The organism is Chryseobacterium sp. HNCC26DJ240 (assembly GCF_057180485.1).
Window position 1 is genome coordinate 287,130 of sequence record NZ_JBXUGK010000005.1, and the last position, 57,671, is coordinate 344,800.

The 57,671-nt window shown below is 36.3% G+C and carries 52 protein-coding genes and 1 tRNA gene (2 of these 53 cut by a window edge); 25 read left to right on the forward strand and 28 right to left on the reverse strand.

Annotated features, from left to right (window positions below):
• The 4 genes from AC2A1G_RS11920 to AC2A1G_RS11935 all read left to right on the forward strand — a co-directional run.
• Positions 1 to 331 carry the end of a prephenate dehydrogenase gene (locus AC2A1G_RS11920; protein WP_484047136.1) on the forward strand. The gene continues 512 nt to the left of window position 1, outside the view, so only the last 331 of its 843 coding nucleotides appear in the window; its start codon lies off the left edge, out of view; the stop codon is at positions 329 to 331.
• A gap of 136 nt (positions 332 to 467) precedes the next feature.
• Positions 468 to 734 (forward strand): DUF2089 family protein, encoded by a 267-nt coding sequence (locus AC2A1G_RS11925; RefSeq protein WP_484047137.1) that lies wholly within the window; start codon positions 468 to 470, stop codon positions 732 to 734.
• Between the two features lie 13 nt (positions 735 to 747).
• Positions 748 to 1,311, forward strand: coding sequence for a YIP1 family protein (locus AC2A1G_RS11930; protein WP_484047138.1), 564 nt, complete (start codon positions 748 to 750; stop codon positions 1,309 to 1,311).
• Between the two features lie 7 nt (positions 1,312 to 1,318).
• Positions 1,319 to 2,713: a serine hydrolase domain-containing protein gene (locus AC2A1G_RS11935; RefSeq protein ID WP_484047139.1), complete on the forward strand. Its 1,395-nt coding sequence runs from the start codon at positions 1,319 to 1,321 to the stop codon at positions 2,711 to 2,713.
• Between the two features lie 126 nt (positions 2,714 to 2,839).
• On the opposite strand, the gene AC2A1G_RS11940 is transcribed toward AC2A1G_RS11935, so the two are convergent.
• The 7 genes from AC2A1G_RS11940 to AC2A1G_RS11970 all read right to left on the reverse strand — a co-directional run bounded on the left by AC2A1G_RS11940 (position 2,840) and on the right by AC2A1G_RS11970 (position 9,752).
• The gene (locus AC2A1G_RS11940; RefSeq protein WP_484047140.1) at positions 2,840 to 4,258 is read right to left on the reverse strand and encodes an L-serine ammonia-lyase; all 1,419 of its coding nucleotides are present in this window, start codon (positions 4,256 to 4,258) and stop codon (positions 2,840 to 2,842) included.
• A gap of 200 nt (positions 4,259 to 4,458) precedes the next feature.
• On the reverse strand, positions 4,459 to 5,805 hold the full coding sequence (locus AC2A1G_RS11945) for an ammonium transporter (protein ID WP_484047141.1): 1,347 nt from the start codon (positions 5,803 to 5,805) through the stop codon (positions 4,459 to 4,461).
• 91 nt (positions 5,806 to 5,896) lie between these two features.
• Entirely contained in the window at positions 5,897 to 6,538 is a 642-nt protein-coding gene (locus tag AC2A1G_RS11950; protein ID WP_484047142.1) for an alpha/beta hydrolase family protein, read from the reverse strand.
• Between the two features lie 87 nt (positions 6,539 to 6,625).
• A complete protein-coding gene (locus AC2A1G_RS11955; protein WP_484047143.1) occupies positions 6,626 to 7,237 on the reverse strand; it encodes a YceI family protein in 612 nt (203 codons plus the stop codon).
• Between the two features lie 79 nt (positions 7,238 to 7,316).
• Positions 7,317 to 7,883 carry a YceI family protein gene (locus AC2A1G_RS11960; RefSeq protein ID WP_484047144.1) on the reverse strand — a complete coding sequence of 189 codons (567 nt, stop codon included), beginning with the start codon at positions 7,881 to 7,883 and terminating at the stop codon, positions 7,317 to 7,319.
• Positions 7,884 to 8,025: 142 nt separating this feature from the next.
• Positions 8,026 to 9,075 (reverse strand): glucokinase, encoded by a 1,050-nt coding sequence (locus tag AC2A1G_RS11965; protein WP_484047145.1) that lies wholly within the window; start codon positions 9,073 to 9,075, stop codon positions 8,026 to 8,028.
• 113 nt (positions 9,076 to 9,188) lie between these two features.
• Entirely contained in the window at positions 9,189 to 9,752 is a 564-nt protein-coding gene (locus AC2A1G_RS11970; RefSeq protein ID WP_484047146.1) for a hypothetical protein, read from the reverse strand.
• 243 nt (positions 9,753 to 9,995) lie between these two features.
• Between AC2A1G_RS11970 and AC2A1G_RS11975 the strand changes: the two genes are divergently transcribed.
• Both AC2A1G_RS11975 and AC2A1G_RS11980 read left to right on the forward strand, forming a co-directional pair.
• Complete coding sequence (locus AC2A1G_RS11975; protein ID WP_484047147.1) at positions 9,996 to 11,372, forward strand: DUF1800 domain-containing protein; 1,377 nt, start codon at positions 9,996 to 9,998, stop codon at positions 11,370 to 11,372.
• Between the two features lie 78 nt (positions 11,373 to 11,450).
• Positions 11,451 to 12,641, forward strand: a complete 1,191-nt coding sequence (locus AC2A1G_RS11980) for a DUF1501 domain-containing protein (protein WP_484047148.1) — start codon at positions 11,451 to 11,453, stop codon at positions 12,639 to 12,641.
• A 36-nt stretch (positions 12,642 to 12,677) separates the two neighbouring features.
• On the opposite strand, the gene AC2A1G_RS11985 is transcribed toward AC2A1G_RS11980, so the two are convergent.
• The gene (locus tag AC2A1G_RS11985) at positions 12,678 to 12,824 is read right to left on the reverse strand and encodes a hypothetical protein (protein WP_484047149.1); all 147 of its coding nucleotides are present in this window, start codon (positions 12,822 to 12,824) and stop codon (positions 12,678 to 12,680) included.
• Positions 12,825 to 12,943: 119 nt separating this feature from the next.
• On the opposite strand from AC2A1G_RS11985, the gene AC2A1G_RS11990 reads away from it, so the two are divergent.
• Entirely contained in the window at positions 12,944 to 14,086 is a 1,143-nt protein-coding gene (locus AC2A1G_RS11990; RefSeq protein WP_484047150.1) for a DEAD/DEAH box helicase, read from the forward strand.
• 3 nt (positions 14,087 to 14,089) lie between these two features.
• Here AC2A1G_RS11990 and AC2A1G_RS11995 read toward each other — a convergent pair whose 3' ends face one another.
• From AC2A1G_RS11995 to AC2A1G_RS12005, 3 genes are all read right to left on the reverse strand, one after another.
• The gene (locus AC2A1G_RS11995) at positions 14,090 to 15,109 is read right to left on the reverse strand and encodes a helix-turn-helix transcriptional regulator (protein ID WP_484047151.1); all 1,020 of its coding nucleotides are present in this window, start codon (positions 15,107 to 15,109) and stop codon (positions 14,090 to 14,092) included.
• A 226-nt stretch (positions 15,110 to 15,335) separates the two neighbouring features.
• Entirely contained in the window at positions 15,336 to 15,668 is a 333-nt protein-coding gene (locus AC2A1G_RS12000) for a hypothetical protein (RefSeq protein WP_484047152.1), read from the reverse strand.
• 42 nt (positions 15,669 to 15,710) lie between these two features.
• Entirely contained in the window at positions 15,711 to 16,043 is a 333-nt protein-coding gene (locus tag AC2A1G_RS12005; protein ID WP_484047153.1) for a HopJ type III effector protein, read from the reverse strand.
• A 210-nt stretch (positions 16,044 to 16,253) separates the two neighbouring features.
• On the opposite strand from AC2A1G_RS12005, the gene AC2A1G_RS12010 reads away from it, so the two are divergent.
• From AC2A1G_RS12010 to AC2A1G_RS12030, 5 genes are all read left to right on the forward strand, one after another.
• A complete protein-coding gene (locus AC2A1G_RS12010; RefSeq protein ID WP_484047154.1) occupies positions 16,254 to 17,630 on the forward strand; it encodes an RtcB family protein in 1,377 nt (458 codons plus the stop codon).
• Complete coding sequence (locus AC2A1G_RS12015) at positions 17,603 to 18,376, forward strand: DUF434 domain-containing protein (protein WP_484047155.1); 774 nt, start codon at positions 17,603 to 17,605, stop codon at positions 18,374 to 18,376. Before AC2A1G_RS12010 ends, AC2A1G_RS12015 begins: the two co-directional genes overlap by 28 nt.
• The gene (locus AC2A1G_RS12020) at positions 18,369 to 19,016 is read left to right on the forward strand and encodes a hypothetical protein (RefSeq protein ID WP_484047156.1); all 648 of its coding nucleotides are present in this window, start codon (positions 18,369 to 18,371) and stop codon (positions 19,014 to 19,016) included. Before AC2A1G_RS12015 ends, AC2A1G_RS12020 begins: the two co-directional genes overlap by 8 nt.
• A 201-nt stretch (positions 19,017 to 19,217) precedes the next feature.
• A complete protein-coding gene (locus AC2A1G_RS12025; protein WP_484047157.1) occupies positions 19,218 to 19,940 on the forward strand; it encodes a hypothetical protein in 723 nt (240 codons plus the stop codon).
• Between the two features lie 166 nt (positions 19,941 to 20,106).
• Positions 20,107 to 20,433 carry a hypothetical protein gene (locus tag AC2A1G_RS12030; RefSeq protein ID WP_484047158.1) on the forward strand — a complete coding sequence of 109 codons (327 nt, stop codon included), beginning with the start codon at positions 20,107 to 20,109 and terminating at the stop codon, positions 20,431 to 20,433.
• Positions 20,434 to 20,499: 66 nt separating this feature from the next.
• On the opposite strand, the gene AC2A1G_RS12035 is transcribed toward AC2A1G_RS12030, so the two are convergent.
• The gene (locus tag AC2A1G_RS12035; RefSeq protein WP_484047159.1) at positions 20,500 to 20,934 is read right to left on the reverse strand and encodes a cold-shock protein; all 435 of its coding nucleotides are present in this window, start codon (positions 20,932 to 20,934) and stop codon (positions 20,500 to 20,502) included.
• 443 nt (positions 20,935 to 21,377) lie between these two features.
• Here AC2A1G_RS12035 and AC2A1G_RS12040 point away from each other — a divergent pair, with 443 nt between their 5' ends.
• From AC2A1G_RS12040 to AC2A1G_RS12050, 3 genes are all read left to right on the forward strand, one after another.
• Positions 21,378 to 21,818: a MarR family winged helix-turn-helix transcriptional regulator gene (locus AC2A1G_RS12040; protein WP_484047160.1), complete on the forward strand. Its 441-nt coding sequence runs from the start codon at positions 21,378 to 21,380 to the stop codon at positions 21,816 to 21,818.
• Positions 21,819 to 21,824: 6 nt separating this feature from the next.
• Positions 21,825 to 24,254: a TonB-dependent receptor domain-containing protein gene (locus AC2A1G_RS12045; protein WP_484047161.1), complete on the forward strand. Its 2,430-nt coding sequence runs from the start codon at positions 21,825 to 21,827 to the stop codon at positions 24,252 to 24,254.
• Between the two features lie 148 nt (positions 24,255 to 24,402).
• Entirely contained in the window at positions 24,403 to 24,813 is a 411-nt protein-coding gene (locus AC2A1G_RS12050) for a 5-fold beta-flower protein (RefSeq protein ID WP_484047162.1), read from the forward strand.
• A gap of 28 nt (positions 24,814 to 24,841) precedes the next feature.
• Here the strand turns inward: AC2A1G_RS12050 and AC2A1G_RS12055 are convergent, their stop codons facing one another.
• The 5 genes from AC2A1G_RS12055 to rpsO form a co-directional block, all read right to left on the reverse strand.
• Positions 24,842 to 25,576 (reverse strand): hypothetical protein, encoded by a 735-nt coding sequence (locus AC2A1G_RS12055; RefSeq protein ID WP_484047163.1) that lies wholly within the window; start codon positions 25,574 to 25,576, stop codon positions 24,842 to 24,844.
• A gap of 131 nt (positions 25,577 to 25,707) precedes the next feature.
• Complete coding sequence (locus tag AC2A1G_RS12060; protein WP_484047164.1) at positions 25,708 to 27,831, reverse strand: WG repeat-containing protein; 2,124 nt, start codon at positions 27,829 to 27,831, stop codon at positions 25,708 to 25,710.
• A 244-nt stretch (positions 27,832 to 28,075) separates the two neighbouring features.
• Positions 28,076 to 30,334, reverse strand: a complete 2,259-nt coding sequence (locus AC2A1G_RS12065) for a polyribonucleotide nucleotidyltransferase (protein ID WP_484047165.1) — start codon at positions 30,332 to 30,334, stop codon at positions 28,076 to 28,078.
• A gap of 157 nt (positions 30,335 to 30,491) precedes the next feature.
• Positions 30,492 to 31,670: an acyloxyacyl hydrolase gene (locus AC2A1G_RS12070; RefSeq protein ID WP_484047166.1), complete on the reverse strand. Its 1,179-nt coding sequence runs from the start codon at positions 31,668 to 31,670 to the stop codon at positions 30,492 to 30,494.
• 133 nt (positions 31,671 to 31,803) lie between these two features.
• The gene (rpsO, locus tag AC2A1G_RS12075) at positions 31,804 to 32,073 is read right to left on the reverse strand and encodes a 30S ribosomal protein S15 (RefSeq protein WP_056036093.1); all 270 of its coding nucleotides are present in this window, start codon (positions 32,071 to 32,073) and stop codon (positions 31,804 to 31,806) included.
• 166 nt (positions 32,074 to 32,239) lie between these two features.
• Here rpsO and AC2A1G_RS12080 point away from each other — a divergent pair, with 166 nt between their 5' ends.
• The 4 genes from AC2A1G_RS12080 (at position 32,240) to AC2A1G_RS12095 (ending at position 39,140) form a co-directional block, all read left to right on the forward strand.
• The gene (locus tag AC2A1G_RS12080) at positions 32,240 to 32,785 is read left to right on the forward strand and encodes a pyruvate decarboxylase (RefSeq protein ID WP_484047167.1); all 546 of its coding nucleotides are present in this window, start codon (positions 32,240 to 32,242) and stop codon (positions 32,783 to 32,785) included.
• Between the two features lie 82 nt (positions 32,786 to 32,867).
• Complete coding sequence (mgtE, locus tag AC2A1G_RS12085; protein WP_484047168.1) at positions 32,868 to 34,190, forward strand: magnesium transporter; 1,323 nt, start codon at positions 32,868 to 32,870, stop codon at positions 34,188 to 34,190.
• Between the two features lie 26 nt (positions 34,191 to 34,216).
• Complete coding sequence (locus AC2A1G_RS12090) at positions 34,217 to 34,945, forward strand: ABC transporter substrate-binding protein (RefSeq protein ID WP_484047169.1); 729 nt, start codon at positions 34,217 to 34,219, stop codon at positions 34,943 to 34,945.
• A 343-nt stretch (positions 34,946 to 35,288) separates the two neighbouring features.
• Positions 35,289 to 39,140: an RCC1 domain-containing protein gene (locus tag AC2A1G_RS12095; RefSeq protein WP_484047170.1), complete on the forward strand. Its 3,852-nt coding sequence runs from the start codon at positions 35,289 to 35,291 to the stop codon at positions 39,138 to 39,140.
• A gap of 239 nt (positions 39,141 to 39,379) precedes the next feature.
• Here the strand turns inward: AC2A1G_RS12095 and AC2A1G_RS12100 are convergent, their stop codons facing one another.
• Both AC2A1G_RS12100 and AC2A1G_RS12105 read right to left on the reverse strand, forming a co-directional pair.
• Entirely contained in the window at positions 39,380 to 39,829 is a 450-nt protein-coding gene (locus AC2A1G_RS12100) for a GAF domain-containing protein (RefSeq protein ID WP_484047171.1), read from the reverse strand.
• 13 nt (positions 39,830 to 39,842) lie between these two features.
• Complete coding sequence (locus AC2A1G_RS12105; RefSeq protein WP_484047172.1) at positions 39,843 to 41,270, reverse strand: TonB-dependent receptor; 1,428 nt, start codon at positions 41,268 to 41,270, stop codon at positions 39,843 to 39,845.
• A gap of 55 nt (positions 41,271 to 41,325) precedes the next feature.
• Here AC2A1G_RS12105 and AC2A1G_RS12110 point away from each other — a divergent pair, with 55 nt between their 5' ends.
• Together AC2A1G_RS12110 and AC2A1G_RS12115 are read left to right on the forward strand one after the other, a co-directional pair.
• Positions 41,326 to 42,087, forward strand: coding sequence for an MBL fold metallo-hydrolase (locus AC2A1G_RS12110; protein WP_484047173.1), 762 nt, complete (start codon positions 41,326 to 41,328; stop codon positions 42,085 to 42,087).
• A gap of 79 nt (positions 42,088 to 42,166) precedes the next feature.
• Positions 42,167 to 42,246 (forward strand) — tRNA-Leu (locus AC2A1G_RS12115).
• Between the two features lie 59 nt (positions 42,247 to 42,305).
• Here the strand turns inward: AC2A1G_RS12115 and AC2A1G_RS12120 are convergent.
• Positions 42,306 to 43,052, reverse strand: coding sequence for a metallophosphoesterase (locus AC2A1G_RS12120; RefSeq protein ID WP_484047174.1), 747 nt, complete (start codon positions 43,050 to 43,052; stop codon positions 42,306 to 42,308).
• A 394-nt stretch (positions 43,053 to 43,446) separates the two neighbouring features.
• Here AC2A1G_RS12120 and AC2A1G_RS12125 point away from each other — a divergent pair, with 394 nt between their 5' ends.
• The 4 genes from AC2A1G_RS12125 to metQ all read left to right on the forward strand — a co-directional run bounded on the left by AC2A1G_RS12125 (position 43,447) and on the right by metQ (position 47,178).
• Positions 43,447 to 44,445: an EamA family transporter gene (locus AC2A1G_RS12125; protein WP_484047175.1), complete on the forward strand. Its 999-nt coding sequence runs from the start codon at positions 43,447 to 43,449 to the stop codon at positions 44,443 to 44,445.
• A 9-nt stretch (positions 44,446 to 44,454) separates the two neighbouring features.
• Positions 44,455 to 45,483: a methionine ABC transporter ATP-binding protein gene (locus AC2A1G_RS12130; protein ID WP_484047176.1), complete on the forward strand. Its 1,029-nt coding sequence runs from the start codon at positions 44,455 to 44,457 to the stop codon at positions 45,481 to 45,483.
• The gene (gene metI, locus AC2A1G_RS12135; protein WP_484047177.1) at positions 45,476 to 46,132 is read left to right on the forward strand and encodes a methionine ABC transporter permease MetI; all 657 of its coding nucleotides are present in this window, start codon (positions 45,476 to 45,478) and stop codon (positions 46,130 to 46,132) included. The genes AC2A1G_RS12130 and metI overlap by 8 nt, the downstream gene beginning before the upstream one ends.
• Positions 46,133 to 46,368: 236 nt before the next feature.
• Positions 46,369 to 47,178, forward strand: a complete 810-nt coding sequence (metQ, locus tag AC2A1G_RS12140; RefSeq protein ID WP_484047178.1) for a methionine ABC transporter substrate-binding lipoprotein MetQ — start codon at positions 46,369 to 46,371, stop codon at positions 47,176 to 47,178.
• Positions 47,179 to 47,437: 259 nt separating this feature from the next.
• Here the strand turns inward: metQ and AC2A1G_RS12145 are convergent, their stop codons facing one another.
• The 8 genes from AC2A1G_RS12145 to AC2A1G_RS12180 form a co-directional block, all read right to left on the reverse strand.
• The gene (locus AC2A1G_RS12145; protein WP_484047179.1) at positions 47,438 to 49,162 is read right to left on the reverse strand and encodes a HAMP domain-containing sensor histidine kinase; all 1,725 of its coding nucleotides are present in this window, start codon (positions 49,160 to 49,162) and stop codon (positions 47,438 to 47,440) included.
• On the reverse strand, positions 49,162 to 50,283 hold the full coding sequence (locus AC2A1G_RS12150; protein ID WP_484047180.1) for a sensor protein KdpD: 1,122 nt from the start codon (positions 50,281 to 50,283) through the stop codon (positions 49,162 to 49,164). Before AC2A1G_RS12150 ends, AC2A1G_RS12145 begins: the two co-directional genes overlap by 1 nt.
• Positions 50,284 to 50,360: 77 nt before the next feature.
• On the reverse strand, positions 50,361 to 51,449 hold the full coding sequence (locus tag AC2A1G_RS12155; protein WP_484047181.1) for a porin: 1,089 nt from the start codon (positions 51,447 to 51,449) through the stop codon (positions 50,361 to 50,363).
• A 207-nt stretch (positions 51,450 to 51,656) separates the two neighbouring features.
• Complete coding sequence (locus tag AC2A1G_RS12160; RefSeq protein ID WP_484047182.1) at positions 51,657 to 52,217, reverse strand: K(+)-transporting ATPase subunit C; 561 nt, start codon at positions 52,215 to 52,217, stop codon at positions 51,657 to 51,659.
• A gap of 132 nt (positions 52,218 to 52,349) precedes the next feature.
• On the reverse strand, positions 52,350 to 54,371 hold the full coding sequence (gene kdpB, locus AC2A1G_RS12165) for a potassium-transporting ATPase subunit KdpB (protein WP_484047183.1): 2,022 nt from the start codon (positions 54,369 to 54,371) through the stop codon (positions 52,350 to 52,352).
• A gap of 17 nt (positions 54,372 to 54,388) precedes the next feature.
• Complete coding sequence (gene kdpA / locus AC2A1G_RS12170) at positions 54,389 to 56,086, reverse strand: potassium-transporting ATPase subunit KdpA (protein WP_484047184.1); 1,698 nt, start codon at positions 56,084 to 56,086, stop codon at positions 54,389 to 54,391.
• A 177-nt stretch (positions 56,087 to 56,263) separates the two neighbouring features.
• Complete coding sequence (locus AC2A1G_RS12175; protein ID WP_484047249.1) at positions 56,264 to 56,341, reverse strand: potassium-transporting ATPase subunit F; 78 nt, start codon at positions 56,339 to 56,341, stop codon at positions 56,264 to 56,266.
• A gap of 320 nt (positions 56,342 to 56,661) precedes the next feature.
• A protein-coding gene (locus AC2A1G_RS12180; protein WP_484047185.1) for a sigma-54-dependent transcriptional regulator crosses the window boundary here: on the reverse strand, positions 56,662 to 57,671 show its 3' portion. The gene runs 337 nt beyond the window's last position; only the last 1,010 of its 1,347 coding nucleotides appear in the window; its start codon lies off the right edge, out of view; the stop codon is at positions 56,662 to 56,664.

Here is a 57,671-nt window from a genome sequence, read left to right on the forward strand (position 1 = left end):
AGAAGATCACGACATTCACACGGCTTACATTTCACACATGTCTCACATCACTTCCTACGCGCTGGCTAATACGGTTTTAGAAAAGGAAAAAGAAGAAGAAACGATTTTTCAACTGGCGAGTTCGGGGTTTTCGAGCACGGTTCGTCTGGCAAAATCCCATCCAGAAATGTGGGTTCCTATTTTTAAACAAAACAAAGAAAACGTTTTGGATGCTTTGAATGAGCACATAACTCAGCTCAGAAAATTCAAATCTGCTTTGGAGAAAGACAATTTTGAATACCTGGAAGAATTGATTACAAATGCCAATAAAATCCGTGGAATTTTAAAATAAACAATATATCACATACGCCTAAGCTTCCATTACTTGGAAGTTTTTTTTTATTCCTAAATGCAAACCATTTTTTAACTTTATTAAATAATATTTTAATTTTATTAAAATTAATATTACATTTGTAAAAACAAAACTAATGAAACTACCAATAATTTGTCCAAGTTGCGATCATACTCTGAATGTAAGCCAAATGAAATGTCCTCATTGCGAAACCAATGTAAACGGGGATTATGAGCTTCCGGTCTTCCTGAAACTCAACAGAGAAGAACAGGATTTTATAATGAATTTTTTTCTTTCCAGTGGAAGCATTAAAGAAATGGCAAAACAGGCGGAACTCTCCTATCCTACCATGAGAAACAAAGTAGATGATCTGATTACCAAAATCAACGAATTAAAAAAATAAATGCACCATGAACATGAAAACTATTTTTAATCCTTTCTTGAAGTTTGATGATAAAAAACTTTTTATTGCAGGAATCGTTTCCTCCGTAATTATTTTCAGTATTTTATTTTTACTGAGATTCAGAGCAGACAGTGTATTTCATTATACCTACATTCAATCTGAAGAGACGTTAACAAAGGTAATTTTTTCTACCTTTTCAGTTTTTGCCATTTCCATCATTGTATTTTTTATTTTCGGAAAAATAATAAACAGAAAAACGAGACTCATTGACATTACAAATGCAGTTCTCATATCACAGATTCCCGGATTTTTTACAGCAGTTCCAAGTCAACTGGATATTATTCAGAATAGTAAAGATTATTTTCTAACCTCTATGGAGCTGGGTGCTGAAATACCTCCTGCTGCAATTTTGATTGTGATCAGCTTCTCTCTGTATTCTCTTGCAATGTCTGCGTATGGCATTACCCTTCTTTACAATGGTTTCAAAACTGCCACCAATCTGAAAGGCTGGGTTTATATCGTAATTTTTGCCATTATTCTTATTATCCTTATCGTACTGATGCAATTTTTAAATTAAAACAACCATGAAAACAAGATTATTTATATTTCTCATTATTCATTTCACCGGTATATTCATTTTCGCGCAGGAAATAACGGGTTCTTGGAAAGGCGAGCTCGAAATTCAAGGCAATAAACTCCCTTTAATTCTAAATATTCAAAAGGATAAAAACGAATACAAATCTACGTTGGACAGCCCATTGCAAGGCGCAGAAGGAATCCCGCTAGAGAAGACAAGCTTTACCAACAATATTCTAAGTTTTGAAAACTCAGCGATGGGTGCAAAATACAGCGGAACTTTTAAAAATAATGAAATCAACGGAACTTTTACCCAAAAAGGATTGGTTTTACCGCTCAATTTAAAACCTTTTGACAAGAGCAAAAACAAAGACAAAAGCCTTGAGTTTTTAAAACTTTCAGACACCAAAGAAAGCCTGAAAAAGATTGATGATTTTCTGGTTTATTTAGAGAAAAACAATGCTTTAGCGGGAGAAATTTCAATTTTTAAAGGAGGAAAAGAGATATACACCAATAATTTTGGCGAGAAAAACCTTCCGGATTTCAAAAATACAAATCAGACTTTCCAGATTGGTTCTATTACTAAAACCATGACGGCTATGATGATTTATAAAATGATTGAACAGAAAAAACTGAATCTTAACACCAAATTATCTCAGTTTTACCCTCAAATCCCGGATGCTGAAAAAATAGATATTTCTCAGCTTCTGCATCACAGCTCAGGTCTTGGAGACTACGTTACCGGAAAGGAAAGCAACCCGAAATGGTTAACAAACAAGGTATCTGAGCAAGATATCGTTAATAGAATTAATGAGCAAGGCACTTTGTTTGAGCCAGATTCAGACCAAAAATATTCAAACTCGGGATATTTTCTTCTGACTAAAATCTTAGAAAAAGTTTCGAAAAATACATACGCTGATAATTTAAATGAGTTCATCATTAAGCCTTTACAATTAAAAAACTTCTACACTGCATCGCAGAAACCAAACCATGTTTATCCATCTTTTTCTTTTACCACAAAATGGGAACATGTGAAAGATTTCGACTTCAACAATGTTGTTGGCGTAGGAGATATCGCAACAACACCTTATAATCTCAACCTCATTATCAATGCCTATTTTGACAAAAAGATGGTTTCCGAAAATTCGATGGTTTCAATGATTCCTACTGATGCAAGATTTGGAAGAGGATTATCAGTTGTTCCTTTTCATTCTAAAATTTTTGTAGGTCACAGTGGCGGAACTTATGGCACCAATTCGCTGATGGTTTATAATGGGGAGGACGACATTTCAATATCTTATTCCCTCAATGCAGATCGTATTGGCATTGCAGGGAATGAATTTGCTGTCGCTGTTTTCAGCATGCTTTACGGAGTAGATTACGAGCTACCGAAAATAAACTAGTAAGGTATTTTACGACAACTGAAAAAAGATGCTCCACTTAAAACATCGGCATCTTTTCACTAAAACGTCGGTATGTTTTAGGCAAAACAAACCGACGTTTTCTATAGAACTTTAGCTGTCTTTATTTTAACATTCCGGAACATTCACCGCAATTGCCAAACCACCTTCGGAAGTTTCTTTAAAACGGTCATTCATCGATAACGCAGTTTCCCACATCGTCTGTATCACCTGATCTAAACTTACTTTTGCTTTTGATGGATCGCTTTCAAGAGCAATATTGGCGGCTGTAATCGCTTTTATTGCTCCCATTGTATTTCTTTCGATACACGGAATCTGCACCAAACCTTTGATTGGATCACAGGTTAAACCTAAGTGATGTTCCATAGCAATCTCTGCCGCCATCAAAACCTGACCTACAGTTCCGCCTAAAATTTCCGTCAAACCAGCTGCTGCCATTGCTGAGGAAACCCCAACTTCTGCCTGACAACCGCCCATTGCTGCAGAAATAGTTGCGTTTTTCTTAAACAAAGTTCCGATTTCACCGGCCACTAAAATAAATCTGACAATATCGTCTTCGCTATTTGCATCGGTAAAAGCTTGAGAATACATTAAAACTGCAGGGATTACACCACTTGCTCCATTGGTAGGTGCAGTGATAATTCTTCCGAAACTTGCATTTTCTTCGTTCACCGCGAGTGCAAAACAGGAAATCCATTTATTGATATTGGTGAAATTTTCTTCTGCGTCAACGACTTGCTGAAACCATTCGTCGATGTTTTTGTAGACTTTATCTCCGAGAAGCTTACGGTTGATTCCTGCGGCACGGCGGGTTACATTGAGACCTCCTGGAAGAACTCCTTCCTTGTTGACACCTTTGTAAACACATTCTTTGATATTTTTCCAGATATTTAAAGCTTCAGAACGGGTTTCTTCCTGCGTACGCCAGCTTTCTTCGTTCATCAAAATTAAATCTGAAATTTTATTCAAACCTAAATGTTCGCAGTACTTCACAATATCCGAAGACTTGTGACACGGATATAAAGTTCTTACACACTGTTTCTCAATAGAATTTTTCTCCTGACTCATGATAAAACCTCCGCCTACAGAATAAAAATCCTGCATCAGCTCGGTTCCGTCTTCAAAAACCGCACTGAAGATCATTCCATTCGGATGATAATCAAGTGATTTGGACATATTTAAAATCAAATGATGACCGTAAATGAAGGGGATTTCTTTTTCACCACCCAGGTTTATGATCTGAGATTCTTTAATATGATTGACGATATCATCAATCTTCGTTGTATCGATGGTTTTAAAATCTTCGCCGTTTAATCCCAACATTCCGGCAATGTCGGTTCCGTGACCGATGCCTGTTTTTGCTAAAGATCCGAAAAATTCAAGAAAAACCTCTTTTACTTCGGCAACCGATCTTTCACGGTTGAGAATTCTGATAAATGCCGAAGCAGCATTCCACGGCCCCATTGTGTGGGAGCTGGAAGGCCCGATCCCGACTTTAATTATTTCAAATACAGATATTGACTCCATATAAATTTTTCAGTTTCATGAAAAGCAAATATACATTGAAAATATTATAGATGCGCAGGAATTTGAGGGTAAGGTTGAGGCTAAGGTTAAGGTTAAGGTTAAGGTTAAGGTTGAGGTTGAGGTTGAGGTTGAGGAGAGAATTAAATATAAAAAAAACAGCGGTCAAAAAAAACCACTGTTTAAGTTAAATACCAAAAAAATTACCATTTTAAACTTTCTCCGTGCTGGGAAATATCAAGACCCATTTCTTCCGAAACTTGTTTTACCCGAAGTGAAATTATTTTGTCTGTAAGTTTATAGAGCAACAACGAGCCGAAAAATGTAAAAACCGATACCAAAAGCAAAGCAATCATGTGATGGGCAAAAACCCCGATTCCTCCGTGCAGAAGACTTGCGTTTTCGCCATGAGCAAAAATAGCAGTGAGAATCATTCCCATAATTCCGCCGACACCGTGGCAGGCAAAAACATCCAGTGTATCATCTATTTTCTTTAAAGCTTTCCAATTAACCATCAAATTTGAAACAATAGCAGAAATAAAACCTATAAAAATACTTTCCTGAATAGAGACAAACCCACAGCCAGGTGTTATAGCCACCAAGCCAACAACTGCACCAATGCAAGCCCCCAGAGCAGAAACCGGACGGCAATTTAACCTGTCAAAAAAGATATAAGTCATCATTGCGGAAGCCGAAGCAATTGTTGTAGTCCCAAATGCGACCGCTGCTGTTGCATTGGCCGATAAAGCTGAACCTGCATTGAAGCCAAACCAGCCAAACCAAAGCATTCCCGTTCCTAAAATCACATAGGGAATATTTGAAGGTTCATGATGAGGATTTTTACGGTTTCCTAAAACCAAAGCTCCTGCTAAAGCGGCAAAACCGGCGCTCATGTGAACAACTGTTCCGCCTGCAAAATCTTTAATTCCGAAAAATTTATTTAAAAGTCCGTCCGGATGCCAAACCATGTGGCACAAAGGGGTGTAGATTAAAAGACTAAACAAAATCATAAAAAGCAGATAGGAAATAAAACGAACCCTTTCTGCAAAAGATCCTGTAATTAAAGCCGGAGTAATCACAGCAAATTTCATCTGAAACAAAGCAAAAAGAACAAACGGAATTGTAGAAGCCATGTCTTTGTGCGGATAGAGACTTACATTGTTGAAAAACATATAGGTGAAAGGATTTCCTATAATTCCATAATGCTCACCGTTTATTTCAAAACCGATGGATTCGCCGAACGAAAGTGAAAACCCAACGACAATCCACAGAATTGAAATCACTCCCAGAGAAATAAAACTCTGCAGCATTGTGGAGATCACATTTTTTTTACCCACCATACCGCCGTAGAAAAATGAGAGACCTGGAGTCATTAAGAGAACCAAACCAGCCGCAGCAAGAATCCAAGCAACATCAGAACCAACTATAGCAGATTCACTTAAAAAATCTCCTGTATTGGGAGCTGTAAAATCGGGACGCCAAAAAAGTCCGCCAATGGCAACGATTGAGATAATGACAAAGGAAACAATCCACTTTAAACCAACTTTCATATTTATTTTAATTTAACCCCTACAAAAATATAGATAATTTAATTAAAATAATATTAATTTTTAAAACAACCCCTTTTAATTTAATATAAAATCAAATAAAAATATTTTTTAAGAGTTCAGAAACCTCTTTATACTTAGTTGCAGGAAAAAGATGAGTCCCTCCTTTGATAATGTAATCGGGTTTTGAGTTTTTGATGGGAAAAACAATGTCACGGTCGCCCATAATCTGAATTATATTGTCTTTCTGCTCAAATTTCCATTCTGAAATCTGTTGCACAGACCATTTCAAATAATAAGGATCGGTAAATCTGAAATATTGGTTGACTTTAGGATTTTTAGGATCGAAAAACTTTCTGAAAACAGCATAGGTTTCCAAGGTTTTAATATTAAACAAACCAACGGGAAGGTATTGTGGAATTTTGGTGTACTGACCCAGTTTTATAAGTCTGGATTTTTCTTTATCTGATTTTATACTTCCCAAGATAACGGTTTTTACCGCAGGTTTAAGCCTGTTGATTTCCTGCACCATCAATCCTCCAAAGGAATAACCGAGAAGATAAAACGGTTCAGAATCATCAATATTTTCAGCCATTCTTACAACGTAATCAGCAAATTTTTCATCACGTTCAGGAATAAGCCAGTCAATTGAAATAATTTCATGCTCTTCCGGAAAAACCAGTCTTTCCAACACTTTATAATCTGCCCCTAGACCGCTGATAACGTAGATTTTCATACGAAGTTTGTATTTATAACAGCTAAAATAGAAAAAGGACTGCTCATTTAAAAGCAGTCCTTTTTAATTTATAAAAATTTTAACCTTTTATCTTGGTCTTTCGTTATCCACTTTAACAGTAGAAAGTTTAAACTGAATTTCCATTTCGTCTTTGATAAAGTGATCCTTCAAAGAAGTTTGGTAGAAAATTCTGAAATCTTTTCTGTTTAATGCAAATTTTGAAGATTCAATCTCAACTGTAAACTGAGTAACGTGCGCATTTGCAGGGAAAGAGATGGTCTTTCTGATTCCTTTGATGGTAATGTCACCTACGATTGTAGAATTGAACTCTGCATTCGCAAGAGGGATAATTTTCTTTAAATGAAATTTCGCTGTCGGGAATTTTTTTACTTCGAAAAAGTTGGTTCCTTTAAGCTCATTGGTCAGTTTCACCTGATCCGGTCCCGAAAGATCTGCCACTACAAGGCTTCTCATGTCGATAATAAACTCACCGTCGACCAAAACTGTTTTATCGAAATTAAATTTTCCGCTTTTCAGCTTTAAGCTTCCGAAATGAGTTGTAGGTGCAGTTTTCACTACTTTGCTTCCCCACCATAAGATCTCAGAAGTGACAACTTTAGAAATTTTATCTCCTTTTTTCTGAGCAAAAACAAACGACATGCTCGCACACATCATAGCAAACAATAATAATCTTTTCATTCTTTTTTATTTACAATTCAACAAAAATAAAAAAAAGCGCAGAACTTCTGCACTTTTCTCAATATTTTTTTAGATTAAATTACTTCGCACTAACTTTTACTGTCATATCAATTTCGTCATTGATCACAGAGTCTTTCATTCCTGACTGATATGCGATATCAAATTTCTGTCTGTCGAAAGAGAATTTATTTGATTCAATAGTCACTACACCATTAGTATTGGTGATTTTCGCAGGGAAAGAAATTGCATTGGTTTTACCTTTTACAGTAAGATTTCCGCCAACCACAGAGTTGTACGTTGCATCGTTATTTTTCTTTACAGAAGTGATTTTGAAAGAAGCCGTAGGGAATTTTTCAACTTCGAAGAAATCTCCGTTTTTAAGGTGACCGTTCAGTTTAGCCTGTCCTTCGCCAGAAAGATCTGTAGCATTGATAGAAGTCATATCTAAAACGAAATTTCCACCCACTACCTGATTTCCTTTCATCACGATATCTCCTGATTTTACTTTAACAGTTCCATCGTGCGAACTTGATTTAGATTTTACAACTTTATAACCCCACCAGTGAACGTCTGAAGAAACTACTTTTTTCGACTGTCCGAATGCAAGACCACTGGCCAAAACCGCAAGTAAGAATATTTTTTTCATGTTTAAATTTTAATAATTATTTTAATGCTGCAAATGTAAACAAGTGGATTTAATTTTAATCTTATCATACGGTAAGATATTGAAATTTTCTGGTATGAATATTATCATAAAAAAACTCCGGCGGAAGCCGGAGTCTGTATTTTTAATCCTGATGATAAGCGGTGTAAAGCGCGACACCATTGATGCTGGTACTGTTTGATTTCACGAGATAAATCGGGATGTTACGAAGCATGGCTTCCATTTTATCACTGATTTTAAATTTCTCATAAAACTTATCTTTATCAATATAATTGCTCACCACCTGCGGAATATCTCCTGCAAGAATTAAACCTCCGGTAGCTTTAAGTTTCAATGTTAAACTGTTGGCTTCTCTTGCCAAAAATTCAAGGAAAGTATCCAGTGCGATTTTGCAGATCATTACATCTTCTTCTGTTGCGGCTTTGTAAAGCACTTCCACGAAATCGCCTTCGTTTAATCTTTCAGAAAGTCCGTCCGGCTCAGGATGTCTTTTCACGTCTCTTAAAAATCTGTAGATATTGAATAAACCTGCTTTAGACAGGACATTTTCCCAGCTTACGATTCCGTAAAGATTATTTAAAAACTGGTAAAACTCGACTTCAATAGTTGTACGTGGAGAAAATTCTGAATGACCTCCTTCTGTGGCAAAAGGTCTAAGATATTTTCCGTCGAAGAAGTAACCTGCTTCACCCAATCCGTTTCCTGGAGCGATGATGGCAACGTTTCCGCTTTCAAGATGACCTCCCGATCTGATATCTTCAAGTTCTGAATCTTCCAGAAGACCGATACCGTAAGCTGCTGCTTCCTGGTCATTCAGCATCTTTACTTCTTTAAATCCGAATTCGTTTTTAAAGTCTTCCACATCAAGATTCCACCCTAGTCTTTCTGGGTTACTTTTACCGTTTAAAACAGGTCCTGGTACAGAAATTCCGAATCTGTCTATTTGAGTTAAAGAATTTTCTGTAATAAAATCCGTTACAATCGCGTTAAGAGTAGGATAATCTTTAGTAATATATTTTTTCTGAATTTTAATATCTAAGCCTTCACGTCCCGAAACATAGTAAGCAAGTACCGTTTCATCCTCACGAAGATTGGCTCCCAATATAGTCAAATTCTCATTTCTGGTATTTTTTACTCCCGGCAAATAGAGCGGAAATTTCGGATTTAAGTTCATAATCGCAAATTTTAGTAAATATAATAATTGTTTTGGTATTTCTGAAAAGATAAAAGAAAACCTTTTCAAAAATAAGAAAAGGCTTGTTTTTTAAACAGTTAATTATTTGTAAATTAATTTCCGAGAGGAATGTTGTAAGAAAATCCCGCTCCGATACTTCCTACATTATAATCCTGCCCGGCAAGATCACCATTGTTTCCTGCAAAAACTTTCTGATATTGAAGGAAGAAATTCCAGTCTCTGTTATGGTAACCCAACTCTGGTTTTAGGTAAAAACCTCCGTCTGGTCTTTCTGTAGCAAAACCTGCAGCTACATTTTTGTCACCTACAAGGAAACCGTAACCTAAATCAGCTCCAAAATAAAATCCGGTTTGCTTAGGATAAATTCTGAAAAGTGCCGCTACCGGAACAACACCTACATCATTATTATTGTAACCGTTATTTTCTTTTCCGAAATAGTGAGTATATCCTGTTGCGATACCCAAACCAAAACCTGGTGTAATCAAATTCTGATAAGCTACATCTACCCCAACAGCCATAGAAGCATTGTCCTGAGGAACAGCAACACCTACAGTCGCTCCCACTTTAATCATGTTATTCATTGCCTTGTCCTGTGCACTTACTAAACCGGCAGTTAAAAATGCTGCCGCAGCGATAGTTTGTTTCAACGTTTTCATAATAATGAATTTTAAATTTTACTGATGGGAAACTGTAAAAATTATGCCAAATAGATTTTTCGAATGTAAAATTGATTCAAAATGGAAGAATATCGATGGTTTACAACGGTTTAAAATTTAACTCAAATAAAAAATTATGATCAAACAAATTGTAAAATTTAACCTTTGCTAACGGTTATTTGGTACAAAAATTACTGCTTACAATCAGTTCTATTGTTTCTCTTCTCTAAATATTTATAAATCATGAGTGAGCTAAATTTCATCAATAATAAACATCTTCTTTGGCGTGCGGGTTTTGGAATTGGGCTTTCTCAGGTTTCAAATCTCAGAAAGGCGAATCGAAAAGACATTTTAAAATCACTTTTTACGGAAGTTGATTCTCAAAACATTGAATACACGACAGCAGATATCGAACCACCCGATTACATTGCATCCAAAGCTACAGCAGAAATGCGAAAAGAAATTCAAAAAACCAATAATCAGCAGAATCAGGAGCTTAACCTTAATTTTTTAGATAAAATGGTCAACTCAAAATCTCAGCTTCAGGAAAAGATGGCTTTCTTTTGGCATGGGCATTTCGCAACGAGAATTAACAATCCGAAATTCAATAAACATCAGCTGAATATTATCAGAAAAAATGCTTTAGGCAATTTCAAAAATCTGCTTTTTGAAGTGAGTAAATCACCAGCGATGCTAAACTTTCTGAACAATCAACAAAACAAAAAGGATCATCCCAATGAAAATTTTGCGCGTGAAGTTTTGGAACTTTTCACAATGGGAATTGGAAATTATACCGAAACCGACATCCGTGAAGCCGCAAGAGCTTTTACCGGATTGGGTTATGACAAAGAGGGAAATTTTATTGAAAGACCTAAACAACATGATGAAGGTTCTAAAACTTTTCTAGGGAAAACAGGAAATTTCTCCGGTGATGATGTTTTAAATATCATTTTAGAACAGAAAGCAACGGCGAAATTTATCACCACAAAAATCTATAAGTTTTTTGTGAATGAAAAAGCTGATGAAGATATAATTTTTGATTTGAGTGAGATCTTTTATAAGTCGGGATACAACATCAAAATACTGATGTATGAAATTTTCAATAGCTACTGGTTTTATGATCCCAAAAATATTGGCAACAGAATAAAATCGCCCACAGAATTGATGGTTGGAATGATGAGAATTCTTCCGATGAACATTCAAAACCCTGAAAATCTTGTGGTTTATCAGAAACTTTTAGGACAAACCCTTCTTGCTCCTCCCAACGTTGCTGGTTGGCCCAACGGAAAATCATGGATTGACAGTTCGACTTTAATGTTGAGGCTTCAGATTCCACAGATTTGGTCAGGATTAAGACCTTTAGATGTATCGCCACGGGAAGATGACGATGTTGATATGGGTATGAAATCACGGGAAGCTTTGAAAAAATCATTTAAAAACCCTAACATTACCATCGACTGGCAGAAAGTAGAAAAAGCGTTTAACAAAAAAGATTGTGAAGATTTTTTAATCATCAATTCTGAAAAACTCAATATGAATTCTGTGCAGAATTTTTCAGACAAAAGCATTAAAATGAATATCATCAACCTTATGTCAACTCCGGAATATCAGTTGATGTAGGATGATAGAAGTTAGAAGATGGAAGATGGAAGTAAAAAAAACAACCTTAACCTCAACCTCAACCTAAATAAAAAAGTCATGATTATAAAAAGAAGAGAATTCCTCAAGATAAGTTCGCTTGCTACCGCTTCCTTTCTGATGCCGAATTTCCTTAAGGCGATGACGCTTGACGAAGCACTGAATCCGAGCCAAAAAATATTGATTGTTTTACAGTTTGACGGAGGAAATGATGGTTTAAATACGATTATTCCGACCAGAAATGACATTTATTTTAAAGAAAGAGATACCATTGCCATTAAAGATTCTTTAGTTTTAAATGACGAAACAGGAATCAATCCTGCCCTATCCTATTTTAAAGAACTTCATGATAACGGCGAATTATCGGTTTTAAATAACGTCGGCTATCCCGATCCTAACAAATCGCATTTCCGAAGCATGGACATCTGGCATTCTGCAAGTAAAAGTGATGAATATCTGGAAACAGGCTGGCTTGGAAGATTTCTGGATGAAGAATGCTACAAATGCGAGCATCCCACACAAGCTTTGGAGGTTGACGACATGCTAAGTTTGGCTCTAAAAGGCGATAACAATAAGGCTTTTGCCTTTAAAGATCCCAAAAAATTATACCAGACGAGTCAGGAAAAATATTTTAAATCTTTATACGAACAAGACCATCACCACGACGATGAAACCGTTTCTTATTTATACCAGACTTTAGGTTCCACCATCAACAACGCCGATTATATTTTTGAAAAAAGCAAAGCTAAAAAATCAACTCAGGAATATCCGAATTCCAAACTTGGGAAAGATTTCAAAACTGTTGCTTCCTTAATAAAATCTGACATTAATACTCAGGTGTATTACCTGTCCATCGGAAGTTTTGACACCCATGTGAATCAAAATGAAAGACAGCAGAAACTTTTTGGAGAAATTAATGATGCAGTAAAATCCTTCGTCGCAGACATGAAAAACAACGGACTTTTTCAGGATATTTTACTGATGACTTTCTCAGAATTCGGACGGAGAGTTTCCCAAAATGCTAGCAAAGGCACCGATCACGGAACGGCAAACCAGATGTTTTTTATCAGCGGAGGTTTAAAAAAGAAAGGAATTTTAAATCCGCTTCCCGATTTGGAGAATTTGAATGAAGGAGATTTAATTTACACCGAAGATTTCAGAAAAGTGTACGCGACCGTTCTCAAAAACTGGCTGCAGGCTGACTCCTCGAAAGTTTTGGGCTGGAAAAATGGGGTTTATGATTTTATTTAAAAGTAAAAGAGACCGCAAAATGCAGTCTCTTGATTTTTAGCTATGCCCGATTGGTTCAGGTGTTTGTGGCTTTGGTTGCGGAGAACTTCTCTGATCGATTTTTTCGGATACTTTCTTGATAATAAATTCGATCACAATCGGTACCACTATCGCCAATGCAGCTTTTAATATTCTGGATTTCATAATACTTTATTTTCAAAATTGAATTACAAGTTTTAAGCCATAATTCTTTTAATTACGACAAATCTTTCCATTCCATTTTACAAATTACAATAGCTTATCTTTGCAGTAAATATCTATTTATGTCATTTGAATCTCTGGGATTATCACACAACATCATTAAATCTGTCAACAAACTGGGTTACCTCAAGCCGTTTCCAATTCAGGAGCAGGCTGTACCAGTCATTTTACAGGGTAAAGATTTGATGGGGATCGCCCAGACAGGTTCAGGAAAAACCGCTTCGTTTGTGATGCCAATTCTGGAAAAATTACAGAATGAAGAAGTGAAAAAAGACCGTAATATTCAGGTTTTGATCTTGGTTCCAACACGTGAACTTGCGATTCAGATTGATGAAGTTTTCAGGGCTTTTACAGAAAATTTAAAGCGTGAAATCAGAACAATGGCAGTCTACGGAGGAGTTTCCATCAACCCACAAATGAAAGGAATGTTTGGCGTGGAAGTTTTGATTGCTACTCCAGGTCGTTTGCTGGATTTAATTGACCATAAAGCTTTAAGTATTTCAACCATAAAACATTTGGTTATTGATGAAGCCGATAAAATGTTTCAGCTTGGTTTTGGGGAGGAAATGAATAAACTTTTTGCGATGATGCCTGTCGCCAAACAAACCACTCTGTTTTCAGCGACTTTAAATGACAAAGTTTCTGAAATGAAGGAACGACTTTCAATCAATCCGACAATTATTGAAATTAAAAAAGAGGAAGTTGAAATTGAAAACATCGAGCAGCTTGCCTATCACGTTTCTCCTGAAAACAAAGGTCCTTTCCTGCGTTATTTAATTAAAGAAAAAAAGGTTGAGAAAGCTCTGATATTTGTTTCATCGACAAGATCTGCCGATAATCTGGTTGAAAAACTGAAGAAAAATAAAATAAAAGCCGTTGCCATCCACAGTCAGAAATCTCAGGGGGCAAGACGAAATAATCTGGAAGAATTCAAAGTTAACGGAGCTCAGATTTTGGTTGCTACAGACTTAATCGGTCGTGGAATTCACATTGATGATTTGCCGTGCGTTATCAATTACGAATTACCAAGATCGCCTTTAGATTACATCCACCGAATCGGTAGAACCGGACGTGCCGGCGAAAAAGGAACCGCCATCAGTATTTTGACAGATGATGAACTGCAACATTTCAGGGTAATTCAGAAAAAGATGGGTAAAAAAGTAACTTTACAAAGAACAGAAGGCACCGATCTTCACGGATACTAAAAGCTATTCTGCGTTTTCATCCGGATTAGAATGGTAGTTTCTAAAAGCTTTACTGATGCTTTTGGAAATTCTCTGCTTTAATTTTCGGGGTGCCAAAACCGTAAGAAACTCTCCCATTCCCAAAATCATTCTTTCCAGCTCAAAATTGAGCTGCACACAGATTTTAAAAGTAGTTCCGTTTTCGTCTTCACTCACAATCTCCTGAGAATGGTGAAACGGTTTGGTTTTCACGTAAGGCGCGTGCTCCGAAGTCACTACAAAAATAACATTCTGACCCCGCTGATTGGGTGAAACCGTTGCTCCGATAATTTCAGAAAAGTAAAGGTCTGCATCAAGATCAATGTCGTGGTACTGAATTTTGTCTTCAACTACAATCTCTTCCATCCTGTCGAGCGCGAGATTCATCAGTTTCTGCTTGTGCCAGCACACCAAAAACCAACGGTTATTATATTCTTTTAGCAACTGCGGGTGAACCAGGTAGTAATTAGATTCTCTGGCTTTAAAACTTTTATAACATATTTTTAAAACCTTTTTATTCAGAATACTTTCGTACAAAATATCTATATGTTCCAGACCTTTCAGATTTTCATTTTTATCTAAATGAATAATCGATTTCTGTTTTGTCGAATGAATAGAATCTTCCAGTTTCTGAATCACTCCATTCATCTCCTTAAACATCGAAAAATCTTTAAACTGCTTGAGAATCTGTATCGCATTATTCATTGTTTTCAAATCATTTTCATTCACTGAAATCTGATGAATGCTGTAATCAGGATCGCTGTAACGATAGTATCTCCTTTCATAAACCTCAATCGGTGCTTCATAACCGAATTTTTCACTCCGCATATTCTGCAAATCAAGCTGAACCGTCCGCTTACTCACAAAAGATTCTTTCCCTTCAAACTCAAACAAAGCTTCAGAACATTCATCCATCAAATCTTCCAGAGTATATTTTTTATACTTATTCTTCAGACATTTATCTAAAGTTTTGTAGCGGATGAGGGCGTTTTTGTTGGATGACATAAATTGAGGTTAAGGTTAAGGTTAAGGTTAAGGTTGAAAATAGATTTGAATTAAGATTAAAATGGAAAAAGTGTAACAATTCCCCTCCTCTGGAAATCGAGGAACGAGATTCGCCGAATCATTTTAAAAATAAAAAACATTGAGGCACTGGTGGCGAAAAATCTTAGATTTTTTGACGGGGTGGTTACACGAATCATTCCACAAAGCTGAGGCAGTACATCGTCCATCATTCCCACTCTTCTCCCGTAATTGTTTTAAAAAAAACATCTGTAGAATACGTCTCACTTTCAAACACAAAGCTTTTTAAAAATGGATTTACTTCAACTTCATAATATTTTGAACCATCCGGATAAATTCTGAACTTAATTTTCAAAACTTCTCCGTCAACCTCTTCCATATGATCAAGATTAAAAATCGTAATCACGGGAATAATCTCTTCTCCAGTCAATGCATTTTCAATTCCGAAACCATTAATCCATAGTGACATTCTGAATTCATTTAAATCTGTAATAAGTTTAAAATTCCCATTACAAACCAATTTTTCTTTTCTGTATTGCATGATTAGTGTTTTAGTTTGTTTGAAAAGCTGATAAAACTTTGTTTATTTTCTCACCAAAGCCCTCCCTTCAAAAGAAATCCCATCCCAACCGAACTCCATAAAGTTTCTGATATTCTGATGATCAGTTCCTTCAGTATTTTTCAGCACATCTTCTCTGTAAAATTCTCCGAAAAGGTTTAATGTTTCCTGCTTTGACAAATCATTCAACTGCGCAAAACTAAAAACTTTACAAGAACCATTATTTTGGTCGGCTTCATTTATTGTATTTCCGTTTTTAAATTTTGTCGGAGTAAAATCATAATGCGCATCAATAAATGCAATCACATCATTAAACTGAATTTCCTCAGCTGATTTTTCTAATTGTTCGAATAACATATTTTTTATTTTTTTGTCATTGCGAGGAGGAACGACGAAGCAATCTGTTGAACTTACTTTGCTATCCTGAACAGATTGCTTCGTCTTTCGTGCCTCACTTCTCGCAATGACGCTTGTTAATTTAATTTCAAAAATAATCAAAAATAATTTTACTACGCAAAAAGATTGCATACTTATGTAATTACTTTGCATCAACAAAATAACAAAACAATGAAAATCACAGGAAACGAATTAATCGCTTTAGGATTCACACCAAAAAAATGGTTTGCCGAAGCTTTAGAATACATCAATGAAAATAATCTTGATGAAACTCAAATCAAAGAATACCTTGAACAGTTCAGATCTCCGGATCCGATTCCGTTGCATGAGACGGCAAAAGATTTCGTCATCAACATCAGAGCAGAGCACGAAAATGAAACCGATAATGTGGAAAAAGTAATCAATACTATGAAAGTTTTGATGAAAACGCCGACTTTAATCAACGGAGCCATTATGCCCGATGCGTGCCCCACAGGTCCTGAAGGTCAGATTCCCGTTGGCGGAGTGGTCGTAGCGAAAAACGCCATTCATCCCGGATTTCACTCTGCAGATATCTGCTGTTCTGTGATGCTGACCGACTTTGGTAAAACAGATCCTAAAGAAGTTTTGGACGCTGCCCATTCTATCACGCATTTTGGATATGGAGGAAGACCGAGAGGCGAACAAATGCCAATGTCTCAGGATTTAATGGATGCTTTCAGAGAAAATTTATTTTTAAATGATGAAAAACTCATCAGCATTGCCCGTTCTCACATGGGAACGCAGGGGGATGGAAACCATTTCCTATTTGTAGGAACGTCAAAAAACACCGGAAATACCATGATGGTCACTCATCACGGTTCGAGAGCTCCTGGTGCTGCGTTGTACGATAAAGGAATGAAAGTAGCCAACCGTTTCAGAATGGAATTTTCACCCGAAACATTAAAAGAAAATGCATGGATTCCCTTTGAAACCGAAGAAGGAAAAGAATATTGGGAAGCCTTACAGTTAATAAGAAAGTGGACGAAAGAAAACCACGAATCTATCCATAACGCAACGTTGGAAAAGCTTAACATCGAAAGACAAAACAGATTTTGGAACGAACATAATTTCGTTTTCAAAGACGGAGATTTATTTTACCACGCAAAAGGAGCCACGCCTTTGGATGATAAATTTATGCCCGACATCACAGGTCCAAGATTGATCCCTCTGAATATGGCAGAACCTGTATTGATTGTTCAGGGAAAAACCGATGAGAGAAACTTAGGTTTTGCTCCTCACGGTGCCGGAAGAAATTTCAGCAGAACATTTCATAAAAAATCTCTTGCTCATAAAACCACAGAAGAAATTTTCGCTGAAGAGACTCAAGGAATTGACGTTCGTTTCTTCACCAACGACATCGACATCTCCGAGTTGCCAAGTGCCTACAAATCTGCCAAAAACGTAAGAGCACAGATTGAAGAATATGGTCTTTGCGAAGTATTGGATGAAGTAATGCCTTACGGTTGTATTATGGCAGGTGATGTGCAGAAAAATGCACCTTGGAAGAGGAAGAAGAAAAAATCGTAATTTTCAAATACAAAAAAGACGAAATGACCACCAGAAACAGAGGAAAAGATACAGAAGATGACCCATTATTTGGTTCCGAGAAAATGGTTTTGAAGCTGAGAAATGCGGCAAAAGATATGAACTATCTTCTGTCCCGGGGTTTCGCAGAAAAAGCTTCAGCAGAATTGGTCGGAAACAGATATAAATTGAGAAGCAGACAAATCCAAATGCTAAAAGGTGCGTCTGCTTCCGATTTTCAGATGGATAACCGAAAAAACAAACTGATTTCCGCTGAAAATTTAGAAAACAAAACCGTTTATATTGATGGATTTAATGTATTGATTCTGTTGGAAAGTTTGCTTTCTAACGCTTACATTTTTAAAGGTTGGGATGGCTGTTATCGTGATTTGTCCAGCGTTCATGGTTCCTATAAACGCGTGTTACAAACACAGGAATCTATAGAATTAGTTGCTAAGTTTTTCAAAAATTTGAAATTAGAAAAATTGATTTGGGTATTTGATAAACCTGTTTCTAATAGTGGTAGAATCAAGCAAATGATTTTGGATTTAGCACAAGAAAACAAATGGAATTGGGAGGTAATTTTAGAATTCAATCCAGACCGTTATATTGTAGAACATTCGGAGATTGCGGTAAGTTCTGATGGTTGGATCTTGGATGAATGCAAACTTTGGTTCAACATTTTGGAAAATTTAATAACCCAGGAAAATTTGACCGTCAATCTCATTGAAATGAAAAAGAATGATTAATTTAAAGCTTTACAGAAAACTCTTTTCAGCCGAATGGAAATCCCAATACGGAGCAATTTTGGAGGATGAACATCTGGAAAAAATAGAAAATCACCTCAAACAGTTTCAATGTGGAGAAACAATGTTTGCTCTTCCCTATTTCAAAGATGAAATTAAGGAAGATTTATCTCAAAGTTTTCGACCATTTTTCGATGCTCTTTCCTTGAAAGATGAAATAGAAATCGTCAAAAATTTGGAGTTAATTCCTTTTCAAAATTGGTTAATGATTTTAGGACAACGTTTAACATCGGCAAGTATAAGAGATGAAAGAGCAATTCCGCCAACGAAAAATACTTTACTTGAAAGTTGTAAAGAATTATACAATTCTGAAATCACGATGGCACAAAGAGCTTGGGAAAAACATATTGGAAGATCTGAAGATTCGTTTTGGGGAGAAATTAAAGGCAATAATTTTCAGAAACAAGAGAATGTGATGCTGAAAATTTCAGAAATTTTGAATCAAACCACATGGTGGAATATCTTCTTCCATTACAAACATGGTCTTGTGTACGAAGTAAGAGAAAAAGAAGGTCACGGAATCCGTTGGAGCTTGGAAAATCTGCAACTGATAGGGTTTTTGGAGGATTTTATAAACAAATAAATCTTTTTATTAATTTAGAAATAAACAATGGAAAATCATTATAATTTTTCCCCCGCTGCCGCACGAATCCTTTCGTGTGGCATTTTTTATAACCCTTTCCAATTTAACACAATCACCTCAAACAAAAAATATTTTACACCACTATCCTCAAAATTCAAAATAATTTTTATATTTGAATTACAAATTTAAAACACAAATATTATGTCAAGCACTTCTGAAGTAGGGCACGCTAAAAATGTGGCGAACCTGCAAAAAGTTACGCAACAAGTTTCTACCTACAGCCTTTACAATCCACCCGTTGACAACATTTCATTAGCCAGCCTTCAGGCTCTTTATACCGTTGCCAATGCAAAATTAACAGAGGTCGGAGACAAAAAAAGCGCATACAAAAACGCTACGGTTGCACGACAGTCGGCTTTTGAAAACTTAAAACCAATCTGCACAAGAATCATGAATCTCATTGAGATTTTAGGCTTACCACAAGGCACAATCGATCAGGCAAGATCTTTAAACCGTACCATTCAGGGCGGTGCAAAGAAAAGCAGTGCACCCACTGAAGACGGCAAAGAAGCTCCAAAATCTTCATCTACTTCACGCCAGTCTTTTACCCAGCAGGAAGACAACTTCAGGCTGCTTGTACAGCTACTGGGAACCATCCCAAACTACACACCCAACGAGGAAGATTTAAAACTAAACAACCTCACTACCTACCACGCATCACTGGAGAGCAACACAGCAACCGTCGACCAGACAGAAGCTGAGCTCAATACCAAAATGATCGAAAGAGACAGAATTCTATATGCAGAAGAAACCGGCTTATTTACCATCGCCATGAATGTAAAAAAATATGTAAAAAGCCTCTACGGCGCCACATCTTCCGAGTACACTACCGTATCTGCAATAGAATTTAAAGATAGAAAATAAAAGTGTTGTTTTTGCTTGAATATTGAGTTCTCCGAGTTAATATTCAAGCCATGTGAAGTTACATTCCTACAATGTAACTTCACTCTTTTTTAATGTACGCAGGTACTAAATTAATATCCTTTCGCAGTAAAAATATATTCTTGCATAGTCGAAGTATATTCTCACGATGGCGAATCATATTCTTGCTTTGGCAAACAATATTCTTACTTTGGCGAACTATGTTTTTGCTTTGGTAAATTATATTCTTGCTTTGGCAAACACTATTTTTGCATTGGCAAATCATATTCCTGCATTGGCGAATCATATTCTTGCTTTGGCAAATCATATTCCTAGATTGGCGAATCATATTCCTGCATTGTCAAAATATAATATTGCCATGTCAAACTACATTTTTACATCCCACAAGAATAATATTGCATCTCAAAAGAATATTCTCACTTCCTCTAAAACTAAAGAAGAATCATGCATTCCCCTCCTCTGGAGGGGTGTCTGAAGGACGGGGTGGTCACAAAAAAAGAGCTTCAAAACTGAAGCTCTTTCTGTATCATAAATCCAAAGATTATTTCACGATTTTAATATCGATGGCTGAAAAACCTTTTGGTGACCTTTCTTTTTCGTAAGAAACTTTATTTCCTTTTTTAAGGATTTCAGTTGCGTTGTTAGAGTGGAAGAAAACATTTTCCTTAGTACGGTCTTCCGTAATAAAACCGTAACCTTTTTCACTGAAAAACGTTACAATTCCTGTTTTTCTCAGTTCCTCCTCCTCTATCGGAGCCGCTCCCAACTGAATGTCATCAAGACTGATTTCAATTTTTTCTCTGTCTTCAGGTGGTACAGAAGTAAGCTGACCGTTTTCGTCAACATACATGATCATATCGTCAAGGCTTTTTCCCTTGTCATTATTCTCCTTACGCTCTTCACGACGAAGCGCTTTCTCTTTTAGTTTTGCCTGTTTTTTCTTAAAGTTTTCTTTTTTTGAAAAAGAATCTGCCATATATATATCTAAATTTATTTGTTACGAATGAGGTTAAAGATAGAATTTTTTTCTGAATTCTACCACGTTTCCGGCTAAATACTTTTTAGGTTTAGATCAAAAAAGTATTTTATTGTTTTCAGTAATGATAAAAGATTGCCCGCATTGATATTTTTTGAAGAATAAACCGGCATCTGAAATGTGAAACTGAGAGAAAAAATAAATGCCACACTTTATTTAGCAAAAGCTGAAAACATTCTATTAATTACTCTGCAAATATACAACAAATATTATTGGAAATAATACCTGCAATAACTTTTTAATTTACAATTACTTATAATTCAGATTTTAAATCTGAAAATTAATCTTAATTATTTTTAAAACGTTTGTAACAAAAATAAAAACATTTCAACTTATTAATTGACATATCAATAATTGATAAGTCAATTTTAAAATTTTAAATCATGGAAAAGTTAGATTCAATCATATTTTACAATATAGATAAAGCCATCAGAGCCTATAGAAATTATGCTCAGAGACAGCTGAAACTTCACGGTTTTACCATCACCGTCGATCAGTGGCTCATCATAAAAGCCATCCTCGAAAACCCGGAGATCACCCAAAATGAAATCGGAAACTTAGTTTTTAAAGACAATGCATCCGTAACGAGAATCATCGATTTGCTGGTGAAATCTGAATATGTAAACCGTACTGTTCACGCCAACGACCGAAGGAAAACCAATTTACAGGTAACTGAATCTGGTTTAAAAATCATTAAAGACGTTCAAAAAATAATTGAAACCAACAGAAAAACTGCATTGGAAGGCATCTCAAATGAAGATCTTCAGATCATGAACAATGCGCTATTAAAAATTTCAGAGAATACAGTTAAAACCAAAAACTAAAGCACGATGACACGATTAGTCCTATTCCTTTTTATTTTGCTGGTATCCTTTTTCAGCAAAACAGTATTTGCACAAAACACTTCTCAAAACTATTCACTTTCGGGAAGTATTGATTCTGACAAAGCCCATCTGGTAGAAATTAATCTATTCAATGAAGAAAATAAATTAATTAAAACCGAGGTTGCCGACTCAAGCGGTAAGTTTACTTTTACTGATCTTGCTAACGGCAATTATTATGTTCAGATTAATAAAAATGGAGCTGAAACCTATAAATCAAACCCCATTTTACTTAATGAAAATACCAGTCTTCCGACAATTCATTTGAATGAAAAAGCAATTGAAAGCGTGACGATTACCAAAGCAAAACCTTACATCGAAAGGCAGGACGGAAAAATGATTCTGAATGTTGAAAACAGCATTGCCGCCACCGGAAATTCAGCATTTGAAGTGCTTGAAAAGGCGCCTGGCATCAATATCGACAGCAACGACAATATCAAACTTCGAGGCAAAGGAAATTTGCTCGTACAAATTGATGGCAAAAACACTCCTATGTCTGGAACCGATTTCGCCAATTATCTCCGTGGAATTCCTGCTTCTACAGTGGAAAAGATTGAGTTCATTACCAATCCATCCTCAAAATACGATGCTGCAGGAACTTCAATTATTAATGTTAAACTGAAAAAAGACCAGCGAAAAGGTACTAACGGAAGTCTTGCGACGTCTTTGGGAACAGGAAAGTTTATTAAAAATAACAACAGTTTCAGCATCAACCACAGAAGTAAAAAAGTAAACCTTTTTGCCAATTACAGCTTTGCTTACAGAGAATTTTACAATCAGCTAACGCTAGACAGAAACTTTTATGAGAATGGAAATTTCACCAACGCGTATGTGCAGGAAAATTTCCTGAAGATGAATTTCCGCAACCACATCGGAAAAATTGGGATGGATTATTATGCCAATGACAAAAATATTTTAGGCTTTTCTGTGGGTTTAATCAGTAATAAATTTAATCCAACAAGCACCAACCAGACACAGGTTTTAAATCAAAATTACCAGCCTGACGGAAGTTTCATCACAAAAAGCAACAACCGTGATCACTGGAAAAATGCGTCTCTCAACTTCAATCACAAATATAAAATCGATTCGCTGGGTTCGGAATTAACGACTGATTTGGATTATATCAATTATTCAAATGCATCACTTCAGAATTTCAACACACAAAATTTTGATGTGAATGGAAACTTCTCTCCCACTCAACCCAATCCTTATATTTTGAAAGGAGATTTGGGTGGAAATCTCAATATTTATTCTGCAAAATCTGATCTTGTAAAAGCCTTCAGCAAAAACTGGAAACTGGAAACCGGACTGAAAACCAGTTTTGTAAAAGCCGATAATGACCTTCAGTTTTTTGATGCAAGTACTGGAAATTCAGTTTTAGATCCTACTAAAACTAACCATTTTATTTATGAAGAAAACATCAATGCCGCCTATGGAAATTTAATTAAAAACTGGGAAAAGTTTAAAGTTAATTTTGGTTTAAGACTTGAAAACACCAATGTTACCGGAAATCAGCTGACAACCAATCAAATCAATAAAAAGAATTACACACAGTTGTTTCCGAGCGCTGTTTTTTCTTATGATCTGAATGACAAAAACACCGTTGAACTGAATTTCAGCCGAAGAATTACGAGACCAACCTACAAACAGCTGAATCCTTTTAAATTCTATCTTGATCCTACAACCTATCAGGCAGGAAACCCAGATCTGAATCCGCAAACAACGATGAATTATGAGTTTACCTACAGTTTGAGCAATAAATATTTTGCCACCTTAAGCTACAGCAAAACGCAAAACAATATCACGGATGTTTTGAAACCCACCAATGAAAATGGAAACATTGTAGTCGTTCAGGCGGTAGAAAACCTCAGCTCAGCTTCTTATTACTGGTTAAATCTTATCATTCCGGTAAAAGTGACGAAATGGTGGGACATGAACAACAGTGCCAATTTCTATTACGGAAGTTATACGGGAAATATTTCGGAGACTTCTATTAAAAATCAGGGGAATTTTACTTATAACCTCAACAGCATTAATTCATTTAAAATCGGGAACGGGTTTTCTGCGGAATTATCGGGGAATTATCAGGCAAAAGAGGTTTATGCCTACATGCATCTGAAACCGATATGGTCTCTGAATATCGGAGCTCAGAAGAAATTTAAAAACAGTACTTTAAAATTCTCTTTCAACGATATTTTCTTCAAAAGCAATCCCGAAGCCATCAACATCTACTCCAATTACATCGAAAACTTCATCGTAAGAAGAGACACAAGAGTTGCCACACTTTCTTATACCTATAATTTCGGCTCGTCTAAAAACGGACAGCCAAGAAAGACTGGTGGTGCGGATGACCTGAAGCAGAGAGCAGGGAATGGATGATAATGATGAGTAAAGGGCAATAAGTAATGGGTAATGTTTATAAGATTTTGACGGACTCAGGAAATAAAGATTGCGGAATATCGTAATCTTTATTTTTGTCTAAAAATTATATATTTGGAAGAAATCTCTCATCTAAAGACATTGAAACATGAAAAAAGCCATATTTACTACAATTCTCCTTTTCAACCTCTCCCTCCTCACCGCCCAAACCATCGAATCAAGCAACCGAAGCACTACCGGCTACATCAAAAGTGACGGAACCATAGAAAGCAGTAGCCGTTCTACCTTAGGTTATATAAAAAATGACGGCACCATTGAAAACAGCAGCCGAAGCACAATTGGTTACATTAAAAATGATGGGACAATAGAAAATAAAAACCGTTCGACTGTTGGCTACGTTAAAAAAGACGGAACAGTAGAAAACAGCAGTCGCTCAACTATAGGTTACATCAAAGATGATGGAACTGTAGAAAGCAGCAACCGAAGCACAATAGGCTATGCAAAAGGAATAAAAAAAGAATGGGCAGCGGTGGCATTTTTCTTTTTTAATTTTGATTAGCCGTAACTATTTCATTTTTAACACTGTATTAATAATAAAAATACTTTCTTGTACAAAGTAAAATGAAATTTTTCTCTGTCGGTTTTTGTTGTGTAAAAATGGTAGGGTTGTCATAATGATCCACATCCAAATAGCTGAACAAAGTCTCTGATTCTTCAGAAACATCTTCCTGCATTAATTTTTCCACTGATTTAAGCAGTCTTCCTTTTTCATCAATCGTATTAAAATATTGGCTTTTACTTAATAATTTTTGATTGCCATTATCTTGTTCGAAAACTGAAAATATGCTGCTAATATCTCTATAGTTTGCATTTAAAATTTGCTCATTGGTAAACAATAATGTTTTGGTTTTTGCATCATAAGTTTTTACAATATACGTTTTGTCGGAAGTCGGAAATACGTAAGATTCCTGCAATAAATCATTATGTTCATTAAAAGTTTCATAAATTATTTGATTGTTCTTTTTCTTTCGTACTATTTTCAATGTAATCATATCACAATTTTCCGGATGCGAACATTTTATATAAACTTCTTTCAAATCTAAATTGCCAACCGGATCATAGTGGTAAACTATTTTTCGATACCATTTTGTACTGTCTTTTACTTTTCCATTTACTATAACAGAATTTTCTTTGTTGTAGTCAAAATGTTGTATTATTTTAATTTTTCCATTTAAGGCACGTTCTTGAAGGTCGGTATTTTTTTGAGCCAAAATAATATTAGCGCCACAAAAAATCAGAAGTAATACTATTATTTTTTTCATCATTTTTTATTTTTAGTTTTTAATTGATCAAAATTCAAATCAGAAAATTCAAATTCACGTTGTTTATGACCGTCGCAGCGGTTTACAATAAAAGGTAATGCTTCTATTTTTTTAGTTACATCCATATTATTTTACCAATAGTCGTTAGAATTATACTCAAGCTCTTCACCATACTCATTGAATGATTTGCGGTCACTCATCAGGATACGGGATTCCCGGTCGCCATCACGTCTTTTGGCTTGATTGTATGTTCCGGGCAGTTTTTTCACCACCTTGCCTTGCTTGTTGATGAGTGCACATGTATTGTCCTGCAGTTTCACCAATGCCAATTCTGAAGTTGTATAAAAATCCCAAGCGTACTCAAATGTATAGGGAATAGCTAAATCACCTTTGGTATTGATATAGCCATAGTCTCCGTCTTCATTTTTTACTATGGCTAAGCCCGCACTAAAACCTCTGCAATCTCGATAGCCTTTTGCTGTTGCATCAATTTTAACATTGTTGTTGATGTCGATATAATAGTAATGACTGTTGACATATCCGGGACGTGGGTCGTTGTCTTTTACTACCAACAGCAATCCATCGCCAAAACTATCTACTATCTGATCGTATTTTCCGTTGGTAATATTTTTACCTTTGGCATCATAAGCTTCGATACGGTCGCTGTAACCTTGTTTTTTCTTAAAAATATAACCATTATCTATCACTACACCGTAATTGCCTAAAGGCAGAATAGCATTTAAATTTTCGTCCAGTGCACCTTCTTGATCTCCTTTTCTAATATGCCAAAACTTTTTGCTTTGACTGCGTATATTATCATAAGCCATCGGTAGAACAACTTCTCCGGTAAGTGCATTGGCTAAGCCATTGGGACCATTGGTATGGGGTTCAATTTTTACATATTTTCCGTTATAGATTTCAGAATCATCAATATTATAATTTACTTTTTGAATTTTTTGCGTAGTTGGATTAAAATGATAAGTGTTTTCGTGGTCGTCGATTTGATCAGTATAGAAATATTGATTCACGGGACGAAAATATTGGTTAAACTGGGGCTCAACTAACCATTTTCCGTCTTTGTTGAGCAATCCAATATTTCCTGATTCTATATCCATACCAATGAATGCAGTGGCATTCTCTTTATAATTAAGTTGGTAATCAACATCAAACATTTCTTTTGTATAAACACTGTCTGTTACAACAAAAGCGAGCTTGCTAACGGGTCCTGCAAAAGTGTAAACGGTAGATTTATAAGATTGTTTAGTTTGCCCGTCGGTTCTCAAAGCGTGTTGTTTGAAATAGTTTTCTAAAGCTTCATTTGTAACAATTTTTCCTTGTTTTACCTGCTCTTTAGCGGTATTCAGGCTGCTGATCCAACTTGTATACATTTTACGTGTAGAATCGGTAATGACGGTGTTGCTGCTGCTGCCTTTTTTATCCAGTACTTTTCCATTTTTATAGTAGGCTTCTATTTGCAGTACATCTTGCACATCTACATCGGGAATAGTGCAGTATACTTTGTTGCCCACGATGGTGTCGAGCGTAATAGTGCCATAAATGGTCTGTACAGTTTTTTGTTTCGCATTGAGTTCAAATATTTTTTTGGAGGGGATAGGTACTTCAATGCGAAAATTTACCGATTTTATGGGCTTGGCATTGGTGATGGCAATGGTTTCATCGAAGCTGCTGCTCTTCCAAATCTTTTCTTCAATGGTTGTCATTTTTTCCTCACTCACATACTCATAGATTTTACCATCATCGTCTTTCTCTTTGATGCGGTGTTTATTGGCAATGCTTTCATTTGTAATGATTGGCAGGTTGGTATTGATTTTTGTACCATCTAAAAACTGCAATTTAGTAGGTGTGTACACAACCTTTTGATCTTTATTTTCAGAAAATGAAAGATGATCGTAACCTAATAATTTTTCTAAATCATTTTCTCTTTTGCTGATGGATACTAAGTTGTAGGGGTAATACAAACTGCTTTTGATATTCTGTTTTTTAAAAAACTCCAACAAGGCTTCTCTACTTTGTGGCGCTTTGGCAATAGAATATTTTTGAAAATTAAAACCATCATTGGGATCAAAATCTTTGGTGCTGCCGGATGTTATTTCGATACGCGTATCAGCCATCTTTATGATGGTTTGCAGGCCTTTGATGTCTTTATCAATTTTTTCCAGCATTTCTTTCTGAGTTTGTGCCTGAACAGCAAAGCCAAAGAAAAAAAGAGAGAAGATAATTTTTATTGTATTCATATTTGGTTTTTAATTCTCTAATATAAGAAATTAAGGCTTCCCTAAATTAAATTTCATTGTAAAAGTCTGACTGTTTATGTGTTCGAAAGATAATTCATCTAAGAATATCTCTGATTTAGATTGAAATCTTGAGTAATTTTAATACAATTATTAGGATTGGTTCCTGAGTTTTGAATATTTGAATTGCACGCACAAAAAAATCCCCCGAATAAATCGGGGGATTAACTATATATAAGAATTTATCTTAAGCTTCGTTCAAAGGCTTGTGCTCGCCCGGTTGATCTCTTCCCTCAGGATTTAATTTCCCTTCAGGTCTAGCAGGTCGGTCCTGTCTGTTTCCTTCTGGTCTTCCCTGTCCTTCTTCTCTCGGTTTTTGAGCCGGTCTTTCCGGTCTTGGCAACAAAACTTTTCTTGAAAGTTTCATTTTTTTACGGTCGTCATAACCCATAAATTTCACCTCAACCTGATCGCCCTCGTTGTAAGGAACTTTATCAAGTCTTGCCCACTCGATTTCAGAGATGTGAAGTAATCCTTCAGTACCTTTAGCAATCGCTACAAAAGCTCCGAAATCCATCACTTTCACTACTCTTCCCTGATACACTTCACCTACAACTGGTACGAAAGTAATCTCATTGATTTTTGCAATCGCCTCGTTGATTTTCTCTCTGCTTACACCTGAAATTTCGATTCTACCGATTTCGCCAACTTCTTCAATTGCAATAACAGTATCAGTGTCTTTCTGCATTTGCTGAATGATTTTTCCACCAGGCCCGATTACAGCACCGATGAAATCTTTGGAGATTTCCATCATTACCATTTTCGGAGCGTGAGGTTTCACGTCTTCATTTGGTACAGCAATCGTTTCAGTGATTTTATCTAAAATATGAAGCCTACCTTCTCTTGCCTGTAGAAGAGCTTTCTCCATAATATCCATAGACAATCCCTGGATTTTGATATCCATCTGACAAGCGGTGATACCGTCTGCAGTTCCTGTTACTTTAAAGTCCATATCACCTAAGTGATCTTCGTCTCCCAAGATGTCAGAAAGTACAGTGAATTTTCCTGTTTTCACATCAGTTACCAATCCCATTGCAATACCTGAAACCGGCTTCTTAATTTGAACACCAGCATCCATCAAAGCTAAAGTTCCTGCACAAACAGTCGCCATAGAAGATGAACCGTTAGATTCCAAAATATCAGAAACGATACGGATTGTGTAAGGATTTTCTTCTGGGATCATGTTTGCCAAAGCTCTCTGAGCTAAGTTTCCGTGACCCACTTCTCTTCTTGAAGTTCCTCTTAAAGGTCTTGCTTCACCAGTTGAGAACGGAGGGAAGTTATAATGAAGGAAGAATCTTTCGTCATAATTTACCATTACGCTGTCTACCATGTTTGCATCTTTCACAGAACCTAAAGTTACAGCCGTTAAAGACTGAGTTTCACCTCTTGTAAAGATTGCAGAACCGTGAGCTCCAGGTAAATAATCAACTTCAGACCAAATTGGACGAATTGTTTCAGGATTACGACCATCAAGACGGATTTTATCATTGATAATCATCTGACGCATCGCTTCTTTTTCCACATCGTGGTAATATACTTTTGCAAAAGGAGTTACTCTCTCCAATTCTTCAGGATGCTCTACATACTGAGCTAAAAATTCAGCCAAAACAGCTTTGAATTTCTCGCCTCTTTCTTCTTTTCCTGAAGGAGTTTTTGCTACTTCATATACTTTATCGTAAGTTTCTTTCCACACTTTTTCACGAATTGCTTCGTCGTGATTTTCGTGGCTGTATTCTCTTTTTGGGAATGATTTGCCAACTTTTTCAGCTAATCTTTCCTGAGCTTCTACTTGCTTTTTAATTTCAACGTGAGCGAAGTTAATAGCTTCAAGCATTTCTGCTTCAGAAATTTCCTTCATTTCGCCTTCTACCATTACGATAGAATCTTTCGTTGCACCAACCATGATGTCTAGGTCAGCCAATTTAAGATCAGCATAATTAGGATTAATAGACAATTTTCCGTCAATTCTTACTACTCTTACTTCAGACATCGGTCCGTTGAAAGGAATATCTGTGATTGCAATCGCTGCCGAAGCTGCAAGACCTGCCAAATCATCAGGAATTGACTGTCCGTCATAAGAAATTAATGAAATCATCACCTGTACTTCCGCATGGAAATCTTCAGGGAATAATGGTCTTAGAACTCTGTCTACCAAACGCATTGTCAGGATTTCCTGATCTGAAGGTCTGGCCTCTCTTCTGAAAAAGTTTCCGGGGATTTTTCCACCTGCGTAGAATTTTTCTCTGTAATCTACTGTTAATGGTAAGAAATCTACACCATCTTTTGCTTCTTTGCTGGCTACCACAGTTGCTAAAAGCATTGTGCCACCAATTTTTACTACAACAGAACCGTCAGCCTGTTTTGCCAGTTTTCCTGTTTCTAAAGTGATCTCTCTGCCATCTGCAAGAATGATCGTTTCTGTAATTGCTTGAGGTATACTCATAAATTGTTTTGTGTTGCACTCCGTATTGAGTGCTTTAATTATTATATTTCGTCTAAAATGTGGTGCAAATTTAAGGTATTATTTGTTATAATATCCTATTTTGTAGATTTAAGAATAGATTTATACTTTTTAAACTTTTAGATCTCAAATAATTGCCTCACTTTCTGTTTTTCTTTTTTGAAATAGTGTAACCCAGCTTCCATTCAAGAAAATCTGCTACGTGAAAATTATAGGCTCTGATCCCGAAAGAGGCAAAAAGTCGGTCTGTAATCTGATACTGAAGTGCAATTTTCTGGAAGATGATGTTGTTGTCATATCTTCGGGTTATTTTAAAAGGATAAACTCCTGCACCTACAGTTACATACAGTTTCCCAATCATCAGACGGTAAGACGGAACGATGCTCACAAGCAGTCTGTCATGCGAAAATCTCTTCTTTCTGTACAATGTACTGTCTACCACATAGCCCTGGTAATTGTATTCTCCGTCATAATTCACGCCTACGCCCAATCCGTAAGCAGACTTGTCTGAGTACTGATGCATGTACAAAAGGTCGGCACCATAAACATTGTATTCATAACCATCATACAGCTTAATATCATCACGGTTGTCACCCTGATAAAAAGTATCTTTTCTTCCACCAAAAACCGAAAGTTCAAGGGTGTTATGTTTTTCGGAGGGCTGATAAATGGTATCAGACTTTATCGGTTTTATTCTTTCAGGATAATAAATCAGGCTCACTTGTCCGGATGCCATATTCAGACCTTTGTTCGGGACCTTAGTAGAACCGTTGGATAAGTGATTATATTTTACATTTAAACCCAGGTCAAAATGCTTACCAAGTTCATAATAAAGCCCTGTACTTGCACTGATGTACATATTAGTCTCAGCACCTATCGAGATATTATAAAACTGTTTATCGTAATCATGCACATTAGAATTAAATGAGATTCCAAAGTTGATTCCATACATCCATTTCAATCTGTTCCACTGGTTTATTTTGGCGTTGTAAATTCCGTAAAAACCATACGGACTTCCCATGTCTTTTCCCTTCAAAAAATCAAGAGCAAAAACACCGAAACCGATTTGCGGATAATTGTAAAGTTTCTCCCATTCACGGCTGCCGTCGGTCTGCTTTAAAAACTGAAAATTATATCCGCTGTATGCCTTGTGTCTGTAAAAATTCAGAGATTCGTTGGTGGGGATAATTCCGCCGTATTCTCCTGCAGCTGCGAATGCCCATTTGTGATGCTTCAGACTGTCAGTTTCCTGTGAGAAAAGTAAGGCATTTGAAAATAACAGTATTAGTAAAATATAAAATCTCTGAACCACGGGCATTTCATTTTGGAAAGTGGCAAATTTAATGATTAGGATTTAAATAAATTCTAAATTTTTCTTTGTTTTAAAATTAAATCCACAAAAAAAAGCAACCTCTTTCGAAGTTGCTTATGTTTTTAGACTATCGCTAAGATTATTTTCTTAATCCTAATTCAGCGATGATCGCTCTGTATCTGTTGATATCTTTTTTCTTAAGATAATCAAGTAAGCTTTTTCTTTTACCTACCAATTTTACCAAAGATCTCTCAGTGTTGAAATCGTGACGATTTGCCTTCAAGTGCTGAGATAAGTGGTTGATTCTGAAAGTAAATAAAGCTACCTGTCCTTCAGCGCTTCCTGTGTCTGTTGCAGATTTTCCGTGCTTTGCGAAAATTTCTGACTTTTTTTCTGTTGTTAAGTACATTCCAATATTGTTTAATGATTATTATGTAACGGGTGCAAAAGTACAATATTTTTTTGAATCAGAAAAGCTGATTACAACTTTTAGCTTTCTGATAATAAAAAGACTATTAAAATTATCAAAAAAACATCTCTTATCTCACTAAAAGACAGTATTTTTGCAACTGTAAATGAGAAAAGAATTATTATTTAGTCTGATTATTATTTTTGCACTGAAAACCAACACAATTTCAGCGCAAAAACATCATGATATTCAGAACATTCTCTACTTTAATCCCGAAGTAGAACCCGATATCGAGGAAATAAAAGAACCTACAAATCTTGCCTTTTTCAGTGCCATTTCAGATAATATCAGCCTGCACAAAAAAAGTAAAATGATGAAAACGGAAACACAGATGCCGTTTGACACTGCAGATCAGCAAACCATTTCAGATTACGCATCCAATAACGATGCTGATTTTGTGACTGTTTCTAAGGTTAAATATTTCAAAGTAGGTTTGGGAAAATATGTCTTTTCAAATCAAGTCATTGTAAGCATGAAACTCTTTGACAAAAGCGGAAATCTGATCACAGAATCATCTTATGATACTTACAGAAAAAACATGCGAATGCTTGGTTCAGCAGAAAATTCCATTAAAATTGGAACTGCCGGAGCATTAAAAACCATCCTTAAGAACCTCAGAAAGCTAAAGCAGACTGCTGAAACCGATATTTAAAGTTTAAGAAATCCTTAAATTTAGGCAGTTCTGTACATAGTTTTAAAATTTGATTTATTTTTGCATAGCAAAAATTTCTATTTTGAATCAATCTGACGAACTTATCTTCAACCCCGCCGACATTGCCGAAACCCTCAGCGAATTACCAGCTGACGAGAGACTGTTGGCATTTTTGAAAGTTCCGAAAGAGTATAAAGCAGATGTTTTTTCGCATCTTGATCCTGATTTTCAGGAAGAAACCATCCGAAGCATCACAAGTGCTGAGGTTTCTGAAATCCTGAATGCAATGACTCCCGATGACAGAACTTCACTTTTTGAAGACTTTCCGGATGAGCTCATCAAATATTCCATCAACCATCTTAATCCGCAGGAAAGAAGAATTGCCCTAAAACTTTTGGGCTACGATTCTGATTCCATTGCTCGTCTGATGACGCCTTACTATATCCAGATCCGAAAAGAATGGACGATAAAAAGATGTCTTCAGCAGATTAAAAAAGTAGGAAGCAAGGTAGAAACCATGAATTATCTTTACGTGGTTGACGAAAGAAACCGCTTAATTGATGATATTGCTTTGGGAAGTTTACTTTTGGAAGAAGAAGAAACTTTAATCTCAGAAATAACTGACAATCACTTTGTTGCAATTACTACAACTACTTCCAAAGAAGATGCAGTACAATATTTTGAAAAATACGACCGTGCAGCTCTACCAATTGTTACTGAAGCCGGAGTTTTGGTAGGAATTGTGACTATTGATGATATTTTAGATCAGATTGAATCTCAGAATACCGAAGACATTCAGAAATTCGGGGGTGTAGATGCGTTGGATGACCCCTATATCCAGACGCATTGGTGGGAAATGATCAAAAAACGTGGACTTTGGCTGATTGTACTTTTCTTTTTACAGCTGATTACCGCATCGGTAATGGGTTTCTATGAAAATGAAATTGAAAAAGCAGTCGTTTTAGCTCTATTTATTCCATTGATTATTTCGAGTGGGGGAAATTCCGGGTCGCAGGCTGCAACTTTGATTATCCGTGCAATGGCATTACAGGAAATCACGATAAAAGACTGGTGGATTGTGATGAAAAAAGAACTTCTAACCGGAATTATTTTAGGAACATTTCTCGGTGTTATCGGTTTTTTAAGAATTATGATCTGGCACAAACTCGGCTGGTTCGATTATGGCGATTATTGGTTTTTCATAGGTATCAGCGCAGGAATTTCTTTATCAATGATTGTGCTTTGGGGAACAATTTCGGGTTCTATGGTTCCTTTTATTCTGAAAAAATTTAATCTTGACCCTGCAACCTCTTCGGCACCTTTCGTGGCTACTTTGGTAGACGTCACCGGATTAATTATCTACTTTACCATTGCAGCGATGTTTTTAACCGGAAAACTTTTGTAATTTTAGGCATCATCTAAAATTATTCAATGAAAGTAGTTTCTCTTGTTCCCTCGATTACTGAGGCTTTATTTGATTTGGGTTTAACGGAAAATGAAATTGTTGGAAGAACAAAATTCTGCATTCATCCCGAACAAAAAGTGAAAAATGTCGAAATCATCGGCGGTACGAAGAATCTTAATCTGGAGAAGATAAAAAATTTAAAACCAGACATCATCCTTGCCAACAAAGAAGAAAATGTGAAAGAACAGGTGGAAGAATTGATGAAAGATTTTAAAGTAGTTGTTACCAATATTGAAAATATTGAAGACAATTATTACCTTTTAAAAACTCTCGGAAACCTTTTTAATAAAGAAGAAAGAGCACAACAATACAATCTGAAAATTTACGATGTGCTTCAAAATTCAAAAATAAATTCGCCGGTTAAAGCAGCTTATCTGATCTGGAAAAATCCATACATGACGGTTGGTTCGGATACTTTTATAGATAAAATTTTAAAAGAAATCGGTTTTGAAAATTTATTTGAAGATCAAAAACGTTATCCTGAAATTAAAACCGAAGATTTAGCAGATGCGGATGTCATTATGCTTTCATCAGAGCCTTTTCCGTTTAAAGAAAAACATATTTTGGAGTTGAAAGAAACTTATCCCGACAAAAAAATCATGATTGTGGATGGTGAGGCATTTTCCTGGTACGGAACACATATTGCGAAGTGTGAGGATTATTTTAAAGAATTGACCGCTGACTTCAACCAATAGTTTTTGCTAAATCACATTTTTTTCATCTCAAATTACAAAACTCTATTCTCATCTTTAACAATTCATGTTTTTGAACATGTTTCCTTTTGTTATATTTTAATCAATACACTTACTGACTGATTTCACAGTGCTTAGATAAATTTTTATTAATTTTTATCAACTAATTCATTTTGAATAGTAAAAAATTATATTTTTGCAATCTGCCGAATAATTCACACTTAATGAGAATATTCTAATCAAAATTAATGATCTGAGAAATAATGTAAAAAAAAGAACATTAAGAGGAACAGGCATTTACCAACGGTAAAAGAAACAATTAAATAAACTTATTTTTAGAAATACAATGAAAAAACTTTACTTATTATTTTTAAGTATCATTACAATTTCTGTGTTTGCACAAACGTACAGTTACACAACTTACAATACGTCAAATTCAGGAATTGGCAGCAACTATATCGCCGATATTAAAACGGACGCCAACGGTTTGCTGTGGATTGCTACTTATAACGGCGTTTCAACTTTTAACGGAACAACTTTTACCAATTACAATACCACTAATTCAGGTATTGTTTCTAATTCAATATCAAAAATTGAAATTGATGGTTTGGGAAGAAAATGGATTGCTTCTCAACTCAACGGTATCATTCTTTATAATGGAAGTACATGGACCAATTACACCACCTCCAATTCAGGATTGCCAAGTAATGAGATCATTGACATAGCAGTCGATGGGCAAAATAACCTTTGGGTGGTAACCAGTGCAGGACTTACAAAATTCAATGGGACTACGTGGACTACCTATAATTCAATCTCAAATTTGAACTCTGTAGCAACGGATAGCAGTAATGGGGTTTGGGTTACAAATAATGGAGTATTGTATAAATTGAATGGCAGTACTTTCAATTTCGTAGCGCAAGGCACTCAAAAAATATTGAGAATTGCCAACGATACAGTATATGTGAAAGGTTTTGACAGTTTAATAACTTTAACGATAAGTGGAACAAATATCACATTTACCTATGCAAACAGTTCTTGTCTGGCAGGACCTCAGCTTAATGCTTTGGATGTAGACAATAACAGCAAAGTATGGATTGGCTTCAGCGGAGCCGGCGTACAAAATTTCACAAACTGTACAACTTATAATACGACAAATACCAATTCAGGTTTACCTGACAATTATTTTAGCACAGTTAGAACACAAAGCTCAGGAACTATTTGGTTAGGTACATTACAGCTTGGTTTGGTAAAAATGGCACCAAGTTCCAGTCTTTGTGCCTCTCCTACTCAAATGCACACTTCGAATGTGGCTTCTACAACGGCTACTCTGAACTGGTCACCAATAGCCACAGCACCTTCTGGAGGATATGTGTACGCTTATGGTACATCGCAGACAATGGGAAATCCAAATGGTAATACTGTAGCTACTTCTGCTGATTTAATCAACTTATCTCCAAACACTACTTATTATTGGTGGGTTAAGTCTAACTGCGGATCAAATCAAAGCAGTTGGGTATCGGGAGGATCTTTTACAACACTTTCTCCAGCAGGATGTTGGCAAAGTGTAAGCGCTGGTGTAACGCATTCATTGGGAATAAAACTAGATGGAACACTTTGGGCTTGGGGGAAAAATGATTATGGACAATTAGGAGACGGAACAACTACTGATAAGAATGTTCCAATTAAGATAGGAAGTGCAAATAACTGGAAAAAAGTTAGTGCAGGTGACCTGTATTCAGTTGGTCTAAAGACAGATGGAACATTGTGGTCATGGGGCAACAACACATCAGGTCAATTGGGTGACGGAACAACGATTAATAAAAATACTCCCGTACAGGTAGGAACAGCTAATGATTGGCTGGATATTACAACTGGAAATGAACACACATTAGCCATAAAAACAAATGGAACACTTTGGAGCTGGGGTAACAATAATACAGGCCAGCTGGGTGACGGAACAACTACAAGCCGAAACGTACCAACTCAAGTAGGAACCATCAATACGTGGAAAAGTATTGCAGCAGGAAATGGTTTCTCGCTGGCATTGCGAACAAATGGTACCCTCTGGACTTGGGGAAGTAACCAAAATGGTCAATTGGGTGATGGTACCACTACAAATAAAAATATTCCAACACAGATTGGTACAGACACAAATTGGGCAGATGTTGCAGCAGGATATTTTCATTCTGTAGCCAGAAAATCAAATGGATTACTTTATACATGGGGAAGAAATAATGAAGGACAGCTGGGTAATAATAACAATACAAATAGTTTAACTCCTACTGCTGTATTTGACCAAGTTAAAAATATTGATGCTGGAGGATATCATACTGTAGGAACAACCACATTTGGAAACATATTTACTACTGGGCACAATAATTATGGTCAACTCGGAAATGGTACAGTTTCTAATAATTCAAACTCAATTTCTGTAGGAAATGCCACTGATTTCAGTATCGTCTCTGCAGGAGCTTACCATACATTAGCAATAAACAATGATGCGTTTTTGAAAGCTACTGGAAATAACGAAGGAGGACGATTAGGTGACGGTACTACAGCGAATAAAATTTCATTCATTTCTATTTCGTGCCCGATAAATTGCACTCCTCCAAACCAGTTATATACCTCTAACATTACTTCAACCACTGCTGTTTTGAACTGGCTGGAACCTACACCAGGATATACCGGCGGTTATCTTTATATCTATTCTACCAACCCAACCATGACCGGAACGGGTACAGCGACTGTTTCAACAACAGCAACTCTTGCAAACCTTACCCCTGGAACTACATACTACTGGTGGGTTGCATCTAATTGCTTTTCCAACCAAGGTACAACCACGAGTGCATGGGTACCGGGCGGTTCATTTACCACCCCGGCTGCACCTGCTACGGGATGTTGGCAAAGCGTAAGTGGCGGGTATAGCCATACTTTGGGGTTAAAAACCGATGGAACACTTTGGGCTTGGGGCGTTGGGGGACCTCACATAGGTGATGGGACAAATACTACGAGACAAACTCCTGTGCAGATAGGTACAGCAAATAACTGGAAAAAAATTGTTGCGGGAGGTTATTATTCTATGGGAATAAAAACAGACGGAACACTCTGGGCTTGGGGATATAACGGTGATGGTAGATTAGGCGACGGAACAACTGTCAGCCGAAGTACACCTGTACAAATTGGAACAGCTAATAACTGGAATGACGTTTCTCTAGGGAACAACCATGCCTTGGCCATAAAAACCAATGGAACACTGTGGGTCTGGGGATCCAATATATATGGAGGCTTAGGAGATGGAACAACAATAGACAAAATGGTTCCTACCCAAATAGGTACAGCAACCAATTGGGCAAGCGTCTCAGCAGGGGCTTATTTTTCTTTGGCCTTAAAAACGAACGGAACAATTTGGGCCTGGGGATATAACAATAGCGGTCAATTGGGTGACGGAACAGGATTTAACTCGCTTCAGCCTAAACAAATCGGAACAGGTACAGGCTGGACAGATATTGCTGCCGGATACAATCATTCAATGGCAAGAAATTCTAATGCAATACTTTATACATGGGGAAATAATGAAAAAGGACAACTGGGTACTGGTACAACTACCACTAAATACACACCTACGGCTGTATATGATCAAGTGAAAACTATTTCTGGAGGATTCCTAAATACAATGGGAACCACAATGTACGGAAATATGTTTGCTTGCGGACTCAATAGTTTTGGCCAATTAGGGAACGGTAATACCAACGATTCAAGTTCTATATTTTTAGGAAATACGACCAATCATCAATGGGTTATTGCCGGATATGATCATACGCTATCAATCGATAATAATGGATTTTTGAAAGCATGTGGAAACAATAGCGGCGGAAAACTGGGCGATGGTACATTAACCAACAGAAATGTACTTACTGCAATTGATTGCACGTCGGTTAATTTAGCCGTTAATGAAACTGTAACAAATGTAGATCATCTGAAAGTCTTCCCAAATCCTGTAAAGGATCTGTTGTATATTTCATTTGATCAAATAATTCGCTCTGCTGCGGTTTACAGTGCTAGCGGACAGCAGGTTCTAACAAAAACCATCAATGCTCAGCAAGGAACGTTAGATTTTTCTGCTTTAGCATCAGGAGTTTATCTGATCAAATTAGTAACAGCAGATAACGTCAAGACAGTAAAAGTGATTAAACAGTAGTTTTCAACTTTTATAACTTCTGAAATGCAAATTGCATCAGAATGACAAATCATTAACGTGTACAGATTCTGTGCACGTTAATTTTTTTATAATACAGATAGCCGGAACGAAAAAAACATATTCTGTTGACGAAACTAATTTATTATACCTCGAAAAAATCTTTATATTGATGAGGTTTAATTTCATTCATAAAAAAACTCCAATTTTCATTGGAGTTTATATTTTAAATTCAAAGAAGATTACAAAATCTTAGAAACTTCATTACAAAGCCATTCCAAAAGCTCTTTATCATCTTCTGTAAAAGGATCTACCGTATGAGAATCGATATCGATTTGTCCGACGTTTTGTCCGTCTTTGAAGATTGGAACTACGATTTCTGCTTTAGTATCGATCGAGCAGCTTAGATAATTGCTTTCTTCATTCACATCCGGAACTACAAAAGTTTCATTTGAAACCGCTACCTGACCGCAAATACCTTTACCATAAGGAATAATAGTGTGATCAGTTGGAGCACCCACGTAAGGTCCTAATTTCAACTCATCCTTATCACCGTTTTTGAAGTAAAAACCCGTCCAGTTGAAATAGGAAATTTCCTGATCTAAAAGATGACAAACCTTTTCAAGTTTCTCTTCTACGTTATGTTTTGGACTTTCAAGAATAGACGAAAGTCTTTTTTTTAATTCTGACATTTTCTTAAAATATTTATGAGAATTGTTTTAACGAAAGTTCTTTTTTGTAGCCAAACATACTTCTTTCCTTAATCATTTCAGCTACGCCATCCGGAACCTGATTTTCCCAGCCTTCGATGTTGCAGGTAATTTTTCTTAAAATTTCTCTTGAGTAAATTTCCAGAAATTCAGGATTGAAGTTTTCGATATCTACAATTCTGTTGTTGGTTTTAAAATATTTGTATAATTCTTTCAGATTATCGCCCACTTTCAGGGTTGTAGAATTGAGAAGTTCCTGTGTTTCAGGATCTTTGTAAGGATAAAGATAAACACGCATTCCGTTTCTGAAGAATTTACCGAAAGCTTCCAAAATTCCACCTGAAAGATTTTTGTAATATTTCTCATCAAATACCATCAGCATGTTGTTTACTCCCATCGCTACGCCGATATCGCCACTTGTGTAGGTTGAGAAATAATCGATAAGTCTGTAATATTCTGAGAAATTTGAAATGATAACCGTGTAACCTAATTTACCTAAAACATCTACTCTATCCAGAAAATCTCTTTCATCAATATCTCCGTCTGCACGAAGGTTTGAGATGGTAATTTCAATAAAAATCTCTGTTTGTTCTTCTGTACACTGAGAATCTTTCATAAACATTTCGATACCGCTTTTCAGCATATCAATATTTACTTTAGTTACGGGTCTGAAACTTCCTCTTACCGCAAAAATATTTTTCTTGTACAAAAGATCCGCAGGAAGCATATTATTTCCTTCAGAATTGAAAACAACGGCATCAGTCATCCCATTTTTTACAAGCTGGAGCGACATCAGACGGTTGTCTACATAATCAAAAACAGGTCCGCTGAAATCAATCATATCAATTTCAAGATTGTCTTTTGCAATATCATCGTAGAGAGATTCTATTAAATTTCTTGGGTTATCTGAATATTTATAAGCTCCGTAGATTAAGTTAACACCAAGATTACCTAGTGTTTCCTGCTGAAGAGTAGCATCGTTTTCTTTAAATTTAACATGGATAACAATCTCGTTGTACTGAGCATCCACCTCACTCTGAAAACGAATTCCTACCCAGCCGTGTCCTTTTAAAGTTTTATCAAAATTAATCGTAGTAACGGTGTTGGCGTAAGAAAAATACTTTCTGTTGGGATGGTTTTCCCTTGAAATACGCTCCTCAATCAATGCTACCTCATAACGGAGCATTTTCCTGAGACGGTTTTGGGTAACATATCTGTTTTTAACCTCTTTTCCATAAATGGCATCACTGAAGTCCTTATCATAAGCCGACATGGCCTTTGCGATGGTAGACGACGCTCCTCCTGCTCTGAAAAAATGCCGAACGGTCTCCTGCCCTGCTCCAATTTCTGCGAAAGTACCATAAATAGTAGGATCTAGATTAATTGTCAATGCTTTTTGCTTGGGCGTAAGTTTCTGATACATTAGGACGTGTAATTTTTTCGTAAATTTACCAAAATTAAACCAACCTCGAAAGAAAATGAAGTTGAAATTTTTAGGTACAGGAACCTCGCAGGGTGTTCCCGTTATAGGATGTACCTGCGAGGTATGCAAGTCTACAGATCCGAAAGATACCAGATTCAGATCTTCTGTGATGATTACTTCTGATGAGGAAAAAAAAATTCTGATTGACTGTGGGCCCGATTTCCGACAGCAAATGCTTTTAAACAAAGAAGAGCATATAGATATTACCCTCATTACACATGAGCACAACGACCATGTGATTGGGCTGGACGATATGCGGCCTTTGATTTTCAAATCCGGAAAAAACATGCCCATTTATTGCCTCGAGCGTGTGGGTGGCGAAGTAAAAAACAGATTTCCGTATGCTTTTTCTGATGAAAGATATCCCGGTGCTCCAGCTTTTGATTTAAATGCCATTACCAATCAAAAATTTGAATATGGAGATGCCGTAATTGACCCAATTGCCGTAAATCATGGGAATCTGCCAATTTTAGGTTATAAATTTAAAAAAGTAGCATATATAACCGACGCAAGTTCTGTGGAAGATCCTGAAAAACTGAAAGACTTAGATGTTTTAATCGTAAACTGCATCCGCAAGTTTGATCCACATCCTGCCCATTTTATCTTACCTGATGTGATTAAACTGTATGAAGAGTTTAAACCAAAAAAAATGTTTCTCACCCACATCAGCCATCATTTCGGGCTCTATTCTGTTGAGGAAGAATTACTTCCCGACGGAATACACCTCGCCTACGACGGATTGGAAATAATTTTTTAAAAAATTCTTCAAAATAATTTTTGAGTTTACATAAAACTTTCTATATTTGCACACCGATTTACAGCACGCTGTAACACCAGCCCAGGTGGCGGAATTGGTAGACGCGCTGGTCTCAAACACCAGTTCTTAGGAGTACCGGTTCGATCCCGGTCCTGGGTACAAAACCTCTGATTTTTCAGAGGTTTTTTTTGCTTAAAATTTAAATTTTCTTGAAAGTTTCAAACTTCAATAATCAGCTCTTTTTCGTAGCCATTGTATTTTTCGCTGATATAACCATGCGGATTGCAGATAATTTCTGTCTCTCCTATTTTATATCTCGAGGGCGTGTGAATATGACCGTGAATCCAAAAAAGAGGCTTATGTTCCAAAATAAAACCCTCAAGATTGGAAGCGTAAGCAGAAGTGACAGGGTCAGTTTTAAAATGTTCAGGAACAGATTGCAGGCTTGGTCCGTGATGCGTTACGACAACATTTTTCATTCCCTTCGAATTTTCCAGACTTTCCTTCAGCCAATGCCTGGAGATTTGGTGGATCTTAAAAGTATCTATACTTCTCATCTTTGAATAAGAGGGATCACGTCTGATTAATTTATAATCATTCATCACCGACTGACTCACCATCCCGTAATATCTCGGATCACCGAAAATTGAAAAATCAGTCCATAAAGTTGCACCGTGAAATCTTACATTTTCAATGTCCACAAAAGAGTTTTCCAAAACATGTACATTAGAATTTTCAGTAGCTTCTTTTATTTTGTTTAAAGTTTTCGGGTAAGAACCTTTGTAATACTCGTGATTTCCTAAAACGTAAATCACAGGTTTATCCGGAATTTTAGTTTTAATCCAACTAATTCCTTTCGTTCCTAAATCAACATCTCCTGCTAATATGACCACATCAGCATTTTCAAAAGACAGATCAGTGGAACCAAATTCGCGATGCAGATCACTGATAATTTGAATTTTCATAGACCTAAAATAATATTTTTCGTCAGAAAAACAACTTTAATAATAAACATGATTAAAATCAGCACAATAAAATAAAAATATAATAATTTGATTTAAAGCATTTTAAATTAATTAATTAGATTCAAATTAAACAAAGTCTACTTTTTTAGTAGACTAATAAAAATATATGTTCTATATTTGCAACCGTAATCAGGTTTAATAATGAAAATGAAGACAAAATTCAGATACAATTCTATGAGGATGATGTGCATCAACGGTATGATGATGCAGTGCTGTATGCCTTTGTATGGGAATTTTAGTGGATGAGCTTAAACTTTTATTATGACATTTTTATAAAGGCTTTACCACGTTGTAGAGCCTTTTTTATTTGCAAAAACCAATAAACAAAAACAATATGAAAACAACTGATTTTAAAAACAAATGGCTTGTCCCCATAGCATTTGCCAACATTTACATCATCTGGGGAATCACATTTCTCGCCATCTCATTCGGACTAACCGGATTTTCACCCTTTGTTCTTTCAGGACTGAGATTTTTCGCTGCAGGAATTCTATTAATTGGATATTTATTGGCGAAAGGTGAAAAAGCAAATTCATTAAAAAACTGGTGGAAAAATGCCGTAACCGGAATTCTGATTCTCACAGGAGGAACAGGCCTTGTCGCATGGGGCGAACAATACGTTACGGCTTCCGAAGCTGCGATTACCATTGCAACCGGACCTTTCTGGTTTATTGCCATCGATAAGAAAAACTGGAGCTATTATTTCTCAGATAAATTTATACCTATCGGACTGATACTGGGATTTGTCGGACTTATTCTATTCTTAAACGGAAGCGTTAATTCACACACTGAAAATATAAGTTCATCATTGCGAATTACGGCTTTTATTGTTTTGGCTTTAAGTTCAGTTGCATGGGTTTTGGGATCTTTATATTCCAAGAAAAATCCGGCAGACCACTCTACTTTTATGAATATTTCTCAACAGTTGATTGTGGCTGGATTAGCATCATTTGTTGTTGCGTTTTTCAGAAGTGAATGGACTGGATTTTCTTTAGCAGCAGTTCCTGTATCGGCTTGGCTGGGTTTATTCTTTCTGATTTTCTTCGGATCCATTATCGCCTACATTTCTTACATCTGGCTTTTATCGGTAAAACCTGCAGCCATCGTCAGTACACATACTTATATTAATCCAATCGTCACTGTTATTGCAGGATTTATCATTGCCAATCAAACCATCAACGGAAATCAATTGTACGGATTGGTAATCATATTAACAGGAGTTTTGTTAACCAATGTCACCAAATATTTTAAACTTTCAAAACGGTCAAAAGCCAAAATCAGAAGAATTGCCAGACATTTCGGAAGAATCAGCAGACCTTATCAACCCATGTAAAATTTAAAAATGATAGAAATTAAAAATATATCAAAAACCTTTCATCAGAAAAAACAGTCTTTCAAAGCTTTGGATGATGTAAATCTCAACATTGAAAAAGGCGATATTGTCGGAATCATAGGATTTTCTGGAGCCGGAAAAAGTACTTTGATAAGAACGTTAAATCTTTTGGAAAGGCCTGATAACGGACAAATTATCATCAACGGTACAGATTTCACCAAATTAAAACCAAAACAACTCGCCAAAGAGCGTAAAAAGATCGGAATGATTTTCCAGCATTTCAATCTGCTTTCTTCGAGGACTGTTTTTGAAAATATAGCGCTTCCATTGGAACTGGATAACTTAAGCAAAGAAAAAATCCGTGATAAAGTAAATGAACTTCTAAAAATTGTCGGGCTTGAAGATAAAGCCAACGATTATCCGAAAAGCTTATCAGGAGGGCAAAAACAAAGGGTTGCCATTGCAAGAGCTTTAGCCAACGACCCGTACCTCCTGCTCTGTGATGAAGCCACAAGCGCACTCGATCCGGCAACCACGCAATCTATTTTGCAGCTTTTGAGAGATATCAATCACAGGCTCGGAATCACAATTTTGCTGATTACCCACGAGATGGAAGTCATCAAAGCGATCTGCAACCACGTCGCCGTTATCGACAAAGGACAATTAGTAACAAAAGGAACTTTGAGCGAAATTATTTCCAACAAAGAAAATCCCATCATCAAACAATTTTTAAACTCTGGTGTTATGACTATACCGCAAGAACTCAACAAAAAACTACAGAAAGAGCCGCAGACCGGACTTTTTCCGCTGGTCGAAATCGAATTAAATGAAAATATCAGCGTTGAAAAACTGCTTTCAGTGATTTATGATCAATATAAAATTCCCTACAAACTTTTGAAGGCTGATGTAGAATACCTCGGAGATTCCAACTTTGGAAAACTGTTGCTACAACTGAAAGGAGAAACGGAAGAAAACCAAAAAGCCATCTATTATTTTAATCAGAATAACATTCAAAATACTTTAAAAGGATATGCTTAGTGACTCTGTAATTTCGCTTCTGTCAAAGGGAGTCTGGGAAACCATTTACATGACTTTTGTATCAGGATTTTTCGGTTTCGTACTCGGTCTTCCGGTGGGAATTCTGCTTTTTGTTACCCGAAAAGGACAGCTTATAGAGAACATCATTTATAATAGAATTCTTTCGGTTTTGGTTAATATTTTCAGGTCAATTCCTTTTATTATTCTAATTGTCTGGATGATTCCCTTCACAAGATCCATCGTTGGAACTTCCATCGGAATGAACGCCGCATTGGTTCCTTTAAGTATTGGGGCAGCGCCGTTTATTGCAAGACTGGTCGAAAACAGTTTACTCGAAATCCCAAATGGTTTAATTGAAACCGCCAGAGCTTTGGGAGCTTCACCGTTTCAGATTATCAGAAAAGTTTTGTTGCCGGAAGCGTTGCCTTCTTTAATTAATAACGCAACAATTACTCTAATCACATTGGTGGGTTATTCCGCAATGGGTGGAGCAGTCGGAGCCGGTGGATTGGGACAGATCGGATATCAGTACGGCTACATCGGTTATGATGCTTTGATTATGAATCTGGTGCTTGGACTTCTCGTGGCACTGGTGTTTATCATTCAGTTTTCAGGAGATAGACTGGCGAAAAGGGTTGATCATCGGTGAGTTTTTATGTGGGAGAGTTGAGGGTCGGAAGGTTTGAGCGTTTGAGGGTTTGGTTAAACGCAAAGGCGCAAGGTTTTTATTCTGTATGGTGTCTTTTTAAGGCGCAAAGATTTTATCAGAGATAAAATTGATTGAGAATAAAATAGTGAAAGTGCTTTCTCATTACTTCACTCTTCCGTCTCCCCTCTTCTATCATCCAACACCCAGCACCCAACATTAATAAAAAATAATTTTCAATGAAAAAAATAAAAATTCTAAGTGTAGCAGCAGGACTGCTTTTATTCGGAGCATGTAATTCTCCAAAAAAAGATGATCCTAATTTTATCAAAGTAGGAATCACTTCCGGACCGGAACAGCAGATTGCCGAAACTGCCAAAAAAGTAGCAAAAGAAAAGTACAATCTTGAAGTGGAACTGGTTTCATTCAATGATTATGTAGTTCCCAACGAGGCTTTGAACAACGGCGATATCGATGCCAATGCCTTTCAGCACGTTCCTTATCTTGATGAGCAGTCGAAACAGCGGGGCTATAAACTAGCGGTGATCGGAAACACGTTTGTTTATCCGATTGTCGCCTATTCAAAAAAGATAAAAAGCATCAGTGAACTTCAAAACGGAAGCACCATTGTGATTCCCAATGACCCAACAAACGGCGGACGTTCTCTCCTTCTTTTGCAGAAAAATGGTTTATTAAAATTAAAAGACGGCATCGGATTATTACCAAAAGTAACCGACATCGCTGAAAATCCAAGACAGCTAAAAATTCTTGAAATTGAAGCTCCACAATTACCCAGAGTTCTGGATGACAAAGAAGTTGTGATTGCAATAATCAACAACAATTTTGCTGCTCAGGCTGGTTTGGATGCTGATAAAAACGGAATTTTTAAAGAAGATAAAGATTCACCATACATGAATGTCGTGGTTTCAAGAGAAGATAATAAAAACACGGATAAAGTGAAAAATTTCCTCAAAGCTTATCAGTCAAAAGAAGTGGAAGATAAAGCCAGAGAAATCTTCAAAGGTGGCGCTGTGAAGGGATGGAACTGAGATATGATTGATGATTGATGAGTAATCAATTGTGAATTTGCTTCGCTTGTGAATCTTTAAAATCACCTTCAAAATTTACTATTCATTTGCGAAACAGAATTTACAATTGACTTAAAAAAAATGTAGTTAGAATTTAATTTTAAATAGGCTGTCTCAGTTTTGAGATGGTCTATTTTTTTACTTGTAATCTTTTTCCTTAGGTTGATCAAAAAAGCTATTTCCAGAATGGTCTTGAGTAAATGGATATTCAAACAAAATTTTAAGTATTCAATTGAAAATAAAAAGTAGTTCCTGCTCCATACTCGCTTTTAACCATAATTTCTCCGCCTTGAGCTTCAATAAATTCCTTACTGATGCTTAATCCCAAACCCGTACCCTCTTTTTTACTTCCGGGAACCCTAAAATAGCGGTCAAAGATTTTGGATAAATATTGAGGCGCAATTCCCTGTCCTGTATCGGTTACTGAAAACTGAATTTTATCATCAACTTTTCTGACATTAATTTTAATATTCGAATTTTCATAAGAATAACGGATAGCGTTAGAAAGCAGATTGTTAAGAACCCAAGCTGTTTTCTCATTGTCTGCTAAAACAGTTGACAAACTTTCTTCTATATCAATTTTGAAATGAATCTGTTTTTGTTCTGCAAAAGATTTGTTGGCATCAACGGCGTATTCAATAATTTTATTGATGTCTGAATCTTTCATATTGAGTTGGATAGAACCGCTTTCAACTTGTGTGATATTCAGCAATTCCCCGGTAATTTTTAAAAGGCGACTTGAATCTTCCCGGATTCCGTTAACCAAATTTCTCTGTTCGTTATTCAAACTTCCAATCTGTTCGTTTTCCAGCAATTGCAATCCCATTTGAATGGAGGAAATAGGAGTTTTGAATTCGTGCGAAACTGTGCCTAAGAAATTGGTTTTAGCTAAATCTAATTCTTTAAACGGAGTAATATTTCTAAGCATAATCACCTGACCGATAAAACGACTTTGCTGTTCTCCTGTGGGAATAATATTGATGTCGACAATCTCCTTTTCAAAATAACTTTCCTTACCGTCGGCATAGATTTTCATCGGTTCTTTTTCAAGATTTATCTTTTCCGGCAAAATTATTTCTTTGATGATATCTCTTACCAAATCATTATTTACAGCAACATCCTGAATCAATTTTCCTACAAAATTTTCTTTCTTAAGTCCTGTAATTTTCAAAGCTTCATCATTCACAAAAAGAACTTTCCGGTCTTCATCAATACCGATAACCGGGTCGTGCATATTGTCTATCAAAGTTTCGATGCGTTTTTTCCCTCTGATGATTTTATCGAGTCTGCTTTCAGAATATTCCTGAAGTTTTTCTGCCATTGTATTGAATGAATTTGCTAAATCTCCAAACTCGCTTCGGCTTTCAAAATGTACCCGTTCTTTATAGTTTTGATTGGCAATCTGCTTGATACTCGCTGTAAGCTGTCGAATAGGATCTGCAATGTTCGACGGTAAATTAAACATTAATATTAAAGCTACTAAAAAACAAAGCATTCCTACGATGGAAATAATGGAGATTCCATTATGCGCTGTATCATCTGCAACACTGCTTTTGTGCTGAATTGCAGACATATTGAGCTGCATCAATTCTGTTAAATCTTTTCTGATGGAAGACTGCAAACCTACATTTTCCGGATTTTTTTTAAGATTGGAAAAGTGAGTTGAGATTTTTTCGGTAGTCTCTCTTTCGCCAGGTTCGGTTACATTTCTTTTCTGATTTTCGAGATGTTTCTCAAAAACGCCGAAAGCTAAAGGATCAGAATTGATTTCTTCAAGAGCCAACAGCATATTTCTGGAATATTCCAGTGTGTTGTAATTGGCAACTAAAATGTTGTTAGTGTCCTTTTTCAGTTTTGTAATGTTCCAAACGCTGAGTATCGAAAGCAATACAATCATCACAAACAAAAGACCTACACCTATATTGAGTTTAGTTTTTATTTTCATTATGACAAAATTACTAAGTCTATATTTTCCTGAGACAATTTATTAAGCAAAGTATTGAAAGTATCGGTTGCCAGAATAATCTTCCACAAATTCAAATGGGGTTTTCCAATGCAGACCGTTGTGATTTTTCGTTCTTCACACTGTTCCATTATTGCGTGAGCCACTTTTGTATCTTCTACTTTGATGATTTCTGCGCCTAATTCTGTTGCTAATTTAAAGTTATTAATCAAATGTCTTTGCTTATCCAAAGCTATTTTATCAGAACTCTCCCTCGGAATCTGAACATACAAAAGATACCAGGAACTATTGTAATAATTGGCTAATCTCGCAGTTTTTCGAATAACATTTTTAGCTGTTTTTTCATTGGAACTAATGCAAGCCAAAAATTTTTCTTTTTTGACGGATTTATGAATCGTGACTTCAGTTTCCACTTTTCTGGTAACCTGTGAAGCTACTTCTCTCAAAGCCAATTCACGGAGCTGAAGAATATTTTCAGATTTAAAAAAATTATTGAGCGCAGAATTGATTTTTGATTGGTGGTAGATTTTTCCCGCTCTCAGACGGTCAATCAATTCTTCGGACGTAAGGTCGATGTTCACCACCTCATCCGCCTGAGCCAAAACATTATCCGGAATACGCTCCTGAACCTCGATATTGGTAATCAGTTTCACATCTTCATTCAGACTTTCAATATGCTGAATGTTGACTGCGCTAATGACATTAATCCCGGCATCCAGAATTTCCACAACATCCTGCCAGCGTTTTTCATTTTTGCTTCCTTCAATATTGGTATGAGCCAACTCATCCACTATCACAACCTCGGGACGAAGATTGATAACCGCCTGTACATCCAGTTCTTCTAATTCCTTTCCTTTGTAGAATAACGTTCTTCTTGGAATGACTGGAAGTCCATCCAGCAAAGCGTGTGTTTCTTTGCGATGATGCGTTTCTATATACCCGATTTTAACATCAATTCCGCTTGAAAGAAGTGCGTGTGCTTCCTGCAACATACGATAGGTTTTTCCCACACCGGCGCTCATTCCAATGTAGATTTTGAATTTTCCCCGTCTTGATTTTTTAATGAGATTCAGAAAGTCTTGTGCAGAATTCTTTTCATCCATAACAGATTGTCTTAGTAAAAGTTAATAAATCCCCTGCCAAATTTTTGGACAAGGGATTCTTAGTAAATATGGAGATTTTAAAAACTTACTGCCAGTGAAGTCACTGCCATTAGGTTGTTTGATTTAAAGTTATTATCTCTATTGATAAAGATATCATCTTTACTGCTTAGATTCTTAAGTTCCGTTCTCCAAACCAGATTCGGAAGAATCCAGTAATCTGCATTCAGAGAATATCCGAAGGTTTTAAATCCATTGGCAGTTCCTGTCGCAATGATTACCCCTCTTTCATCACTATAATATTCTCCTCTTGCGGCAAAGCTTAATTTCTCAGTTGGAGAATATTTAGCAATCACAACCGGAGAATACCAAATGTTGTATTGGTCACTTCCTTTCGCTTTTTGCTCTGCACCGACATCGAAACCTGTAATCAGTGCAAACTTTTTACTGATTTGGAAACTTCCGTATAAGTTGTGGAAATACCTCATTTGCTTGATGCTGTCTGGTTTATCGTTTCCAATGAAAGAACTGCTGTTTAAAGTGATTTTTTCTGTTGGCTTAAAGGTTAACTGATGTCCAAAGGCTACAGTAGAATTTCCATCTACCCGCTGAATTCTCTGCCATCCATTCAGAACCAAACCGCTCACAAACCATTTTCCACTGACACTGGTGTAAGAAATTTTTGCTCCACTTTCGAAATACGGAGAATTGTCTGCCAAGATACTTCTTGTCAAAGTAAAGCAGTCTTTGCTGATAGCACTTTCAAAACCGATGTGTGATGGTAAAATCCCTGCATCAATCCAAAGATTTTTGTTTTTTGAAATTTTCACTCCAACATTAGCTTCATAAATATTTTTTAAAACGCCAGGTTCTGCAGCGTAGTTAGAATTCATATAAGTACCCACTCCTAAAGCTACATTTGCTCTTAATTTTTCAGTTTCGTAATTGGCTTTTACAAATCCTAAATTAAGGTTGACCTCGTTGTTTCTGTTGTGACTGTACACAAATCCCGGTCTTGTATTGTTCTCCGGATTGTTGAAATCATACTGATAATACACTTCTGCATAACCAGAGATTTTCAAAGGATTTTTAGTTTCAGTTTCTTCCTGAGCATGCAGCGTAGAAACCGCTCCAAGCATTAAAAATGCAAGTATTGATAATTTCTTCATTTATTTTTAATAATTTATATCATTTAAGTTCTGATTTGAACAGAAAAGGATATTAAACTCCTTCGGAGTTTTGTGGATATTGTAATATTTTTTTCTACACAGATATTGCTCCGCTGGAGCATTTAATCTTGATGATATAGAGTTTTCGATTTTCGGCGTTTTTTTAACCTCATAGGTTTTAAAAACCTATGAGGTTTGGTTTGCCAGCTATTTTGCTTTATCAAGAGCCAAATTAAGTTTCAAAACGTTGATTTTTTCTGTTCCGAACATTCCAAGGAAAGGAGATTCGATACTTTTTTCGATAAGTGAATTGACTTTGCTGATGTCAATTTTTCTGATATCGGCAATTCTTTGCGCCTGAACTTTAGCTGCCTGTACAGAGATGTTCGGGTCTAGACCTGCTCCACTTGCGGTCACAATATCAGAAGGAATATCAGATTTTTGAACTGTTGGATTGTGTTTCATAAAGTTTTCTATTCTTCTCTCTACTTCTTTTAAGTAATCCGGATTTGTAGGTCCTTTGTTACTTCCTCCTGCTCCAGCTGCGTTGTAATCTACAGCTGAAGGACGTGACCAGAAATATTCGTCTTTATCGAATTTTTGTCCAATATTGGCGTAGTATTTCTTGCCGTTGTGTTCTATAATTTCGCCTTTACCATTATTGGTGGAAGCCTGTGCAATCCCAAAAATGAAAAGCGTATAGAATCCTGAAAAAAACACAGCACAGAAAAGAGTTAATCTGATTGCCGGTAATATATTTTGTTTCATAATTGTTGGATGTTAGATGTTGGGTGATGGATGTTAGATGCTGGGTGTTAGATGCTGGGTGTTGGATGTGAAAAGTTGCTTACTTTTTTATTCTTTTTGCTTTTTACCTGACTCTTCACCCAACTTTTTATTTTAAATAAAAACTGATACGATTAAGTCTATAATTTTAATTCCGACAAATGGAATGATTACTCCTCCCAAACCGTAAATCAAAAGGTTTCTTCTCAACAATGCGCTTGCGCCGATTGGTTTATAAGCGACACCTTTTAATGCTAAAGGAATCAACATTGGGATTACAATCGCGTTGAAGATAACCGCTGAAAGAATTGCAGATTCCGGAGAATGAAGTCCCATAATATTAAGACCTTGCAAGGCTGGAATTGAAGCAATAAATAATGCCGGAACAATCGCAAAATACTTCGCTACGTCATTCGCAATACTGAATGTAGTCAACGTTCCACGAGTCATTAATAACTGTTTTCCGATTTCCACCACTTCAATTAATTTGGTTGGGTCATTATCCAAATCCACCATATTTCCGGCTTCTTTTGCAGCTTGCGTTCCGCTGTTCATCGCTACACCAACATCTGCCTGAGCTAAAGCCGGAGCATCATTGGTTCCGTCTCCCATCATTGCAACCAATCTTCCTTCAGCTTGTTCTTTTTTGATGTAGTTCATTTTATCTTCAGGTTTTGCTTCTGCGATAAAATCGTCTACACCGGCTTTTTCTGCAATGAATTTTGCTGTCAATGGATTATCTCCTGTTACCATTACGGTTTTGATTCCCATTTTTCTAAGGCGGTCAAAACGTTCTTTGATTCCTGGCTTGATGATATCCTGTAATTCGATAACTCCCAAAGCTTTTTCATTTTCTGAAACCACGAGCGGCGTTCCTCCATTTTGAGAAATCTCCCTGACTTTTTCTGCAACTTCATTTGGGAAAGTATTTCCTGCATTTATAACCAAATTTTTAATAGCGTCAGTTGCTCCTTTTCTGATTCTTGTGTTTTCATAATCGACCCCTGAACTTCTGGTTTCGGCAGTGAAAGTGATAAACTGAGGTTCTTTTACTTCATAGCTTAAAGGATTGATTCCTGCCAATTCTATAATTGATTTTCCTTCAGGAGTTTCGTCAGCCATAGAACTTAAAACAGCTGCTTTAATCAATACTTTTTCATCCACTCCGTTTGCCGGATAAAAGTGAGTTGCCTTTCTGTTTCCGATGGTGATTGTTCCGGTTTTATCCAATAATAAAACGTCGATATCTCCTGCTGTTTCTACTGCTTTACCACTTTTGGTAATCACATTTGCTCTTAGAGCTCTGTCCATTCCTGCGATACCGATGGCTGATAACAAACCGCCAATCGTAGTTGGAATAAGACATACAAATAATGAGATGAATGCTGCTATAGTAATTGGCGTGTTTGCATAATCACCGAATGGTTTTAAAGTAACGGTAACGATAATGAAAACTAAGGTAAATCCTGCCAATAAAATCGTTAAAGCAATCTCATTGGGTGTTTTTTGTCTTGAAGCTCCTTCTACCAAAGCAATCATTTTATCCAGGAAACTTCCTCCGGGTTCTGTTGTTACTTTTACTTTGATTTTATCAGAAAGAACTTTTGTACCTCCTGTTACACTGCTTTTATCGCCGCCCGCTTCACGGATTACGGGAGCAGATTCTCCGGTGATGGCACTTTCATCAATTGTAGCTAAACCTTCAATGATTTCTCCGTCTGAAGGAATGATATCTCCTGTTTCACAAACGAAAACGTCTCCTTTTTTAAGTTGGTTTGAAGGAACTATTTTAACTTCATTATCTGAAGTCAGCATTTTCGCTGGTGTTTCTTCTCTTGTTTTTCTTAAAGAATCTGCCTGAGCTTTTCCTCTTGCTTCTGCAATGGCTTCTGCGAAATTGGCAAACAATAATGTGATGAATAAAACCGCTGTTACAATAATGTTGTAAACCAAACTGCCCTGACTCTGTTCTCCCATCGCAATCCAAACGCAAACGCCTGCCATTACGAGAGTTCCTACCCAAACCATAAACATTACCGGATTACGGAACATTTTTGCCGGATGTAATTTTATAAAAGACTGTTTCAAAGCTTCATTCACTAATTCTGCCTGAAACAAATTGTTATTTCCTTTCATTATAATATTAATAAAAATTAAAGTGAAAAATACTCAGCGATTGGCCCTAATGCTAAGGCAGGAAAAAATGATAATGCGGCTACAATTGCAATGACTGCAAACACCATTAATCCAAATGTTGCTGTATCTGTTTTAAGTGTTCCCGCACTTTCGGGAATATATTTTTTAGCTGCAAGACTTCCTGCAATCGCAACCGGACCGATGATTGGTAAATATCTCGCCATCATCATTACAATACCGCAGGCAATGTTCCAGAATGTATTATTGTCTCCCAATCCTTCAAAACCACTTCCGTTGTTGGCACTTGATGAAGTGAATTCATACAACATTTCAGTGAAACCGTGGAAACCAGGGTTATTGAGCCAGCTTCCGTATTCATCAGGGTTATGTGCTACCATAAAACTTGATATTGCAGTTCCTACAAGAATTAAAAATGGATGAAGCAGCGCAATCATCATTGCGATTTTCATCTCTCTCGCTTCGATTTTTTTACCTAAAAATTCAGGAGTTCTTCCTACCATTAATCCACTGATGAAAACAGAGAGAATAATGAAGATGTAAAAATTAAGAAACCCCACACCTACTCCTCCGTAGAAACAGTTTACCATCATACCAAGCAATTGATTCATGCCACTAAGTGGTGTAAAACTATCGTGCATAGAGTTGACACTTCCTGTTGAGATTACCGTGGTAGCAATACTCCAATAAGCAGAAGCAGCAGAGCCAAAACGAACTTCCTTCCCTTCCATACTGCCCATATTCTGGCTTATTCCTAATTTTTCGATTGCTGGATTGCCTCCCATTTCGTTAACAACAGTTGGAATCGTAAGAAGTAAAAAACCAAAGGTCATTACTCCAAATATAGTCCAGGCCAGTTTTTTTCTCCTCAAAACATAACCCATAGCAAAGACCATTGCCATTGGAATTACCATTTGAGCAATCATTTCTACGATGTTGGTAAAGTAAATGGGATTTTCAAATGGGTGTGCAGAGTTTGGACCAAAAAATCCACCTCCATTTGTTCCCAAATGTTTGATTGCAGTAAAAGCAGCTACAGGTCCACGGCTAACTTCAACTTTATCTCCCTGTAAACTTGTGATGGTGTCTTTTCCCTCAAAAGTCATCGGAGTTCCATTAAACGCCAATATTGATGCGACTACTATAGCAATTGGTAATAAAATTCTTGTGCAGCTTCTTACGAAAAAGAAGTAAAAATTTCCCAGCTTCTCGGTAGATTTTTCTTTCATTGCTAAGAATACAACAGCTGCCGCCGCTATCCCACAACCCGCACTGATAAACTGGAAAAGCATCAGTACCAACTGTCCGAAATAAGACATCCCCGTTTCTCCTGAGTAATGCTGCAAATTAGTATTACAAATAAAGCTTGTAGTGGTATTAAATGCCAATTCGGCGTTCATTGATGGATTATTATCGGGATTCAATGGTAGCCAAGACATATTCATCAAAACGAGCATTCCAAACAAAAACCATACAACATTAATGGTGAGTAATGCGCCAAGATGCTGTTTCCAGTTCATTTCCTTTTCCGGATTGATACCGGAGATTTTGTAAAATAGTTTGTCGACAGGATTAAAAATCACATCGAGCCAGGTTTTTTCGTTACTGAATATTTTACCGATGTATCGTCCCAGTGGAATAGCAAGGAGCACCACCAATACAAACATCAAAATAATTCCTAAAATTTCTGTATTCATTTTTTTTGATTAAGTCAATTCTTCTTTTTAAACTTCTGTAATGGATTTTAAACCCAAGAAATATTTTTAATTGTTATTATCACATAAATGAAAATAATAACGAATGAAGTCCAAAGGACTAATTGTGCCCATTCTTTTAAAATATTTTTGGTCTTTTTATTCATTGGTTTAAGTCTTTTAAAATTTCTCCGGTTTTACAAGGACATAGCACATATAGATAAATACGGCGATGGCGATGATAAATAATGCAGTCATATCTTTTCAAAATATTTTACGGTTAGAAAAAAGAGTACAAAAAGTACAATACCCGCGATAGTTAATACCAGTGTCATATTTTATGGTTTAAAGATTCTTTTTGTTAATCCAAAGAATTTAATTCTACTGTGAATTCTGATTTTCCGTTTTTGCATAATCTGTTTTTATATTATGCCGGAATATTTTCAAATTTGAGCCCACGTAATTAATCACCACACAAAACACTCATAGACAATCATTTAAAATTTATTATAACTTTTTGGAAACAAAAAACCCTTTCAAAATGAAAGGGTTGATACTATTATTATGATAGTTTTTTTTTACTTAATTTGGTACTCTTCCAGCTTTCTGTACAAAGTGGTGAGTGCAATTCCGAGTAATTCTGCGGTTTTGGTTTTATTGCCATTCGCATAATTCAGAACTTTTTGGATATGGATTTTTTCTGCACTTGCTAATTCAAAAGCAGATAAAGTTTTTGTATTTGAAGAATGAGAATGATTTTTTTGAAATTCCGAAGGAAGAGAATCAGATTTCAGTTCCAAACTATCAGAAAGAATAATACTTCTCTCGATGACATTTCTCAGCTCACGGATGTTGCCTTTCCAAGAATGTTGTTTCAAAGCTTCCAGATAATCGGTAGAAATTGCCGTCATTTTCTTTCCAGCTTTTTTACTGAATTTCATTAGAAAAAATTTTGCCAACTCCTCAATATCAACCACTCTTTCACGAAGCGGAGGAAGCTGAATATTGAAAATATTGATACGATAATAGAGGTCTTCCCGGAAATTACCGTTTTCAATTTCGGCTTGCAAATCACGGTTAGTAGCCGCAATGATTCTTACATTAATTTTTGTAGGTCTGTTATCTCCCACTTTCAAAAATTCTCCTGATTCTAAAACACGGAGCAATTTTGCCTGTAAATCCAAAGGCATTTCGCCAATTTCGTCTAAGAAAACAGTTCCGTTATTGGCTTCTTCGAAAATACCTTTTGCATCTTTTACTGCTCCGGTAAATGCACCGGCTTTGTGCCCGAACAATTCGTTTTCCAACAATTCTTTGGAAAAAGCTGAGCAATTTATTGCGATAAAATTTTGTTTGGTTCTGTTGCTGGAATTATGAATTGCCTGTGCGAAAACTTCTTTTCCAGTTCCTGTTTCGCCCGTCAAAAGAACAGTTGCATCGGTAACGGCTACTTTTTTTGCTGATTCAATTGCTGATTGAATAATTTTTGATTTTCCAATAACATTATCGAAAGAAAGTTTGTCTCCCAATTGTTTTTCAAGCTGAATAATACGTTTGTTAAGCACTACTTTTTCAACAGCCTTATAAA

What these genes read in the sequence shown, in the direction of transcription:
- AC2A1G_RS11925 (WP_484047137.1), top strand. Translation starts at nt 468, where the DNA reads ATGAAACTACCAATAATTTGTCCAAGTTGCGATCATACTCTGAATGTA.
- AC2A1G_RS11930 (WP_484047138.1), top strand. Translation starts at nt 748, where the DNA reads ATGAAAACTATTTTTAATCCTTTCTTGAAGTTTGATGATAAAAAACTT.
- AC2A1G_RS11935 (WP_484047139.1), top strand. Translation starts at nt 1,319, where the DNA reads ATGAAAACAAGATTATTTATATTTCTCATTATTCATTTCACCGGTATA.
- AC2A1G_RS11940 (WP_484047140.1), bottom strand. Translation starts at nt 4,258, where the DNA reads ATGGAGTCAATATCTGTATTTGAAATAATTAAAGTCGGGATCGGGCCT.
- AC2A1G_RS11945 (WP_484047141.1), bottom strand. Translation starts at nt 5,805, where the DNA reads ATGAAAGTTGGTTTAAAGTGGATTGTTTCCTTTGTCATTATCTCAATC.
- AC2A1G_RS11950 (WP_484047142.1), bottom strand. Translation starts at nt 6,538, where the DNA reads ATGAAAATCTACGTTATCAGCGGTCTAGGGGCAGATTATAAAGTGTTG.
- AC2A1G_RS11955 (WP_484047143.1), bottom strand. Translation starts at nt 7,237, where the DNA reads ATGAAAAGATTATTATTGTTTGCTATGATGTGTGCGAGCATGTCGTTT.
- AC2A1G_RS11960 (WP_484047144.1), bottom strand. Translation starts at nt 7,883, where the DNA reads ATGAAAAAAATATTCTTACTTGCGGTTTTGGCCAGTGGTCTTGCATTC.
- AC2A1G_RS11965 (WP_484047145.1), bottom strand. Translation starts at nt 9,075, where the DNA reads ATGAACTTAAATCCGAAATTTCCGCTCTATTTGCCGGGAGTAAAAAAT.
- AC2A1G_RS11970 (WP_484047146.1), bottom strand. Translation starts at nt 9,752, where the DNA reads ATGAAAACGTTGAAACAAACTATCGCTGCGGCAGCATTTTTAACTGCC.
- AC2A1G_RS11975 (WP_484047147.1), top strand. Translation starts at nt 9,996, where the DNA reads ATGAGTGAGCTAAATTTCATCAATAATAAACATCTTCTTTGGCGTGCG.
- AC2A1G_RS11980 (WP_484047148.1), top strand. Translation starts at nt 11,451, where the DNA reads ATGATTATAAAAAGAAGAGAATTCCTCAAGATAAGTTCGCTTGCTACC.
- AC2A1G_RS11985 (WP_484047149.1), bottom strand. Translation starts at nt 12,824, where the DNA reads ATGAAATCCAGAATATTAAAAGCTGCATTGGCGATAGTGGTACCGATT.
- AC2A1G_RS11990 (WP_484047150.1), top strand. Translation starts at nt 12,944, where the DNA reads ATGTCATTTGAATCTCTGGGATTATCACACAACATCATTAAATCTGTC.
- AC2A1G_RS11995 (WP_484047151.1), bottom strand. Translation starts at nt 15,109, where the DNA reads ATGTCATCCAACAAAAACGCCCTCATCCGCTACAAAACTTTAGATAAA.
- AC2A1G_RS12000 (WP_484047152.1), bottom strand. Translation starts at nt 15,668, where the DNA reads ATGCAATACAGAAAAGAAAAATTGGTTTGTAATGGGAATTTTAAACTT.
- AC2A1G_RS12005 (WP_484047153.1), bottom strand. Translation starts at nt 16,043, where the DNA reads ATGTTATTCGAACAATTAGAAAAATCAGCTGAGGAAATTCAGTTTAAT.
- AC2A1G_RS12010 (WP_484047154.1), top strand. Translation starts at nt 16,254, where the DNA reads ATGAAAATCACAGGAAACGAATTAATCGCTTTAGGATTCACACCAAAA.
- AC2A1G_RS12020 (WP_484047156.1), top strand. Translation starts at nt 18,369, where the DNA reads ATGATTAATTTAAAGCTTTACAGAAAACTCTTTTCAGCCGAATGGAAA.
- AC2A1G_RS12025 (WP_484047157.1), top strand. Translation starts at nt 19,218, where the DNA reads ATGTCAAGCACTTCTGAAGTAGGGCACGCTAAAAATGTGGCGAACCTG.
- AC2A1G_RS12030 (WP_484047158.1), top strand. Translation starts at nt 20,107, where the DNA reads ATGGCGAATCATATTCTTGCTTTGGCAAACAATATTCTTACTTTGGCG.
- AC2A1G_RS12035 (WP_484047159.1), bottom strand. Translation starts at nt 20,934, where the DNA reads ATGGCAGATTCTTTTTCAAAAAAAGAAAACTTTAAGAAAAAACAGGCA.
- AC2A1G_RS12040 (WP_484047160.1), top strand. Translation starts at nt 21,378, where the DNA reads ATGGAAAAGTTAGATTCAATCATATTTTACAATATAGATAAAGCCATC.
- AC2A1G_RS12045 (WP_484047161.1), top strand. Translation starts at nt 21,825, where the DNA reads ATGACACGATTAGTCCTATTCCTTTTTATTTTGCTGGTATCCTTTTTC.
- AC2A1G_RS12050 (WP_484047162.1), top strand. Translation starts at nt 24,403, where the DNA reads ATGAAAAAAGCCATATTTACTACAATTCTCCTTTTCAACCTCTCCCTC.
- AC2A1G_RS12055 (WP_484047163.1), bottom strand. Translation starts at nt 25,576, where the DNA reads ATGAAAAAAATAATAGTATTACTTCTGATTTTTTGTGGCGCTAATATT.
- AC2A1G_RS12060 (WP_484047164.1), bottom strand. Translation starts at nt 27,831, where the DNA reads ATGAATACAATAAAAATTATCTTCTCTCTTTTTTTCTTTGGCTTTGCT.
- AC2A1G_RS12065 (WP_484047165.1), bottom strand. Translation starts at nt 30,334, where the DNA reads ATGAGTATACCTCAAGCAATTACAGAAACGATCATTCTTGCAGATGGC.
- AC2A1G_RS12070 (WP_484047166.1), bottom strand. Translation starts at nt 31,670, where the DNA reads ATGCCCGTGGTTCAGAGATTTTATATTTTACTAATACTGTTATTTTCA.
- rpsO (WP_056036093.1), bottom strand. Translation starts at nt 32,073, where the DNA reads ATGTACTTAACAACAGAAAAAAAGTCAGAAATTTTCGCAAAGCACGGA.
- AC2A1G_RS12080 (WP_484047167.1), top strand. Translation starts at nt 32,240, where the DNA reads ATGAGAAAAGAATTATTATTTAGTCTGATTATTATTTTTGCACTGAAA.
- AC2A1G_RS12090 (WP_484047169.1), top strand. Translation starts at nt 34,217, where the DNA reads ATGAAAGTAGTTTCTCTTGTTCCCTCGATTACTGAGGCTTTATTTGAT.
- AC2A1G_RS12095 (WP_484047170.1), top strand. Translation starts at nt 35,289, where the DNA reads ATGAAAAAACTTTACTTATTATTTTTAAGTATCATTACAATTTCTGTG.
- AC2A1G_RS12100 (WP_484047171.1), bottom strand. Translation starts at nt 39,829, where the DNA reads ATGTCAGAATTAAAAAAAAGACTTTCGTCTATTCTTGAAAGTCCAAAA.
- AC2A1G_RS12105 (WP_484047172.1), bottom strand. Translation starts at nt 41,270, where the DNA reads ATGTATCAGAAACTTACGCCCAAGCAAAAAGCATTGACAATTAATCTA.
- AC2A1G_RS12110 (WP_484047173.1), top strand. Translation starts at nt 41,326, where the DNA reads ATGAAGTTGAAATTTTTAGGTACAGGAACCTCGCAGGGTGTTCCCGTT.
- AC2A1G_RS12120 (WP_484047174.1), bottom strand. Translation starts at nt 43,052, where the DNA reads ATGAAAATTCAAATTATCAGTGATCTGCATCGCGAATTTGGTTCCACT.
- AC2A1G_RS12125 (WP_484047175.1), top strand. Translation starts at nt 43,447, where the DNA reads ATGAAAACAACTGATTTTAAAAACAAATGGCTTGTCCCCATAGCATTT.
- AC2A1G_RS12130 (WP_484047176.1), top strand. Translation starts at nt 44,455, where the DNA reads ATGATAGAAATTAAAAATATATCAAAAACCTTTCATCAGAAAAAACAG.
- metI (WP_484047177.1), top strand. Translation starts at nt 45,476, where the DNA reads ATGCTTAGTGACTCTGTAATTTCGCTTCTGTCAAAGGGAGTCTGGGAA.
- metQ (WP_484047178.1), top strand. Translation starts at nt 46,369, where the DNA reads ATGAAAAAAATAAAAATTCTAAGTGTAGCAGCAGGACTGCTTTTATTC.
- AC2A1G_RS12145 (WP_484047179.1), bottom strand. Translation starts at nt 49,162, where the DNA reads ATGAAAATAAAAACTAAACTCAATATAGGTGTAGGTCTTTTGTTTGTG.
- AC2A1G_RS12150 (WP_484047180.1), bottom strand. Translation starts at nt 50,283, where the DNA reads ATGGATGAAAAGAATTCTGCACAAGACTTTCTGAATCTCATTAAAAAA.
- AC2A1G_RS12155 (WP_484047181.1), bottom strand. Translation starts at nt 51,449, where the DNA reads ATGAAGAAATTATCAATACTTGCATTTTTAATGCTTGGAGCGGTTTCT.
- AC2A1G_RS12160 (WP_484047182.1), bottom strand. Translation starts at nt 52,217, where the DNA reads ATGAAACAAAATATATTACCGGCAATCAGATTAACTCTTTTCTGTGCT.
- kdpB (WP_484047183.1), bottom strand. Translation starts at nt 54,371, where the DNA reads ATGAAAGGAAATAACAATTTGTTTCAGGCAGAATTAGTGAATGAAGCT.
- kdpA (WP_484047184.1), bottom strand. Translation starts at nt 56,086, where the DNA reads ATGAATACAGAAATTTTAGGAATTATTTTGATGTTTGTATTGGTGGTG.
- AC2A1G_RS12175 (WP_484047249.1), bottom strand. Translation starts at nt 56,341, where the DNA reads ATGACTGCATTATTTATCATCGCCATCGCCGTATTTATCTATATGTGC.